The 56,691-nt window shown below is 63.2% G+C and carries 51 protein-coding genes (2 of these 51 running past the window's edge); 23 read left to right on the top strand and 28 right to left on the bottom strand.

The window, feature by feature from the left end:
• The 8 genes from ihfB to mtnA form a co-directional block, all read right to left on the bottom strand.
• Positions 1-69 carry the 5' portion of an integration host factor subunit beta gene (gene ihfB, locus JNA92_RS00785; RefSeq protein ID WP_012313292.1) on the bottom strand. It extends 228 nt beyond the left edge of the window, so 69 of the gene's 297 nt are visible here — the first part of the coding sequence; the start codon lies at positions 67-69; its stop codon lies off the left edge, out of view.
• 426 nt (positions 70-495) lie between these two features.
• Entirely contained in the window at positions 496-2,172 is a 1,677-nt protein-coding gene (gene rpsA / locus JNA92_RS00780) for a 30S ribosomal protein S1 (protein WP_012313291.1), read from the bottom strand.
• A 123-nt stretch (positions 2,173-2,295) separates the two neighbouring features.
• Positions 2,296-2,982, bottom strand: a complete 687-nt coding sequence (gene cmk, locus JNA92_RS00775; RefSeq protein ID WP_241802909.1) for a (d)CMP kinase — start codon at positions 2,980-2,982, stop codon at positions 2,296-2,298.
• Complete coding sequence (locus JNA92_RS00770; RefSeq protein WP_241802906.1) at positions 2,979-5,219, bottom strand: bifunctional prephenate dehydrogenase/3-phosphoshikimate 1-carboxyvinyltransferase; 2,241 nt, start codon at positions 5,217-5,219, stop codon at positions 2,979-2,981. The genes cmk and JNA92_RS00770 overlap by 4 nt, the downstream gene beginning before the upstream one ends.
• A gap of 253 nt (positions 5,220-5,472) precedes the next feature.
• Entirely contained in the window at positions 5,473-6,567 is a 1,095-nt protein-coding gene (pheA, locus tag JNA92_RS00765) for a prephenate dehydratase (RefSeq protein WP_012313288.1), read from the bottom strand.
• A complete protein-coding gene (gene serC / locus JNA92_RS00760; RefSeq protein ID WP_241802904.1) occupies positions 6,567-7,652 on the bottom strand; it encodes a 3-phosphoserine/phosphohydroxythreonine transaminase in 1,086 nt (361 codons plus the stop codon). Before serC ends, pheA begins: the two co-directional genes overlap by 1 nt.
• Positions 7,653-7,829: 177 nt before the next feature.
• Complete coding sequence (gene gyrA, locus JNA92_RS00755; RefSeq protein ID WP_241802903.1) at positions 7,830-10,601, bottom strand: DNA gyrase subunit A; 2,772 nt, start codon at positions 10,599-10,601, stop codon at positions 7,830-7,832.
• A 316-nt stretch (positions 10,602-10,917) separates the two neighbouring features.
• Positions 10,918-11,994 carry an S-methyl-5-thioribose-1-phosphate isomerase gene (mtnA, locus tag JNA92_RS00750; protein ID WP_241802902.1) on the bottom strand — a complete coding sequence of 359 codons (1,077 nt, stop codon included), beginning with the start codon at positions 11,992-11,994 and terminating at the stop codon, positions 10,918-10,920.
• Between the two features lie 110 nt (positions 11,995-12,104).
• On the opposite strand from mtnA, the gene ubiG reads away from it, so the two are divergent.
• The 3 genes from ubiG (at position 12,105) to JNA92_RS00735 (ending at position 14,346) form a co-directional block, all read left to right on the top strand.
• Positions 12,105-12,803 carry a bifunctional 2-polyprenyl-6-hydroxyphenol methylase/3-demethylubiquinol 3-O-methyltransferase UbiG gene (ubiG, locus tag JNA92_RS00745; protein WP_241802900.1) on the top strand — a complete coding sequence of 233 codons (699 nt, stop codon included), beginning with the start codon at positions 12,105-12,107 and terminating at the stop codon, positions 12,801-12,803.
• A 2-nt stretch (positions 12,804-12,805) separates the two neighbouring features.
• A complete protein-coding gene (gene mupP / locus JNA92_RS00740; protein WP_241802891.1) occupies positions 12,806-13,477 on the top strand; it encodes an N-acetylmuramic acid 6-phosphate phosphatase MupP in 672 nt (223 codons plus the stop codon).
• 128 nt (positions 13,478-13,605) lie between these two features.
• The gene (locus JNA92_RS00735; RefSeq protein WP_241802887.1) at positions 13,606-14,346 is read left to right on the top strand and encodes a YciK family oxidoreductase; all 741 of its coding nucleotides are present in this window, start codon (positions 13,606-13,608) and stop codon (positions 14,344-14,346) included.
• A 40-nt stretch (positions 14,347-14,386) separates the two neighbouring features.
• On the opposite strand, the gene JNA92_RS00730 is transcribed toward JNA92_RS00735, so the two are convergent.
• From JNA92_RS00730 to JNA92_RS00700, 7 genes are all read right to left on the bottom strand, one after another.
• Positions 14,387-15,172 carry a TenA family transcriptional regulator gene (locus JNA92_RS00730; protein WP_241802884.1) on the bottom strand — a complete coding sequence of 262 codons (786 nt, stop codon included), beginning with the start codon at positions 15,170-15,172 and terminating at the stop codon, positions 14,387-14,389.
• 39 nt (positions 15,173-15,211) lie between these two features.
• On the bottom strand, positions 15,212-17,668 hold the full coding sequence (locus tag JNA92_RS00725; protein ID WP_241802878.1) for an EAL domain-containing protein: 2,457 nt from the start codon (positions 17,666-17,668) through the stop codon (positions 15,212-15,214).
• Positions 17,669-17,915: 247 nt separating this feature from the next.
• Complete coding sequence (locus tag JNA92_RS00720; protein WP_241802876.1) at positions 17,916-19,748, bottom strand: ABC transporter ATP-binding protein; 1,833 nt, start codon at positions 19,746-19,748, stop codon at positions 17,916-17,918.
• Positions 19,741-20,373, bottom strand: coding sequence for a DsbA family protein (locus JNA92_RS00715; RefSeq protein ID WP_241802875.1), 633 nt, complete (start codon positions 20,371-20,373; stop codon positions 19,741-19,743). Before JNA92_RS00715 ends, JNA92_RS00720 begins: the two co-directional genes overlap by 8 nt.
• Positions 20,374-20,377: 4 nt before the next feature.
• A complete protein-coding gene (locus JNA92_RS00710; protein ID WP_241802873.1) occupies positions 20,378-21,310 on the bottom strand; it encodes a rhodanese-related sulfurtransferase in 933 nt (310 codons plus the stop codon).
• 218 nt (positions 21,311-21,528) lie between these two features.
• Complete coding sequence (locus tag JNA92_RS00705) at positions 21,529-21,828, bottom strand: BolA family protein (protein ID WP_241802871.1); 300 nt, start codon at positions 21,826-21,828, stop codon at positions 21,529-21,531.
• 10 nt (positions 21,829-21,838) lie between these two features.
• Entirely contained in the window at positions 21,839-22,363 is a 525-nt protein-coding gene (locus JNA92_RS00700) for a DUF2059 domain-containing protein (RefSeq protein ID WP_241802870.1), read from the bottom strand.
• Positions 22,364-22,518: 155 nt separating this feature from the next.
• Between JNA92_RS00700 and JNA92_RS00695 the strand changes: the two genes are divergently transcribed.
• A complete protein-coding gene (locus tag JNA92_RS00695) occupies positions 22,519-23,913 on the top strand; it encodes a class II fumarate hydratase (protein ID WP_241802869.1) in 1,395 nt (464 codons plus the stop codon).
• Between the two features lie 166 nt (positions 23,914-24,079).
• On the opposite strand, the gene JNA92_RS00690 is transcribed toward JNA92_RS00695, so the two are convergent.
• Both JNA92_RS00690 and pap read right to left on the bottom strand, forming a co-directional pair.
• Positions 24,080-25,042, bottom strand: a complete 963-nt coding sequence (locus JNA92_RS00690; RefSeq protein WP_241802868.1) for a DMT family transporter — start codon at positions 25,040-25,042, stop codon at positions 24,080-24,082.
• A gap of 119 nt (positions 25,043-25,161) precedes the next feature.
• The gene (pap, locus tag JNA92_RS00685; protein WP_241802866.1) at positions 25,162-26,655 is read right to left on the bottom strand and encodes a polyphosphate:AMP phosphotransferase; all 1,494 of its coding nucleotides are present in this window, start codon (positions 26,653-26,655) and stop codon (positions 25,162-25,164) included.
• A gap of 177 nt (positions 26,656-26,832) precedes the next feature.
• On the opposite strand from pap, the gene mnmC reads away from it, so the two are divergent.
• The 5 genes from mnmC (at position 26,833) to JNA92_RS00660 (ending at position 34,129) form a co-directional block, all read left to right on the top strand.
• The gene (mnmC, locus tag JNA92_RS00680; protein WP_241802862.1) at positions 26,833-28,806 is read left to right on the top strand and encodes a bifunctional tRNA (5-methylaminomethyl-2-thiouridine)(34)-methyltransferase MnmD/FAD-dependent 5-carboxymethylaminomethyl-2-thiouridine(34) oxidoreductase MnmC; all 1,974 of its coding nucleotides are present in this window, start codon (positions 26,833-26,835) and stop codon (positions 28,804-28,806) included.
• Between the two features lie 168 nt (positions 28,807-28,974).
• Positions 28,975-30,762, top strand: coding sequence for an N-acetylglutaminylglutamine amidotransferase (locus tag JNA92_RS00675; protein ID WP_241802860.1), 1,788 nt, complete (start codon positions 28,975-28,977; stop codon positions 30,760-30,762).
• Positions 30,763-30,765: 3 nt separating this feature from the next.
• On the top strand, positions 30,766-32,511 hold the full coding sequence (ngg, locus tag JNA92_RS00670; RefSeq protein ID WP_241802858.1) for an N-acetylglutaminylglutamine synthetase: 1,746 nt from the start codon (positions 30,766-30,768) through the stop codon (positions 32,509-32,511).
• Positions 32,512-32,655: 144 nt separating this feature from the next.
• Positions 32,656-33,840, top strand: coding sequence for an osmoprotectant NAGGN system M42 family peptidase (locus JNA92_RS00665; protein WP_241802857.1), 1,185 nt, complete (start codon positions 32,656-32,658; stop codon positions 33,838-33,840).
• A 61-nt stretch (positions 33,841-33,901) separates the two neighbouring features.
• The gene (locus tag JNA92_RS00660) at positions 33,902-34,129 is read left to right on the top strand and encodes a YheU family protein (RefSeq protein ID WP_039603187.1); all 228 of its coding nucleotides are present in this window, start codon (positions 33,902-33,904) and stop codon (positions 34,127-34,129) included.
• A 54-nt stretch (positions 34,130-34,183) separates the two neighbouring features.
• On the opposite strand, the gene csrA is transcribed toward JNA92_RS00660, so the two are convergent.
• The gene (gene csrA, locus JNA92_RS00655) at positions 34,184-34,372 is read right to left on the bottom strand and encodes a carbon storage regulator CsrA (protein ID WP_241802856.1); all 189 of its coding nucleotides are present in this window, start codon (positions 34,370-34,372) and stop codon (positions 34,184-34,186) included.
• A gap of 120 nt (positions 34,373-34,492) precedes the next feature.
• On the bottom strand, positions 34,493-35,308 hold the full coding sequence (locus JNA92_RS00650) for an SDR family oxidoreductase (protein ID WP_241802855.1): 816 nt from the start codon (positions 35,306-35,308) through the stop codon (positions 34,493-34,495).
• 205 nt (positions 35,309-35,513) lie between these two features.
• On the opposite strand from JNA92_RS00650, the gene JNA92_RS00645 reads away from it, so the two are divergent.
• Complete coding sequence (locus tag JNA92_RS00645; protein WP_003252624.1) at positions 35,514-35,666, top strand: DUF3309 family protein; 153 nt, start codon at positions 35,514-35,516, stop codon at positions 35,664-35,666.
• Positions 35,667-35,737: 71 nt separating this feature from the next.
• Here JNA92_RS00645 and JNA92_RS00640 read toward each other — a convergent pair whose 3' ends face one another.
• The 3 genes from JNA92_RS00640 to JNA92_RS00630 all read right to left on the bottom strand — a co-directional run bounded on the left by JNA92_RS00640 (position 35,738) and on the right by JNA92_RS00630 (position 38,735).
• Positions 35,738-37,402, bottom strand: coding sequence for a cation acetate symporter (locus JNA92_RS00640; protein WP_241802854.1), 1,665 nt, complete (start codon positions 37,400-37,402; stop codon positions 35,738-35,740).
• Positions 37,399-37,710: a DUF485 domain-containing protein gene (locus tag JNA92_RS00635; RefSeq protein WP_176517221.1), complete on the bottom strand. Its 312-nt coding sequence runs from the start codon at positions 37,708-37,710 to the stop codon at positions 37,399-37,401. The genes JNA92_RS00640 and JNA92_RS00635 overlap by 4 nt, the downstream gene beginning before the upstream one ends.
• A gap of 164 nt (positions 37,711-37,874) precedes the next feature.
• Positions 37,875-38,735: a glycine betaine ABC transporter substrate-binding protein gene (locus JNA92_RS00630; RefSeq protein WP_241802853.1), complete on the bottom strand. Its 861-nt coding sequence runs from the start codon at positions 38,733-38,735 to the stop codon at positions 37,875-37,877.
• A gap of 197 nt (positions 38,736-38,932) precedes the next feature.
• On the opposite strand from JNA92_RS00630, the gene JNA92_RS00625 reads away from it, so the two are divergent.
• The gene (locus tag JNA92_RS00625) at positions 38,933-40,498 is read left to right on the top strand and encodes a beta (1-6) glucans synthase (protein WP_241802851.1); all 1,566 of its coding nucleotides are present in this window, start codon (positions 38,933-38,935) and stop codon (positions 40,496-40,498) included.
• 51 nt (positions 40,499-40,549) lie between these two features.
• On the opposite strand, the gene JNA92_RS00620 is transcribed toward JNA92_RS00625, so the two are convergent.
• On the bottom strand, positions 40,550-40,918 hold the full coding sequence (locus tag JNA92_RS00620; RefSeq protein ID WP_241802849.1) for a hypothetical protein: 369 nt from the start codon (positions 40,916-40,918) through the stop codon (positions 40,550-40,552).
• Positions 40,919-41,113: 195 nt separating this feature from the next.
• On the opposite strand from JNA92_RS00620, the gene JNA92_RS00615 reads away from it, so the two are divergent.
• A complete protein-coding gene (locus JNA92_RS00615) occupies positions 41,114-42,412 on the top strand; it encodes a serine/threonine protein kinase (protein WP_241802847.1) in 1,299 nt (432 codons plus the stop codon).
• The gene (locus JNA92_RS00610) at positions 42,405-43,229 is read left to right on the top strand and encodes an MlaA family lipoprotein (protein ID WP_241802845.1); all 825 of its coding nucleotides are present in this window, start codon (positions 42,405-42,407) and stop codon (positions 43,227-43,229) included. The genes JNA92_RS00615 and JNA92_RS00610 overlap by 8 nt, the downstream gene beginning before the upstream one ends.
• 56 nt (positions 43,230-43,285) lie before the next feature.
• Here the strand turns inward: JNA92_RS00610 and JNA92_RS00605 are convergent, their stop codons facing one another.
• Both JNA92_RS00605 and JNA92_RS00600 read right to left on the bottom strand, forming a co-directional pair.
• Positions 43,286-44,434 carry a patatin-like phospholipase family protein gene (locus JNA92_RS00605; protein WP_241802843.1) on the bottom strand — a complete coding sequence of 383 codons (1,149 nt, stop codon included), beginning with the start codon at positions 44,432-44,434 and terminating at the stop codon, positions 43,286-43,288.
• A gap of 66 nt (positions 44,435-44,500) precedes the next feature.
• Complete coding sequence (locus tag JNA92_RS00600) at positions 44,501-45,436, bottom strand: lipid A biosynthesis lauroyl acyltransferase (RefSeq protein ID WP_241802836.1); 936 nt, start codon at positions 45,434-45,436, stop codon at positions 44,501-44,503.
• A 111-nt stretch (positions 45,437-45,547) separates the two neighbouring features.
• Between JNA92_RS00600 and minC the strand changes: the two genes are divergently transcribed.
• From minC to JNA92_RS00575, 5 genes are all read left to right on the top strand, one after another.
• On the top strand, positions 45,548-46,300 hold the full coding sequence (minC, locus tag JNA92_RS00595) for a septum site-determining protein MinC (protein ID WP_241802834.1): 753 nt from the start codon (positions 45,548-45,550) through the stop codon (positions 46,298-46,300).
• Positions 46,301-46,400: 100 nt separating this feature from the next.
• Positions 46,401-47,213, top strand: a complete 813-nt coding sequence (gene minD, locus JNA92_RS00590) for a septum site-determining protein MinD (protein WP_012313198.1) — start codon at positions 46,401-46,403, stop codon at positions 47,211-47,213.
• A 3-nt stretch (positions 47,214-47,216) separates the two neighbouring features.
• The gene (gene minE / locus JNA92_RS00585) at positions 47,217-47,471 is read left to right on the top strand and encodes a cell division topological specificity factor MinE (RefSeq protein ID WP_241802832.1); all 255 of its coding nucleotides are present in this window, start codon (positions 47,217-47,219) and stop codon (positions 47,469-47,471) included.
• A gap of 200 nt (positions 47,472-47,671) precedes the next feature.
• On the top strand, positions 47,672-48,307 hold the full coding sequence (locus JNA92_RS00580; protein ID WP_241802831.1) for an RluA family pseudouridine synthase: 636 nt from the start codon (positions 47,672-47,674) through the stop codon (positions 48,305-48,307).
• Between the two features lie 160 nt (positions 48,308-48,467).
• Positions 48,468-49,757 carry a M18 family aminopeptidase gene (locus JNA92_RS00575; protein WP_241802829.1) on the top strand — a complete coding sequence of 430 codons (1,290 nt, stop codon included), beginning with the start codon at positions 48,468-48,470 and terminating at the stop codon, positions 49,755-49,757.
• Here the strand turns inward: JNA92_RS00575 and JNA92_RS00570 are convergent.
• Entirely contained in the window at positions 49,733-50,539 is an 807-nt protein-coding gene (locus JNA92_RS00570) for a hypothetical protein (RefSeq protein WP_241802828.1), read from the bottom strand. The genes JNA92_RS00575 and JNA92_RS00570 overlap by 25 nt on opposite strands.
• Positions 50,540-50,591: 52 nt before the next feature.
• The gene (locus JNA92_RS00565; RefSeq protein WP_241802826.1) at positions 50,592-51,023 is read right to left on the bottom strand and encodes a hypothetical protein; all 432 of its coding nucleotides are present in this window, start codon (positions 51,021-51,023) and stop codon (positions 50,592-50,594) included.
• Positions 51,024-51,235: 212 nt separating this feature from the next.
• On the opposite strand from JNA92_RS00565, the gene JNA92_RS00560 reads away from it, so the two are divergent.
• Both JNA92_RS00560 and JNA92_RS00555 read left to right on the top strand, forming a co-directional pair.
• Positions 51,236-51,403, top strand: coding sequence for a hypothetical protein (locus tag JNA92_RS00560; protein ID WP_012313193.1), 168 nt, complete (start codon positions 51,236-51,238; stop codon positions 51,401-51,403).
• A 44-nt stretch (positions 51,404-51,447) separates the two neighbouring features.
• Positions 51,448-53,604, top strand: coding sequence for a mechanosensitive ion channel family protein (locus JNA92_RS00555; RefSeq protein ID WP_241802824.1), 2,157 nt, complete (start codon positions 51,448-51,450; stop codon positions 53,602-53,604).
• 27 nt (positions 53,605-53,631) lie between these two features.
• Here JNA92_RS00555 and JNA92_RS00550 read toward each other — a convergent pair whose 3' ends face one another.
• The gene (locus tag JNA92_RS00550; RefSeq protein ID WP_241802823.1) at positions 53,632-54,345 is read right to left on the bottom strand and encodes a UTRA domain-containing protein; all 714 of its coding nucleotides are present in this window, start codon (positions 54,343-54,345) and stop codon (positions 53,632-53,634) included.
• Positions 54,346-54,685: 340 nt separating this feature from the next.
• On the opposite strand from JNA92_RS00550, the gene JNA92_RS00545 reads away from it, so the two are divergent.
• The 3 genes from JNA92_RS00545 to JNA92_RS00535 all read left to right on the top strand — a co-directional run.
• Positions 54,686-55,750: an ABC transporter substrate-binding protein gene (locus JNA92_RS00545; RefSeq protein ID WP_241802822.1), complete on the top strand. Its 1,065-nt coding sequence runs from the start codon at positions 54,686-54,688 to the stop codon at positions 55,748-55,750.
• A gap of 109 nt (positions 55,751-55,859) precedes the next feature.
• Positions 55,860-56,666 carry an alkaline phosphatase family protein gene (locus JNA92_RS00540; protein ID WP_046787413.1) on the top strand — a complete coding sequence of 269 codons (807 nt, stop codon included), beginning with the start codon at positions 55,860-55,862 and terminating at the stop codon, positions 56,664-56,666.
• On the top strand, positions 56,663-56,691 hold the start of the coding sequence (locus JNA92_RS00535; RefSeq protein WP_241802820.1) for an ABC transporter permease. It continues 811 nt past the right edge of the window; the window shows 29 of its 840 coding nt (coding positions 1-29); it begins with the start codon at positions 56,663-56,665; its stop codon lies off the right edge, out of view. Before JNA92_RS00540 ends, JNA92_RS00535 begins: the two co-directional genes overlap by 4 nt.

The raw sequence follows: 56,691 nt of genomic DNA, 5'->3' as shown, positions 1-56,691 counted from the left end.
CTCCACATCCTTGGACGAGAGTAGCCCTTGATGGGTGACAATACGTTCGATCAGCTCCGACTTCGTCATATTTTTCCCTTCGTTATCAAGCAGCTAGATCATTGCTTAATCAGTTTGTAGCACGCTCGGAAGGATTTGAACAGGGTGGTTCTTGACTTAATAAAAAAATTCAAGATTGGAGTGTTCGGAAATAAGGCTGGGGGAGCTTTGTGGGGGAGCGTGGGCGGGCCGGGATATACAGGGGATGGCGTTAGGCTGGGGGGATTTCGGGATTGGAATGAGCGGGCTGGAGGGTACGCTTTTTACGCTGGGCATACAGAGCTTGGCTGTGCACTGGGCGATGCTTTGCGCGGTGGTGTCGACGCGGTTGGGCCTGCTTTGCAGGACATCGCCGGCAAGCTGGGTCTTACCGGGGGAGTGGCGTTGGGGTGGGGAATTTTGGGTATAAAAAAAGGTGGCCCGAAGGCCACCTTTTTTACACCGATCAAACAGAACTTAGTTCTGCTTGGCCATTGCTTCGCGCAGCAGCGCAGCCATGGTGGTATCGGCAGCCGCTTCCGGAGCGTTTTTCAGGCTCTGGATGGCTTCACGCTCTTCAGCGTCGTCTTTCGACTTGATCGACAGGCTGATGACGCGCGATTTGCGGTCAACGCTGATGATCTTGGCTTCGATCTCTTCGCCTTCCTTCAGAACGTTACGCGCGTCTTCAACGCGGTCACGGCTGATTTCGGAAGCTTTCAGAGTGGCTTCGATGTCGTCGGCCAGGGTAACGATGGCGCCTTTGGCGTCAACTTCTTTCACGATGCCCTTGACGATAGCGCCCTTGTCGTTGACAGCAACGAAGTTGGAGAACGGATCGTCTTCCAGCTGCTTGATGCCCAGGGAGATGCGCTCGCGCTCTGGGTCAACCGACAGGATGACGGTTTCCAGCTCGTCGCCCTTCTTGAAACGACGTACGGCTTCTTCGCCGGTTTCGTTCCAGGAGATGTCGGACAGGTGAACCAGGCCGTCGATGCCGCCGTCCAGGCCGATGAAGATACCGAAGTCGGTGATCGACTTGATGGTACCGGTGATCTTGTCACCCTTGTTGAACTGGCCGGAGAAGTCTTCCCATGGGTTGGACTTGCACTGCTTGATGCCCAGGGAGATACGACGACGCTCTTCGTCGATGTCCAGAACCATGACTTCCACTTCGTCGCCAACCTGAACGACTTTCGACGGGTGGATGTTCTTGTTGGTCCAGTCCATTTCGGAAACGTGTACCAGACCTTCAACGCCTTCTTCCAGCTCAGCGAAGCAGCCGTAGTCGGTCAGGTTGGTAACGCGAGCCTGTACGCGGGTACCTTCTGGGTAACGCGCAGTGATAGCAACCCACGGATCTTCGCCCATCTGCTTCAGACCCAGCGAAACGCGGTTACGCTCACGGTCGAACTTCAGAACGCGTACGTCGACTTCGTCGCCAACGTTAACGATTTCCGATGGGTGCTTGATGCGCTTCCAAGCCATGTCGGTGATGTGCAGCAGGCCGTCGATGCCGCCCAGGTCCACGAATGCGCCGTAGTCGGTGAGGTTCTTGACGATACCTTTGACTTGCTGGCCTTCCTGCAGGGTTTCCAGCAGGGCTTCGCGCTCGGCGGAGTTCTCGGCTTCCAGCACGCTGCGACGGGAAACGACAACGTTGTTGCGCTTCTGGTCCAGCTTGATGACCTTGAATTCCAGCTCTTTGCCTTCCAGGTGGGTGGTGTCGCGCACAGGGCGGACATCAACCAGGGAGCCCGGCAGGAACGCACGGATGCCGTTAACGTCGACAGTGAAGCCGCCCTTAACCTTACCGTTGATAACGCCCTTGACCACTTCTTCGGCGGCGAAAGCTGCTTCCAGAACAATCCAGCACTCGGCGCGCTTGGCTTTTTCACGGGACAGTTTGGTTTCGCCAAAGCCGTCTTCGACCGCGTCCAGCGCAACGTGAACTTCGTCACCGACCTTGATGGTCAGCTCGCCAGCTTCGTTGTAGAACTGCTCGAGCGGGATGACGCCCTCGGACTTCAGGCCAGCGTGTACGGTAACCCAGTCGCCGTCGATGTCGACAACGATACCGGAGATGATCGCACCCGGCTGAAGATTAAGGGTTTTCAGGCTTTCTTCAAAGAGTTCTGCAAAGCTTTCGCTCATTTTAATTCCTGTAGATTCGGGCGAAACAGACGCCCATCGCCACACTCCAGACAATGTGGGTTTCGTTAAGTAAAGGAAAACGGGCAGGACGTTGACTGGTGCCCCTGCCTGCTTTCCTGACGATCAGACCAAGTCGCGCTGGGCGAGCTCGCTCCTGATACGGTGCAGCACCTGCTCGATGGACAGCTCCGTGGAATCCAGCTGTATGGCATCGGCCGCCGGCTTGAGCGGGGCCACTGCGCGCTGGGTGTCGCGCTCATCGCGCGCACGAATCTCATCTAGCAGACTCGACAGACTAACATCATCGCCTTTGCCCTTCAACTGCAGGTAGCGGCGGCGGGCACGCTCCTCGGCACTGGCGGTCAAAAACACCTTCAGTGGCGCGTCGGGGAACACCACGGTACCCATGTCGCGGCCATCGGCGATCAGGCCCGGCGCTTCGCGGAAAGCGCGCTGGCGCTGCAGCAGGGCTTCACGCACTGCCGGCAGGGAGGCGACCATCGACGCCCCGGCACCCACCGTCTCGGTGCGGATGACATTGCTGACGTCCTCACCTTCGAGAATGATTTTTTGCAGCTTACCCGGCTCGGCGGCGATGAATTGCACATCCAGATGGGCGGCCAGTTTTTTGAGCAGCTCTTCGTTGGTCAGGTCGACACCGTGGTTGCTGGCGTTGAACGCCAGCAGACGGTAAAGCGCGCCGGAATCCAGCAACCGCCAACCCAGTTCGCGCGCCAACAGGCCTGCGACCGTACCCTTGCCCGAGCCGCTCGGGCCATCGATGGTGATGACCGGCGCTTGAGCATTCACGACTTGCCCTCTTCTGCCACGCGAATACCCACTTCGGCGCACAGCGCGAGGAAGTTGGGGAACGAGGTGGCGACGTTGGCGCAATCATGGATGCGGATGGGTGCGCTGGCGCGCAGCGAGGCAACGCTGAAGGCCATGGCGATGCGGTGGTCGCCGTGGCCATGCACTTCGCCACCGCCAATCTGGCCACCGTCGATGATGATGCCGTCGGGGGTCGGCTCGCACTTCACGCCCAGGGCGATCAGGCCGTCGGCCATCACCTGGATGCGGTCAGACTCCTTCACCCGCAGCTCTTCGGCGCCACGCAGCACGGTGCGCCCTTCGGCGCAGGCGGCGGCCACGAACAGCACCGGGAATTCGTCGATGGCCAGCGGCACCAGGTGCTCAGGGATATCGATACCCTTGAGCTTGGCACCGCGCACCCGCAGGTCGGCCACCGGCTCACCGCCGACTTCACGCTGGTTTTCCAGGGTGATGTCGCCGCCCATCAGGCGCAGGATGTCGATGACACCGGTGCGGGTCGGGTTGATGCCGACATGTTCGAGCACAAGCTCCGAGCCCTCGGCGATGGAGGCTGCCACCAGGAAGAACGCGGCCGACGAGATGTCTGCTGGCACTTCGATGCGGGTGGCAGTGAGTTTGCCGCCGGACTGCAGCGAAGCTACCGGGCCGTTGGACTCTACCGCATAGCCGAAGCCGCGCAGCATGCGCTCGGTGTGGTCACGGGTGGGCGCAGGCTCGGTAACGGTGGTTTTGCCCTCGGCGTACAGGCCAGCCAGCAGCAAGCAGGATTTGACCTGGGCACTGGCCATCGGCAGCGTGTAGGTCAGCGCTTTGAGGGTGTGGCCACCGCGGATGGTCAGCGGTGGGCGGCCGTCCGGGCCGGTCTCGACCACAGCACCCATTTCACGCAGCGGGTTGGCCACGCGGTTCATCGGGCGCTTGGACAGCGACGCGTCGCCGGTCATGGTCACGTCGAACGACTGGCCGGCCAGCAGGCCCGAGAGCAGGCGCATCGAGGTGCCGGAGTTGCCCACGTAGATCGGGCCGGGCGGTGGCTTGAGGCCGTGCAGGCCCACACCGTGAATGGTCACGCGGCCGTGGTTCGGGCCTTCGATGACCACCCCCATGTCACGGAAAGCCTGAAGGGTCGCCAGGGCGTCCTCACCTTCGAGGAAGCCTTCGACTTCGGTCGTGCCTTCGGCCAGGGAGCCGAGCATGATCGAACGGTGGGAAATCGACTTGTCGCCCGGTACGCGGATTCGCCCGGTCAGGCGGCCACCCGGTTGGGCCAGGAAAATCAGATCGTTGGCGTTCATAGCGTCCACATAGGCCCGGCGGGCCAAGATTTTACTGAAATGCTCGCGGGCAACCCGAGCGCGGGTGAATACACCCAGCAACTGGTGCCCGTCCCCTGCATCGACCGCGTCGCGCAAGGCGTCGAGGTCGCTGCGAAAAGTGTCCAGGGTGCGTAAGACAGCCTCGCGGTTGGCGAGGAATATGTCATGCCACATGGTCGGATCGCTGCCGGCGATTCTGGTGAAATCGCGGAAACCACCGGCAGCGTACCGGAAGATCTCAAGGTTTTCATTGCGCTTGGCCAACGAATCGACCAGGCCGAACGCCAGCAGGTGTGGCAAGTGGCTGGTGGCGGCCAGCACTTCGTCGTGGCGCTCGACCGGCATGTGCTCCACGTCGGCATCCAGCGCACGCCACAGGCGGTCGACCAGGGCCAGGGCGGCGGGGTCGGTTTCGGGCAGGGGCGTGAGGATGACCTTGTGGCGGCGGAACAGGGTGGCGTTGGAGGCCTCCACCCCGCTTTGTTCGGACCCGGCGATGGGGTGGCCGGGCACGAAGTGGCGCAGGCGCTCGCCGAACACTTCACGCGCAGCACGCACCACGTTGCCTTTGGCGCTGCCGACGTCGGTGATGACGGCGTTGCCCAGGTCCAGTTGTGCCAGGCGGGCGAGGAGCTTTTCCATGGCCAGGATCGGCACCGCCAGCTGGATGACGTCGGCGCCGACACAGGCGGCGGCGAGGTCTTCTTCGCAGCGGTCGACCACACCCAGGGCCACAGCTTGCTTGCGTGAAGGGGCGTCCAGGTCGACGCCGACCACTTCGCGGCACAGGCCGCTTTCACGCAGGCCTTTGGCGAAGGAGCCGCCGATCAGACCCAGGCCCACCACGACGAGGCGGCCGATGAGTGGTGCGGGTTTGTTGTTTGCTGCAATTACCACTGGTGCGAACCCTGTTCAGAAATCAGGACAGTCTGTGAGACCGCAGGGGGCTGCTGTGCAGCCCATCGCCGGCAAGCCGGCTCCCACAGGTACGGCGCAAGTTTTACGGTTTGGGCTGTGCCTGTGGGCTGCTTTGCTGGCCATCGATGGCAAGCTGGGCCCTACAGGTACGGCGCGAATTTTGGGCCTGCGCTGTACCGGTGGGAGCCGGCTTGCCGGCGATGGGCCGCATAGCGGCCCCGGCGAGCTTGGATCAAAGCACCGCCTTTGGATACGAACCCAACACCTTCAGCGCCACAGCCTCTTGGCTGATCTTCTCCAACACCGCCTTGATCAGCGGGTCGCGGTGGTGGCCAACGAAGTCGATGAAGAACACATAGGTCCACTTGCCACTGCGCGACGGGCGGGTCTCGATGCGGGTCAGGTCGATGCCATTGTCATGGAACGGTACCAGCAATTCGTGCAAGGCACCTGGCTTGTTGCTCATCGAAACGATGATCGACGTCTTGTCGTCGCCAGTCGGCGGCACTTCCTGGTTGCCGATCATCAAGAAGCGCGTGGAGTTGTCCGGGCGGTCTTCGATCTTCTCGGCCAGGCGGGTCAACCCGTACAGGTTGGCCGCCATATCGCCGGCGATCGCCGCCGAATTCCACTCACCCTTGACCCGCTTCGCCGCCTCGGCATTGCTCGACACCGCCACGCGCTCCACATTCGGGTAGTGCGCGTCCAGCCATTTGCGGCACTGGGCCAACGACTGGGCATGGGAGTAGATGCGGGTGATGCTGTCGGTCTTGGTGTTTTCGCCCACCAACAGGTGATGGTGGATGCGCAGCTCCACTTCGCCGCAGATCACCATGTCGTGCTCAAGGAAGCTGTCCAGGGTGTGGCTGACCGCACCCTCCGTGGAGTTTTCCACCGGCACCACGCCGAAATTGACGGCGCCGGCAGCCACTTCACGGAACACTTCGTCGATGGCAGCCATCGGCCGACTGATCACTGCGTGGCCGAAGTGCTTCATGGCCGCGGCCTGGGTGAAGGTGCCTTCAGGCCCCAGGTAGGCGATTTTCAGCGGTTCTTCCAGGGCCAGGCAGGACGACATGATCTCGCGGAACAACCGCGCCATCTCTTCGTTGCCCAGCGGCCCCTTGTTGCGTTCCATCACACGCTTGAGCACGGCAGCTTCACGCTCAGGGCGGTAGAACACCGGCTGCTCGCCCTCGGCCAGCGAGGCGGTCTTGACCTTGGCCACTTCCTGGGCGCAACGGGCGCGGTCGCTGATCAGCTCGAGGATTTTCTCGTCAAGGCTGTCGATGCGCACGCGCAGCGCCTTGAGCTCATGTTCGGACATCAGCCGTGCTCCTTCTCGAATTCGGCCATGTAGGCCACCAGCGCCTCGACAGCGTCCAGGCCCAGGGCGTTGTAGATGGAAGCGCGCATGCCGCCCACCGAGCGGTGGCCCTTGAGGTTGAGCAGGCCACGGGCATCGGCGCCGGCCAGGAAGGCCTTGTCCAGGCGCTCATCGGCCAGGCGGAACGGCACGTTCATCCACGAACGGGCGTTGTGGCTGATCGGGTTGGTGTAGAACTCGCTGGCGTCGATGAACCCGTACAGGCGGTCTTTCTTGGCGCGGTTGCGTTGTTCCATGGCGTCGACGCCACCCTGCTCCTTGAGCCACTCGAACACCAGGCCCGAGAGGTACCAGGAATAGGTGGCCGGGGTGTTGTACATCGAACCGTTGTCGGCCGAGACCTTGTAGTCGAGCATGGTCGGGCAGCTGCTGCGGGCGTGGCCCAGCAGGTCTTCACGGACGATCACCACCACCAGGCCGCTCGGGCCGATGTTCTTTTGCGCGCCGGCGTAGATCAGGCCGTACTGCGACACGTCGATCGGGCGCGAGAGGATGTCGGAGGACATGTCCACCACCAGCGGGACGTCACCGGTTTGCGGTACCCAGTCGAACTGCAGGCCGCCGATGGTCTCGTTGGATGCGTAGTGAACGTACGCTGCGTTCTTGGTCAGCTGCCACTCGTTCTGCCCAGGGATGGCCAGGTAGTCGTAAGGCTTGGCGCTGGCGGCGACGTTGACGTTGCCGAAACGGCGCGCTTCTTCGATGGCCTTTTTCGACCAGATACCGGTTTCGACGTAGTCGGCAGTCCCGTTCTCCGGCAGCAGGTTCAGCGGGATCTCGGCGAACTGCTGGCTGGCGCCGCCCTGCAGGAACAGGACCTTGTAGTTGGAGGGGACGGACAGCAGGTCACGCAGGTCCTGCTCGGCCTTTTCGGCGATGGCCACGTAATCGTCGCTGCGATGGCTCATTTCCATCACCGACAAGCCCTTGCCACCCCAGTCCAGCATTTCGGCCTGGGCGCGCTGCAGGACAGCTTCAGGAAGCGCGGCAGGGCCTGCGCAGAAGTTAAAGGCTCGTTTGCTCACATCCACTCTCGCTCTGCCAAATAGAACAAAATCGTAACTTGCAGGCCTGGCCCTGCAGGGAAGCCCGGTGGAATCGGGGCCGCTTTCGCAGCCCATCGCCGGCAAGCCGGCCCCCACCGGCCTGTAATCAGTCAAACGGGGCGACCTTGGTCGCCCCGTTCGGGTTGTTGCGCTTGCTTACTCTTGCGGTGCCTCTTCGGCGCCCGCATTGTCATCGTCCGCCGCTTCCGGCGCCTCGACTTCAACGCCCTCCTCGTCCGTCCCGAGCAGTTCGTCGAGCTCTTCCTCGGAAGGCTCCTGGATACGCTCCAGGCCTACCAGCGTTTCGTCTGCAGCCAGCTTGATCAGGGTTACGCCCTGGGTGTTCCGGCTGAGGCTGGATACCTCGCCAACCCGTGTCCGCACCAAGGTGCCCTGGTCGGAGATCAGCATGATCTCTTCACCTTCCTGCACCTGGATAGCACCGATCAGCAGGCCGTTGCGCCCCTTGGTACCCATGGCGATCACGCCCTGGCCACCACGGCCGCGGCGCGGGAACTTGGACAGCGGGGTACGCTTGCCAAAGCCACGCTCGGATGCTGTGAGGATCTGCGCGCCAGACTCCGGGATCAGCATCGAGATGATCTGCTGGCCCTTGCCCAGCTTCATGCCGCGCACACCACGGGCGGTACGGCCCATTTCGCGCACCACGCTCTCGGCGAAGCGGATCACCTTGCCGGCGTCGGAGAACATCATGACTTCCTTGGCGCCATCGGTGATGGCCGCGGCAATCAGGGTGTCACCTTCTTTGAGCTTCAAGGCGATCAGGCCATTGGAGCGCGGACGGGCGAACTGCACCAGCGGGGTTTTCTTGACGGTACCGGAAGCAGTGGCCATGAAGATGTACGCGCCGGTCGGCTCAGCCACCCACTCAGGCGTGTCGCCGTCTTCTTCGTCGACTTCTTCAACCTCGACCACTTCACCTTCGATCACGCCCTCGTCGCCGTCCTCCAGCTCTTCGTCCGGGTCGGCGCTCTGCTGCAGGGCCTCGAGGTCGATCTGCAGCATGGCGGTGATGCGCTCACCCTCCTCCAGCGGCAGCAGGTTGACCAGCGGGCGGCCACGCGCAGCGCGGGATGCCTCTGGGATCTCGTAGGTCTTCTTCCAGTACACCTTGCCCTTGCTCGAGAACAGCAGCAGGGTGGCGTGGCTGTTGGCGACCAACAGGTGTTCGATGTAGTCCTCGTCCTTCACGCCGGTCGCCGACTTGCCTTTACCGCCACGGCGCTGGGCCTGGTAAGCGGACAACGGCTGGGTCTTGGCATAGCCACCGTGGGAGATGGTCACCACGCGCTCTTCTTCCGGGATCATGTCGCCGTAGTTGAGGTCGTGGCTGGCGTTGAGGATTTCGGTGCGGCGCGCATCGCCGTATTCGGCGCGGATCGCTTCGAGTTCTTCGCGGATCACTTCCATCAGGCGCTCGGCGCTGCTGAGGATGCGGATCAGTTCGCCGATCTGCTCGAGGATTTCCTGGTACTCGGCCAGCAGCTTCTCGTGCTCCAGGCCGGTCAGGCGGTGCAGGCGCAGGTCGAGGATCGCCTGGGCCTGTTCCGGCGACAGGTAATACTTGCCTTCGCGCAGGCCGTATTGTTCCGGCAGGTCTTCCGGGCGGCAGGAATCGGCGCCGGCGCGCTCGACCATGACCTGCACGGCGCTGGATTCCCAGGCAGTGGAAATCAGTGCTTCCTTGGCCTCGGACGGCGTTGGCGATGCCTTGATCAGGGCGATGACCGGGTCGATGTTGGACAGCGCGACCGCCTGGCCTTCAAGGATGTGGCCACGTTCACGGGCCTTGCGCAGCTCGAACACGGTACGGCGCGTGACCACCTCACGGCGGTGGCGGACGAACGCTTCGAGCAGGTCCTTGAGGTTGAGCACACGTGGGCGGCCGTCGATCAGTGCCACCACGTTGATGCCGAACACGCTCTGCAGCTGGGTTTGCTGATAGAGGTTGTTGAGCACCACCTCCGGCACCTCGCCGCGGCGCAGCTCGATGACGATGCGCATACCGTCCTTGTCGGACTCGTCGCGCAGCTCGGTGATGCCTTCGATCTTCTTCTCTTTGACCAGCTCGGCGATCTTTTCGATCAGACGCGCCTTGTTCAGCTGGTACGGCAGCTCGGTGACGACGATCTGCTGGCGGCCACCGACCTTGTCGATGTCTTCGATCTCGGAGCGCGCGCGCATGTAGATGCGGCCACGGCCGGTACGGTACGCCTCGATGATGCCCTGGCGGCCGTTGATGATGCCGGCAGTCGGGAAGTCGGGGCCGGGGATGAACTGCATCAGCTCGTCGACGGTGACTTCCGGGTTGTCGATCAGCGCCAGGCAGCCGTCGATGACTTCACCGAGGTTATGCGGCGGAATGTTGGTCGCCATGCCCACGGCAATACCGCTGGAACCGTTGACCAGCAGGTTGGGGATGCGGGTAGGCATGACCGCCGGGATCTGCTCGGTGCCGTCGTAGTTGGGCACCCAGTCGACGGTTTCTTTGTGCAGGTCGGCCAGCAGCTCGTGGGCCAGCTTGGCCATGCGCACTTCGGTGTATCGCATCGCCGCGGCGTTGTCGCCGTCGACCGAACCGAAGTTGCCCTGGCCGTCGACCAGCAGGTAGCGCAGCGAGAAGGGCTGGGCCATACGCACGATGGTGTCGTAGACCGCAGTGTCGCCGTGCGGGTGGTACTTACCGATCACGTCACCGACCACGCGGGCGGATTTCTTGTACGGCTTGTTCCAGTCGTTGCCCAGTTCGCTCATCGCATAGAGAACGCGACGATGCACGGGCTTCAAGCCGTCACGTGCATCGGGCAGCGCTCGCCCGACAATCACGCTCATCGCGTAGTCGAGGTAAGACTGTCTCAGTTCGTCTTCGATATTGACCGGGAGGATTTCTTTGGCCAGTTCGCCCATGAGAAGCCTGATTCCTTTTTCTGGTGAAACTTCGCAGCTCCATCAAGGGCCGAACGAAGCTCGCCGCCGCAGCGCATTAAGGGTGCGACGACTTACGACAAATCAATGAGTTGTGCCATGGATCTGCGCAATGAAGGCCGCCGTCATGGGCGGTCTTGGAAACTGCCGGATGTTATCACAAAGGCAGTGGCGGTGGGGAGATATGGCGCAGGGGGTACAGGGGGTTTTGTGGGGGATTGTTGGCGCGATCGCCGCCGATACCGCATTGCCGGCGCCCGGCCATGCGCACCCCCTCTCCTGCCCCCACCCCAAACGCTCAATGCAGGCGCTTGCGACACATCAATTGCGCCAGTTTGGCGGTATCCGGGCGCTCGACGACGCCTTTCTCGGTCACGATCACATCGATCAGGTCAGCCGGGGTCACATCGAACACCGGATTGAACACTTCCACCTGCGGTGCTACGCGGGTACCGGCGTAATCCAGCAATTCGTCGGCATCACGCTCTTCCAGCGGAATGTCTTCACCCGTGGCCAGGTTGAGGTCGATGCTGGTGCTGGGCGCCACTACCATGAACCGTACACCATGGTGCATGGCGTTGACCGCCAGCTGGTAGGTGCCGATCTTGCTCGCCACATCACCGTTGGCGGCAATGCAGTCGGCGCCGACCACCACCCAGGTGATGCCCTTGCTCTTCATCAGGTGGGCCAGCGCCGAATCGGCGCACAGGGTCACCGGGATGCCTTCGTTGGCAAGCTCCCAGGCGGTCAGGCGCGAACCCTGCAGCCAGGGCCGGGTTTCGCCGGCATAGACGCGCTCGACCATGCCTTCGAGAAAGCCCGCGCGGATCACCCCCAACGCCGTACCGAAACCACCACTGGCCAGGGCACCGGAGTTGCCATAGGTCAGCAGGGCCTGCTCGCTGCCCTGGTGGCGGCGGATCAGCTCGATGCCCTGCTGGGCCATGGTCAGGTTGGCCTCACGGTCGCTTTCATGAATGGCCACGGCCTCGGCCTCCAGCGCGGCCAGCACATCCTCGCCCGGGCGCAGGCGCTGCAGGCGTTCACGCATGCGGTTGAGCGCCCAGAACAGGTTGGCGGCCGTAGGGCGCGCCTCGGCCAGGCTGAGGAAATCCTCTTCCAGGTCCATTTCCCAGTCGCCGCCCTCGGCCAGGCGCTCTTCCAGGGCCAGCACCAGGCCATAGGCCGCCGCAATGCCGATGGCCGCCGCACCACGCACAGCCATGTCGCGGATCGCCGCCGCCACCTGCGCGACAGTGTCGCAGGCCAGCCAGCGTTCTTGCGAAGGCAGCAGGCGCTGGTCGAGCAGGTGCAAGGCGCCGTGGTGCCACCGGATACCGGTCACCTTCTCCGCCGCCATAAGTCGCTCGCGCATCACCTCTCCCTGACTTTCGCATATCAAAAGCGGACGATTATAGCGACCAACAGCCTCGGGCGCTCGGGTATACTCCGGCGCAATTCGTAGAAGTTTCAGAGGACTGTTCAATGAGCAACGTCGACCACGCCGAAATCGCCAAGTTTGAAGCCTTGGCGCACCGTTGGTGGGACCGCGAGAGCGAGTTCAAGCCGCTGCACGACATCAATCCGCTGCGCGTCAACTGGATCGACGAGCGTGTCAGCCTGGCGGGCAAGAAGGTGCTGGACGTCGGCTGCGGCGGCGGCATCCTCAGTGAAGCCATGGCCCTGCGTGGCGCTACCGTCACCGGTATCGACATGGGCGAAGCGCCCCTGGCTGTGGCCCAGCTGCACCAGCTGGAGTCCGGCGTGCAGGTGGAGTACCGGCAGATCACCGCCGAGGCCCTGGCTGAAGAAATGCCCGAGCAGTTCGATGTGGTCACCTGCCTTGAAATGCTCGAGCACGTGCCCGACCCGTCCTCGGTCATCCGCGCCTGCTACCGCATGGTCAAGCCGGGTGGCCAGGTGTTCTTCTCGACCATCAACCGCAACCCCAAGGCCTACCTGCTGGCCATCATCGGCGCCGAGTACATCCTCAAGATGCTGCCGCGCGGTACCCACGACTTCAAGAAGTTCATCCGCCCCTCCGAGCTGGGTGCCTGGAGCCGCGTCGCGGGCCTTGAAGTCAAGGACATCATCGGCCTGACCTACAACCCGCTGACCAAGCACTACAAGCTCAGCAGCGATGTGGACGTCAACTACATGATCCAGACCCTGCGCGAGGAATGAGCATGCGTTTGCGAGCGGTACTCTTTGACATGGACGGCACCCTGCTCGACACGGCGCCGGACTTCATCGCCATTTGCCAAGCCATGCTCGCCGAGCGTGGCCTGCCGGCCATCGACGACAAGCTGATCCGTGACGTGATTTCTGGCGGTGCGCGGGCGATGGTCGCCGCGACCTTCGCCATGAGCCCGGAGGACGAGGGCTTCGAGGCCCTGCGCCTGGAGTTCCTCGAACGCTACCAGCGCGATTGCGCGGTGCACAGCAAGCTGTTCGACGGCATGGGCGAATTGCTGGCCGATATCGAGAGAGGCAACCTGCTGTGGGGGGTAGTGACCAACAAGCCGGTCCGCTTCGCCGAGCCGATCATGCAGCGCCTGGGCCTGGCCGAGCGTTCGGCACTGCTGATCTGCCCGGATCACGTGAAAAACAGCAAGCCCGACCCTGAGCCGTTGATCCTGGCCTGCAAGACCCTGAACCTGGACCCGGCCAGCGTGCTGTTCGTCGGCGACGACCTGCGCGACATCGAGTCGGGCCGCGATGCCGGCACCCGCACAGCGGCTGTGCGCTACGGCTATATTCATCCAGAAGACAACCCGAACAACTGGGGCGCCGACGTGGTGGTGGACCACCCACTGGAACTGCGCAAGGTGCTCGACGCCGCACTCTGCGGGTGCTGAAAACCAGCGGCAAGCTTCGAGCTGCAAGCTGCAAGAAAAAGCAGTCCGCGCGCTGCTCGCTTTCTCTTGCAGCTTGAAGCTTGCGGCTTGAAGCTTGCAGCTTGCCGCTTCAAACCAAGGACAAACGCATGTTCGACTACACTGCCCGCCCCGACCTGCTTCAGGGTCGCGTCATCATGGTCACCGGCGCTGGTCGCGGCATCGGTGCAGCCGCCGCCAAGGCTTATGCCGCCTTGGGCGCCACTGTACTGCTGCTGGGCAAGACCGAAGCCAACCTGAACGAGGTCTACGATGAAATCGAGGCCGCCGGCCACCCACAGCCGGTGGTGATCCCGTTCAACCTGGAAACCGCCCTGCCCCACCAGTACGACGAACTGGCGGCGATGGTCGAGGACCAGTTCGGCCGCCTGGACGGCCTGCTCAACAACGCCTCGATCATCGGCCCACGCACCCCGCTGGAACAGCTTTCCGGCGACAACTTCATGCGGGTGATGCACATCAACGTCAATGCCACGTTCATGCTCACCAGCACCCTGCTACCGCTGCTCAAGCTGTCGGAAGACGCCTCCGTGGTGTTCACCTCCAGCAGCGTCGGGCGCAAGGGCCGGGCTTACTGGGGCGCTTATGGTGTGTCCAAATTCGCGACCGAAGGCCTGATGCAGACCTTGGCGGACGAACTGGAAGGTGTGGCACCGGTGCGCTCCAACAGCATCAACCCCGGGGCTACCCGCACGGCGATGCGGGCCCAGGCCTACCCGAGCGAAAACCCGCAGAACAACCCGCTGCCTGAAGAGATCATGCCGGTGTACCTGTACCTGATGGGGCCGGACAGTACCGGGGTGAACGGGCAAGCCTTCAACGCCCAGTAAGGCTTCATGCCTAGGGGGCCGCCGTGCGGCCCCAGGCCTATCAGCCAGCTGCCAGGCTCGGGCGCATGCGCCCTTGCTGGCGGCCCTCCAGTTGCATGCACCGCTCCAGGAACAGGTACATGCAGTCATAACTTTTGCAGACCGCCTTGCGCAGCTCATTGCGCAGCCCCAAGGTCGGGTTTTCGCCAGCCAGCGTACAGATGATCTCCAGCGCCTCCCAGGGGTGGGCGTCGTCATACTGCGCATGCATCTTCAACCACTTCATGGCGCGCTTGCGCTGGTCCTCCGGGAAGCCCATGGCGTAGGTGTCTTCAGCACAGACCACTGCCGACCACTCCCCCGTCGCCCCTTCGATCGCGTAGTTGGTGGCCGCCATGGCAATGGCCAGCGACTCGGTGGTACACACACGCCAGCACCAGTCGTTCAGCCCATTGAGCTCGGCGGGCACTTCCTGCGACTGCAGCTCGTGCAGGTGAATACCGTGGGCGTGGCACCAATGCACCCAGTAATCGGCATGGTTGAGCTCCACGCGGATGTTGCGCATCAGCCAGCGCCGCGCCATGTCTTCGCCCGGGTGGCGGGCATAGCGGGTCTTGGTCAGGTTGTGGGCCATGTACAAGGAAAACTGCTCAACCACCGGCCAGCCACCGATCAGGTACTGGCGAATGGTCGCTTGCCGCAACTGGCCATCGCGCAGGCGCTGGTAGAACTCATGTTCCACTACCCGGCGCTTGCTCTCGCGGCAGTCTTCGATCAGTTGTTGGGCCCATTGGGGGTAACTGGCCGGGTCCATCAAAGGCCCGATACGGACGAATGCATCGATCACTTTTCAGCTCCTTGATCCCTGTGATTTACCAACGCTACTTCAGCGAAAGGTTCCAGGCGCCCGATGCAGCAGGGGCCGTGCAGCAATCCGTTGGCGCTGCAGACTGTCGCAAGTGAAGACCTGCGGTCGTTCGATCAGATAGCCCTGGGCGTAGTCCACGCCGATCTCCTGCAAGGCCTGCTCGATCAACGGAGTTTCGACGAACTCGGCAATGGTGCGCTTACCCATGACGTGGCCGATGTGATTGATGACTTCGACCATGGCCCGATTGACCGGATCATCCAGCATATCTTTGACAAAACTTCCGTCGATCTTCAAGAAGTCGACGGGTAAATGTTTTAAATAAGCGAAGGACGACATTCCGGCACAAAAGTCATCCAGCGAGAACTTGCAACCCAGCCCTTTCAATTCATTGATGAATCGGATGGCACTGCCAAGGTTGGCAATGGCACTGGTTTCGGTGATTTCGAAGCAGATCAGCCGTGGCGGAATCGAATATTCGACGAACAGCCGCTGCAAGTACTCCAGGAACTTGTCGTCACCGATACTCGACCCCGACAAGTTGATGGCACACATCGACAGCGGGCCCTCGCGCTCCTCGTCCAGGCAACGGCGAATGACCTGAAACACATTGCGCACCACCCAGCGGTCGATAGCGGTCATCAGGCCATAGCGCTCGGCCGCCGGGATGAAGCTGTCAGGCAGGATGGTGCGGCCGCTTTCGTCTTGCAGGCGCAACAGGATCTCGACATGCCCCGGCCCTTCGAGGGTCGTGAGCGCAGCGATTTCCTGAGCATATAAACAGAAGCGGTTCTCCTCCAGGGCAACGTGCAGGCGCTGTATCCAGGCCATTTCGCCAAACCGCATCGACAGTTCGCTGTCATCGGCATGGTAGACCTGAATGCGGTTACGGCCCTTCTCCTTGGCCATGTAGCACGCCATGTCCGCTGCCCGCAGGGAGGCTTCCAGCGTGGCCGGGGCCTGGGCCATGTGCACCAGGCCGATACTCACGGTGGTAACGAACGGCCTGCCTTTCCACACGAAGTGCAGGCTTTGCACTGCCTGGCGCAGGCTTTCGGCAATCCGCTCGGCCTGTTCGCCCGGGCAGTTTTCCAGCAGCACACCAAATTCATCGCCGCCCAGCCGCGCCAGGGTATCGCCTTCGCGCAGCACCGATTGCAGCACGGCGCAGATGTGCCGCAGCAATTCGTCACCGGCGGCATGGCCACAGGTATCGTTCACCAGCTTGAACTGGTCCAGGTCCAGGAACATCAGCGAATGCCGCCCGCCCTGGCGCACCAGGTCGTTCAGGGCCTGCTCCAGGCGGTACTCGAATTCACGGCGGTTGGCCAGGCCGGTCAGGGCGTCATGGGTAGCCTGCCAGGACAGGTTGGCGATGTACTGGCGCTCCTGGGTCATGTCATGCAGCACCAGGACAATGCCAGCCACCTGGCCATCATTGATGATGGGCGAACCTACCAGGTTGATCGAAACCGTGCTGCCGTCCAGGCGCTGGATCAACCGTGCATGTTCGGCGCCGCCCTTGAGGCTGCCGCTGAGCACCTGTTCGAACAGGGTGCTGCTGTCGCTCTGGGCCTGCTCATCCACCAGGCTGAACAGCGCTGTCAATGGCAGGCCCAGGGCCTGGCCTGCCTGCCAATGGGTCAGCTGCTCGGCAGCGGGGTTCATGTAGCCGATGCTGCCATCGACATCGGTGGTGATCACCGCATCGCCAATCGCCTGCAGGGTAATCTGCGCGCGTTCCTTTTCTTCCTGCAGGGCGCTGGCGAAGGCCTGGCGCTGGGCCAGCAGCTTGCTCGACCGGCGCCAGGCGAAGCCAATGAGAAACAGCGCGGTGAGCAGGTTGGTGACCAGCAGCACCCGCAACAGCATGCGCGACCCCTCACCCAGGGCATCGCTGAAGGCTTTGGAGGCTGGCGTCACGCCATCGTTGATAGCGACGATGCGAGCGCGCCATTGGCTGACCTGGCCCGGCCCCACCTGGCCTTTGGCAAAACCTTCACGTATCTCGTTGCCCAGCACATCCAGTTGTTTAAGGTAATCGTCACCGACATTCCAGTAGTCGATCGCCGCCTGTACGTAGCTGATCCGGCTGAAATTGCGGTAGAACCAGATGATGCGGTCGACGTCGTCGGGGTGGTTGCCGCCTTGCAGCACGGCCTGGCGCGCGACATCGAGGTCTGGGTTTGGCTGGTCGAGCACCTCGCGCATCTGCCGGTCACCGTGGGGCACAGTGATGACTTGGCGATAGCGCTGGTAATTACGCTCATCGCCAGTTTCGGCATACAGGTTCAGGTAATAGATGGCGTCTTTCTGGGCCTTGGACCACAGGCTTTCGCCGGCGACGTAGGCACGCACCGCCGACAGCGCGTAAAGGCTGAGGCTGCCCAGCAGGACCTGGAAGACTACAACGGCGATGAAGGGCCAGATGATACCCAGCAGCCTTGGCGCCTCTAGTGTGCGATGTCCCTTCATGAAGTCCCTGTCACAGAGCAGATAAGGCTCGAACCAACCTAGACAAGCTCAGAGTAGGCCATCTGCCATCTATTTGGAGGGAAATTTGAGCTGCAAGCTGTAAGCTGCAAGCTGTAAGAAAAAGCAGATCCGCGCACGGACCGCTTGTAGCTGCAAGCTGCAAGCTGCAAGCCGCAAGAAAAAGCAGGGCCGCACACGGTCCGCTTGCAGCTTATAGCTTGCAGCTTGCAGCTTGCAGCTTGCTTGCTCAGGTCTGCTGGAGGTGGCCGTACAGTTTGGCGTACAGGCCGCCTTCGGCGATCAACTGCTGGTGGCCGCCATCCTCGGCTACATGGCCGCCATCGAACACCAGCACACGGTCGGCCTGCTTCACCGCGGAAAGGCGGTGGGCGATGATCAGGGTGGTGCGGCCACTCAGGAAACGCGCCAGCGCCTGGTGCAGGTTGTACTCAGTGGCGGCGTCCAGGGCCGAAGTGGCCTCGTCGAGGATCACCACCTTCGGCTCCGCCAGGACCATACGGGCAATCGCCAGGCGCTGACGCTGGCCGCCAGACAGGCGCACACCAGAGCGGCCGACCACGCTGTCCAGCCCTTGCGGCAAGGCAGCGATGGTGGCGTCCAGCTGGGCGATGCGCAGCGCCTGCCAACAGGCCTCGTCCGTGCAGTCACGGCCCATGGTCAGGTTGGCGCGCACCGTGTCGTTGAACAGTGACGGGTGCTGCAGCACCACCGCCACATTTTCACGCAAGGTCTCCAGGCCGATTTCCTGCAGGCTGGCACCCCCAAAACGGATGGTCCCGGCCTGGGCGCTGTAAAGGCCCAGCAGCAATTGCACCAGGGTACTCTTGCCGCCGCCACTGGCACCGACAATGGCGACCTTTTCGCCCGCGGCGATGGTCAGGTCCAGGTGCTCCAGCACCGGCTCGTCGGCATAGGCGAAACGCAGGTCGCGCACCTCGATGCCAACCGTTTCACGGCCGGCGAACGGGTCGCGGGCAGCCGGGTATTGAGGCTCGTCATCCCGCGCCAGCAATTCGTTGAGCCGGCTCAGGGCACCGCCGGCGGCGTAGTAGGCATATTGCAGGTTCAGCAACTGCTCGACCGGGCCGATCATGAACCACAGGTAGCTGAACACGGCCAGCATCTGCCCGATCGACAGGTCGGAGAACAGCACCGTGAGCATGGCCGCCGCACGGAAAATATCGATACCGAACTGGAACAGCAGGCCACTGGCACGGCCACTGGCGTCGCTTTTCCATTGCGAATCCACGGCGTAATCGCGCACTTCACGGGCGCGCAGGCCCAGGCGCCCGAGGAAGTAGCCCTGGCGGTTGCTGGCGCGGATTTCCTGGATGGCGTCCAGGGTTTCGGCCAGCGCCTGGGTGAACCGCGAGGTGCTGTCGTTTTCGAGCTTTTTGAGGTGTTTGACGCGCTTGCCCAACTGCACGGTGAAGTAGATCACCAGCGGGTTGAACAACAAGATCAGCAAGGCCAGCTGCCAGTGCATCCAGATCAGGATCGCCGCTGTGCCGGTCAGAGTCAGCATCGCCACCAGGAAACGGCTCAGGGTTTCGCCGACGAACTTGTCGAGGGTCTCCAGGTCGGTGACCAGGTGTGTGGTCACGGTGCCGCTACCCAGGCTTTCGTATTCCTTGAGCGAAATACGCTTGAGCCGATCGATCAGGCGGATGCGCAGGCGATAGACGATGTCTTTGGCAAGGCCGGCGAACAGCTTGGCCTGCACCACGTTGAACCCCAGGGCGGCCACCCGCAGGCACAGGGTGGCGACCAGCATCAGGCCGATATACCCGGCCGCCACCTGCCAACCGCTGGGCAGCAGGTGGTTCATGAACTTCAGCGCGCCATCGCCGTGGCCCAGCAGCACCTCGTCCACCAGCAAGGGCAGCAGCAATGGGATCGGCACGCTGCAGCAGGCCGCCAGCACGGCGACCAGGTTGGCGGCCCAGAGGTGTTTTTTGTGGTGCAGCGCCAAACGGCGGATTTGCGCCCAGCTCAGCCGGTCAGGCACAGGGGCGGGCTTCCCGGGCACCGGGTCGGGCGAGCCGGGCAGGTCAAGCACAGGCGGCCTGCTGTAGCCAGCGGGCAAGCAAGGGCTGCAGGCTTTGCAGCGGCTGGTAGCCATTGGTCAACAGGGCGAGCTGGCCGTTGCGCTCAGCCAGCAGCGTCGGAAAACCAGCAATCCCCAGGTCCTGCACCCAGCTGAAATCGGCTGCGGTGGCCGCGCGCACGTCCGCACCCTGCAGGGCGTCGGCGAAGGTTGTGCGATCGAAGCCGGCCTGTTCGGCCAGCTCGACCAGCTGCGGCGCCCTGGTGACATCCAGGCCCTGCTGGTAGAACCCCCGCTGGATCAGCGCCAGCAGCGGCCAGACTCGCTCGGCATCCAGTTCGCGGGCAGCCACCAGGGCACGGCAGGCCGGTTCGGTGTCGTAGACGAAACCGTCGGGCATGGCATTGTCGAACGCGAACGGCTGCCCGGTAGCTTCGGCCACCGCCTGCCAATGCTCGAGGATGTACTTGCGGGTGGAGGCGTCCAGCGCGCTGGCACCGCGGCGCAACCCGCCCGGCACCACTCGGGTGGCCACGCCCGCCTCACGCGCCTGGGCGATCAGGGCCTGGGCCACCGGTGCAAAACCCCAGCACCAGGAGCACATCGGGTCCATCACATAGAGCAGGCGGGCAGTCATGCAATCAGGCCTCGGCTTTGTAGTTGTAACCGATCGGGTGCGGCAGGTTGCGGGCCTTGGCCAGCTCGATCTGCTTTTGCCGGTCGATGGCGCTGCGCCGGGTCTTTTCGCTCAGGCTGTCCCAGCAGTGCGGGCAGCTCACGCCTGGCGAATAGTGCTCGGACGCGCGGTCCTGGGCGTCGACCGGGTGGCGGCAGGCATGGCACTGGTCGTACTCGCCCTCGCTCAGGTCATGGCGCACCGTGACGCGGTTGTCGAAGACAAAGCAGTCACCGTCCCACAGGCTTTCTTCCTGGGGTACTTCCTCGAAGTATTTCAGGATGCCGCCCTTAAGATGATAGACCGCCTCGAAGCCTTCACCGAGCATGTAGCTGGAGGCTTTTTCACAACGGATGCCGCCGGTGCAGAACATGGCGACCTTCTTGTGCTTGCTGGGGTCGAAGTTGGCCTTGATGTACTCGGGGAACTCGCGGAAGGTCTCGGTCTTGGGGTCGATTGCGCCCTTGAAGGTGCCGATGGCCACTTCGTAATCGTTGCGGGTGTCGATCAGCAGTACTTCCGGGTCGCTGATCAGGGCGTTCCAGTCTTTGGGCTCGACATAGGTGCCAACGGCGTTGTTCGGGTCCACGCCGGGCACGCCGAGGGTGACGATCTCTTTCTTGAGCTTGACCTTGGTGCGGTAGAACGGCTGCTCGTCGCAGTAGGATTCCTTGTGGTCGATATCGACCAGGCGCGGGTCGCTGCGCAGCCAGGCGAGCAGCCCATCGATGCCTTCGCGGGTGGCCGAAACGGTGCCGTTGATGCCCTCGTTGGCCAGCAGCAGGGTGCCTTTGACGCCGTTGTCGAGCATGGCCTTTAGCAGGGGCTCGCGCAGTTCTACGTAGTCTTCAAGGGTGACGAACTTGTACAGCGCCGCCACAACGATCGGGTGGGTCATTGCGTTGAATCTCCAGGTGGTTGCCCTCGTAAGGGGCGGACCGGGTTTGGCAAAAAGCTGGGGGCTGCCCTGCAGCCCATCGCCGGCAAGCCGACTCCCACAGGGCCGGCGCAATGCTCAAGGGCTGCGCTGTACCAGTGAGAGCCGGCTTGCCGGCGATGGGCCGCCAAGCGGCCCCCTAGGAATGGTGCGGAGTGTACCAGAACGACAGAAAGGATTCAGTGCTTGCCGCCACCTGCACACACCGGCGACGCAGGCGCGACGCCCACCTTCGCCCACTCCTCGTCGGTGTAGGTGTGGATGGCCAGGGCATGGATCTGGCCCATCAGCTCACCCATGGTGGCGTACACCTTCTGGTGGCGCTTGACGCTGTTGAGCCCGGCAAACTGCTCGCTGACGATCACCGCCTTGTAGTGGGTTTCCTGGCCACGGCTGTGCATGTGGCTTTCGTTGAGCACTTCAAGGTGCTGCGGCGCCAGGGCGGCAAGCTGCTGCTCAATGCGTTGCTGCATGGTCATCGCGCGTCACTCACTTCTTGGCCGGGGCGGCAGCCTTGCCGGCATTGGGGTCAAGCTCTTTGGTCATGTCTTCGAGCAGCTTGTTCACCACCGGCACTGCCGGCTCCAGGCTCTGCTGGGTCAGCTGGGCCGACTGCTGAGTGACCTTGGGCATCTGGGTAAGGACTTTCTTGCCCAGTGGCGACTGGTAGAACTTGACCAGGTCCTTGAGCTCTTGCTCGGTGAAGGTCTGGGTGTACAGGTCGACCATCTTCGGCTTGAGCTTGTTCCAGCCGATGGCGCTGTCCAGCGCGGCGTTGGCCTTGGCCTGGTAGCTCTCCAGCACCGACTGCTTGCTGGCCGGGGCCTTGGTCTGGGCGAAGCGCTGGGCGAACATCTGCTGGACTTGCATGTAAACCGGGGTGCCCAGCTTGTCAGCGTTGGCCAGGGTCAGGAATTTCTCGGCGGCAGCGTTGTGGCTGGCAGTGGCAGCGAGCACCTGGCCGCTGGCACAGGCCAGGGCGACGGCAGCACAGAGGGCACGGAGACGGGTCATTGCATATCCTTCAAGGAGGGGGAGGCGTTACCTCAGAGATGAGCATTCTGCTCCCGCCAGGGGGCAGCGCTCAAGTGGCACGAAGTGCGATTGAACCGCACGATCGCATGGGGGCCTAAACTGCTGATTCTGACTGACAGGGGAGTGAACGCAGCATGAGCCGTATCGAAACAGACAGCCTGGGCCCAGTCGAAGTTCCGGAGCACGCCTACTGGGGCGCACAGACCCAACGCTCGCTGATCAACTTTGCCATTGGCAAGGAACGCATGCCGCTACCGGTGCTGCACGCCCTGGCGCTGATCAAGAAGGCCGCGGCAAGGGTCAACGACCGCAATGGCGCCCTGCCAGCGGACATCGCCCGGCTGATCGAGCAGGCGGCCGACGAAGTGTTGGGCGGCGAGCACGACGACCAGTTCCCGCTGGTGGTGTGGCAGACCGGCAGCGGTACCCAGAGCAACATGAACGTCAACGAAGTGATCGCCGGGAGGGCCAACGAGCTTGCCGGCAAAGGCCGCGGCGGCAAGGCGCCGGTGCACCCTAACGATCACGTCAACCGTTCGCAGAGTTCCAACGACTGCTTCCCCACCGCCATGCACATCGCCGCAGCACAGGCGGTGCACGAGCAACTGCTACCGGCGATCGCCGAGCTGTCTTCGGGGCTGGCGGAGCTGGCGGCGCGCCACCACAAACTGGTCAAGACTGGCCGCACGCACATGATGGACGCCACGCCCATCACCTTCGGCCAGGAGGTGTCGGCCTTCGTTGCCCAGCTGGACTACGCCCAGCGCGCCATCCGCGCCACCTTGCCGGCGGTGTGCGAGCTGGCCCAGGGCGGTACTGCCGTGGGTACCGGGCTCAATGCCCCGCAGGGGTTCGCCGAAGCCATCGCTGCTGAACTGGCCGCCCTCTCCGGCCTGCCGTTCGTCACCGCGCCGAACAAGTTCGCCGCCTTGGCCGGCCACGAGCCGCTGACCAGCCTGGCCGGGGCACTGAAGACCTTGGCGGTCGCCTTGATGAAAATCGCCAACGACCTGCGTTTGCTCGGTTCCGGCCCCCGCGCCGGCTTGGCCGAGGTGCGCCTGCCGGCCAACGAGCCGGGCAGCTCGATCATGCCGGGCAAGGTCAACCCGACCCAGTGCGAGGCGCTGTCGATGCTGGCCTGCCAGGTGCTGGGCAATGACGCGGCCATCGGTTTCGCCGCCAGCCAGGGGCACCTGCAGTTGAATGTGTTCAAGCCGGTGATCATCCATAACCTGCTGCAGTCGATCGAACTGCTGGCCGATGGCTGCCGCAACTTCCAGCAGCACTGCGTGGCGGGGATCGAGCCGGATGCCGAGCAGATGGCGGCGCACCTGGAGCGTGGGCTGATGCTGGTGACCGCACTCAACCCGCATATTGGCTATGACAAAGCGGCGGAAATTGCCAAGAAGGCCTACAGCGAAGGCAAGACCCTGCGCGAGGCGGCGCTGGAGTTGCAATACCTGACCAACCAGCAGTTCGATGAGTGGGTAAGGCCGGAGAACATGCTGGCGCCGGGTGGCAAGGGCTGATTGATTGGCGGGTACTTAGGGCCCTATCGCCGGCAAGCCGGCTCCCACCGGTACCCCACAGTCTCCAGGCTTGGTGGGGGCCTGCGGGGCAACGGTCTTGCTCAACTTCTGAAAGCTGGCGCGGTCCGTGTGGCCGGCTTGCCGGCGATAGGGCCGGAACAGGCTCTCAACCAACCTGAGCCAAACGCGCCCTTCTCGCCCGCCACCCAGCCACCAGCGATGGCCCCAGGGCCACCAGCGTCGACCCCAGCACCACGGTCACCGCGCCAACATAGCCCAAGGCATTGATGTCCTCGGCCTGCACATAGTCCGGCCACAGCCAGGCCGCAATCGCCACCGCCACAAAGGTCACCAGTGGCGTCAGCGCCAGTGTGGCGCTGACCCGCGACGCCTCCCAGTGCGCCAGGGCCTCGGCAAAAGCCCCATACGCCACCAGCGTGTTCAGGCAGCACGCCAGCAGCAACCAGCCTTGCAGGGGGGTCAGCTGCAGCGCCTCCAGCGGGTGCACCCAAGGTGTCAGCAGCGCGGCGCAGCTCAGGTAGATCACCATCATCACCTGCTGCGAATGCCACACCGTCAGCAGCTGTTTCTGGCTCAGGGCATAGAACACCCAGATGCTGGTGGCCAGCAGGATGGTCAGCACGCCCGTGGTGTACGCGCCCAGCGAGGTCAGCAGCTCTTCCAGGCGCTGGTTGAAGAACAGGCCAAAGCCGGCCAGCAGCACCACCAGCCCCAGGCCTTGGCCCAGGCTGAAGCGTTCCTTGAACACGAACACACTGGCCACCAGCAGCAGCACCGGGCCAATCTGCACCACCAATTGCGCCGTGCCGGGGCTCAGCAGATTGAGGCCGATCAGGTACAGCACGTAGTTGCCCATCAGCCCGCATACGGCCACCACCACCAAGCCTTTGCCCTTGGCGCCGAGCCTGGCGAAAGAAGGCAAGCGGCGCTTGGCCGCCAGCCAGGCGCACAGCAGGCCGCCGGACACCAGCAGGCGGAACCAGGTGACGGTAATGGGGTCGACCACCTGCAACACCTGCTTGAGTTTGATCGGCAGGATGCCCCAGAGCAGCGCAGTCAGAAGCGCCAGAGCCAGTCCATAGCTCCGGCGCCCGGATGTGATGTGCATAAAGTCCTCGGTCGAGCCCGTTGTGGGGTGTCTCGATTCTAAAGGCTTGCCGCCTGCCAACGGGGAAAAAAGGCGGGAAAAGAATTCATCAGGTCATTCCCCCGTGGCATGCCGGCGGGCTATTTCTTGTGTTTGGCAAACGCCGCTTCCAGGGCTTCATTGAGGGTGCGCAGCACCTTCACCCGCGCCCAGCGCTTGTCATTGGCCTCGACCAGGGTCCATGGCGCGATCTCGGTGCTGGTGCGGTCGACCATGTCGCCCACGGCATCCACGTACAGGTCCCACTTCTCGCGGTTGCGCCAATCGTCCTCGGTGATCTTGTAGCGCTTGAACGGGATCTGCTCGCGCTCTTCAAAACGCTCCAGCTGGGTTTGCTGGTCGATCGCCAGCCAGAACTTGACGACCACCACGCCGGCGTTTGCCAGCTGCTCCTCGAAATCATTGATCTCGCCATACGCGCGCATCCAGTCGGCCGGGGTGCAAAAACCCTCGATACGCTCGACCAGCACCCGGCCATACCAGGACCGGTCGAAGATGGTGAACTTGCCGCGCGCCGGGATATGCCGCCAGAACCGCCACAGGTACGGCTGAGCACGCTCATCTTCGGTGGGGGCGGCGATTGGCACGATACGGTACTGGCGCGGGTCCAGCGCAGCGGCCACGCGGCGGATCGCGCCCCCTTTGCCCGCCGCATCATTACCCTCGAAGACTGCCACCAGGGCATGCCGACGCATGTGTTTGTGGCGCAGCAGGCCGGCCAGGCGTGCCTGCTCGGTCACCAGTTGCTCCTGGTAATCCTGCTTGTCCAGGCGCAGGGTCATGTCCAGCGCGCCCAGCAGGCTGCGCTGGTCGATGCTGCGGCCCAGCGGTGCAATGTTGCCCTGGTGCTTGCCTTTGGGGTTGACGGCCAGTGCGGCCTGCAGGCTTTCCAGCAGGATGCGCCCGACGGCCAGGCTGCGGTAGTTGGGGTCGACGCCTTCGACTACGTGCCAGGGTGCATAGTCACGGCTGGTACGGCGCAATACCCGCTCGCCAAAACGCACGAAACGGTCGTAGGTGCGGGACTGTTGCCAGTCCAGCGGGCTGATGCGCCAGCTGTGCAAGGGGTCGTCCTTGAGCGACTTGAGCCGCGCTTTCATCTGTTTCTTGGACAGGTGGAACCAGAACTTGATGATCAGCGCACCTTCGTCGCAAAGCATCTGCTCCAACCGCTCGGCGCCGGTGATGGCCTGGTCGAGCACGGCATCCTTGAACTGCCCGTGCACCCTGCCCTGCAGCATCTGGCTGTACCAATTGCCGAAAAACACGCCCATGCGCCCCTTCGGCGGCAGCGCCCGCCAGTAGCGCCAGGCGGGCGGGCGGGCCAGCTCTTCGTCGGTTTGCTGGTCGAAGGTGAGCACGTCGATCATGCGCGGGTCCATCCACTCGTTGAGCAGTTTGACCGTCTCGCCCTTGCCAGCGCCTTCGATGCCATTGATCAGCACGATCACCGGGAAGCGTGCCTGCTGTTTGAGTTCGTACTGGGCTTCGAGCAAAGCCTCGCGCAGCGCGGGCACTTCTGCCTCGAAGGTATCGTCGTCGATGCTGTGACCAATTTCCGCGGATTCAAACATGCACTCGCTCCTTCAATGGATAAGCAAGACTAGCGGAATCCTGGGGGGGAGCTGCAAGCTGCAAGCCGCAAGCTTCAAGCTTCAAGCTGCAAGAAAAGCCAGGGCGTGCCACCATCTGCTTTTTCTTGCAGCTTGTAGCTTGAAGCTTGCAGCTACCCACTTCCAGCGAAACCAGCCATGCCCGCACCCACCCTCCTTCAGCATGCCCAGATCGACTGGGACGACCAGGGCCGCCCACATTCGCGGCAATACGGCGATGTCTACTTCGCCATCAACGAGGGCATTGCCGAAACCCAGCATGTTTTCCTCGAACAAACCCGCCTGCGCCAGCGCTTCGCCGACCTGGCGCCCCACGGCTGCCTGGTGATCGGCGAAACCGGCTTTGGCACCGGCATGAATTTTTTTTGTGCCTGGCAGCTGTTCGCCGAAACAGCCCACGCAGATGCCCGCTTGCACTTCATCAGCGTCGAGAAGTATCCCCTGGGCCATGCCGACATGGCCCGTGCGATGCGCCTGTGGCCGGAGCTGGCCGGGTTCACCGAACCCTTTTTGCAGCAGTACGTCGCGGTGCATCAAGGCTTCCAGCAGTTCACCTTCGACCAGGGCCGAATCACCCTCACCCTGCTGATCGGCGATGTGCTGGAGCAGCTGCCGCAGCTGGACGCGCGTATCGACGTGTGGTTTCTCGACGGCTTCGCCCCGGCGAAAAACCCCGACATGTGGACACCCGAGCTGTTCAGGCAACTGGCCAGGTTGTCCCATGCCGGCACCGCGCTGGGCACCTTCACCACTACCGGCTGGGTGCGTCGCAGCCTGATCGAAGCCGGCTTCACCATGAAAAAGGTGCCTGGCATCGGCAAGAAGTGGGAGGTGATGAGCGGTGAGTACACCGGCCCGCCCAACACCCCCCTGTCGGCGCCCTGGTACGCGCGGCCACGTACGCCCGAAGGCCCGCGCGAGGTCCTGGTGATCGGCGCAGGGCTCGCCGGCACTGCCAGCGCTGCCAGCCTGGCCGCACGGGGCTGGCAGGTAACGGTACTGGAGCGTCACGACGCCGCCGCCCGCGAAGCCTCCGGCAACCCCCAGGGCGTGCTGTACCTCAAGCTGTCCGCGCACGGCACGGCTTTGTCGCAGATGATCCTGTCCGGGTTCGGCTACACCCGGCGCCAGCTTCAACGCCTGCAGCGCGGCCAGGACTGGGATGCGTGCGGGGTTTTGCAACTGGCATTCGACCACAAGGAAGCCGAACGCCAGGGCAAGCTCGCCGACGCCTTCGAGGGCAGCTTGCTGCGAGCAGTGCAGCGCAGTGAAGCCGAAACGATCGCCGGGGTCGCGCTGCCTGCCGGCGGGTTGTACTACCCCGAAGGCGGCTGGGTGCATCCACCGGCACTGTGCCAGGCACAACTGCAGCACCCCAACATTCGCCTGCTGGCCCATCACGATGTACTCGCACTGCGCAAGGCCGATGGCCTTTGGCAAGCCTGGGCCGGCGACCGGTTACTGGCCAGCGCCCCTGTGGTGGTGCTGGCCGGGGCGGCTGATGTGAAGCGTTTCGAGCCTTGTGCCCAGCTACCGCTCAAGCGCATCCGCGGGCAGGTCACCCGCCTGCCGGCGACCGACGCCAGCCGGGCGCTGGCTACCGTGGTCTGCGCCGAGGGCTATGTCGCACCGCCCAGGGGGGAGGAGCACACGCTGGGGGCCAGCTTTGACTTCCACAGTGATGACCTGACGCCGACCGTGGCCGAACACCAGGGCAACCTGGCCATGCTCGATGAAATCTCTACCGACCTGGCCCGGCGGCTGGGTGCTGCGGCGCTTGACCCTGAGCAGTTGCAGGGGCGCGCGGCATTTCGATGCACCAGCCCGGATTACTTGCCGATCGTGGGGCCGGTTGCCGACCCTGCAGCCTTTGCCGAGGCCTACGCCGTACTGGCCAAGGATGCGCGGCAGGTGCCCGAAGTGCCCTGCCCTTGGCTGGAGGGGCTGTATGTGAATAGTGGGCATGGGTCACGGGGGCTGATCACGGCACCGCTGTCGGGCGAGCTGATTGCGGCGTGGGTCAGTGGCGAGCCGTTGCCGCTGCCACGGGCGGTGGCAGAGGCGTGCCACCCGAACCGGTTTGGCTTGCGGAGGTTGATTCGGGGGAAGTGAATGGGGCTGCTGTGCAGCCCAATCGCCGGCTTGCTGGCGATTGGCCGTAACACAGGGCACTACTTATAACAGATCGATCTAAAACTCTCACAAATCCCCCAGGTCAGTTCCTTACAGGTGCCCTAAACTGGGGCGCTGATTCCCCAACGGAAAAACCGGTAAGGACCTATGTGCGGATTAGCAGGAGAGTTGCGTTTCACCCCCATCGACCAAGCCCCTCGCCCGGCGGACCTCGCCGCGGTAGAGCGCATGACCCATCACCTGGCGCCCCGTGGCCCCGACGCCTGGGGCTTCCATAGCCTGGGCCCGATCGCCCTTGGCCATCGCCGGCTGAAAATCATGGACCTGTCCGACGGCTCGGCTCAGCCCATGGTTGACAACACCCTGGGCCTGTCTCTGGCCTTCAACGGGGCCATCTACAACTTCCCCGAACTACGCCAAGAGCTACAGGACCTGGGCTACACCTTCTGGTCCGACGGCGATACCGAGGTGCTGCTCAAGGGCTACCACGCCTGGGGCGCGGCCCTGTTGCCCAAGCTCAACGGCATGTTCGCCCTGGCCATCTGGGAGCGCGACAACCAGCGCCTGTTCCTGGCCCGTGACCGCCTGGGCGTCAAGCCTTTGTACCTGTCGCGCAACGGCGAACGCCTGCGCTTTGCCTCGACCCTGCCAGCGCTGCTCAAAGGTGGCGACATCGATCCGATGATCGACCCGGTAGCGCTCAACCACTACCTCAACTTCCACGCGGTGGTGCCGGCGCCACGCACCTTGCTGGCCAATGTGCAAAAGCTCGAACCCGGCACCTGGATGCGCATCGACCGCCACGGTGAAGTCGAGCGCCAGACCTGGTGGCAGCTGCACTACGGCCCCAACCCGGACGAGCGCGACCTGGACCTGGAAGGCTGGACCACCCGTGTGCTCGATGCCACCCGTGATGCCGTCGGCATCCGCCAGCGCGCCGCGGTAGACGTGGGTGTACTGCTGTCCGGCGGCGTCGACTCCAGCCTGTTGGTCGGCTTGCTGCGGGAAGTGGGCGTAGATGACCTGTCGACCTTCTCCATCGGCTTCGAAGATGCCGGCGGCGAGCGCGGTGACGAGTTCCAGTACTCCGACCTGATCGCCAAGCACTACGGCACCCGCCACCACAAGCTGCGCATCGCCGAAAGCGAAATCATCGAGCAATTGCCGGCCGCGTTCCGCGCCATGAGCGAGCCGATGGTCAGCCACGACTGCATCGCCTTCTACCTGCTGTCACGCGAGGTGGCCAAGCATTGCAAGGGCGTGCAGAGCGGCCAGGGTGCCGACGAGCTGTTCGCCGGCTACCATTGGTACCCGCAGGTGGACGGCGCCGATGACGCCTTTGGCGCCTACCGCGATGCGTTCTTCGACCGCAGCCATGCCGAGTACCGCGACACCGTGCAAGCCCCTTGGCTGCTGGAGACCGATGTTGCCGGCGACTTCGTGCGTGAACACTTCGCCCGCCCGGGCGCGCCCGACGCGGTGGACAAGGCGCTGCGCCTGGACAGCACGGTGATGCTGGTCGACGACCCGGTCAAGCGGGTCGACAACATGACCATGGCCTGGGGCCTGGAAGCCCGTACACCGTTCCTGGATTACCGCCTGGTCGAGTTGTCGGCACGTATCCCGGCGCGCTTCAAACTGCCCGATGGCGGCAAGCATGTGCTCAAGCAAGCCGCACGCCGGGTGATCCCCCATGAGGTGATCGACCGCAAGAAAGGCTACTTCCCGGTACCCGGCCTCAAGCACCTGCAAGGCGCCACCCTGGACTGGGTACGCGAGCTGCTCACCGACCCCAGCCAGGACCGCGGGCTGTTCAACCCGACCATGATCGACCGCCTGCTAAGCAACCCGCATGGCCAACTTACCCCGCTGCGCGGCTCCAAGCTGTGGCAGCTGGCGGCGCTGAACCTGTGGCTCAGCGAACAAGGAATCTGACCGATGAAAGCCCATGAAACTGCCTACGGTCAGCGCCTGTTGCGTGGCCAGACGCCGTCTTACGAGCGCCTGCAGGCGCGCCTGGCCGGCGATGGCAGCGAACCCCACGACCAGCCGCGTGCGCTGCATTGCGGCTGGGGCCGGCTGCTGATAGGTCACACCTACCCCGACCCGGCCAGCCTGGCCGAGGCACTGCAGCAGGAACGCCCCGGCGAACGTGACATCGCGCTGTATGTGGCGGCCCCTCAACAGCTGCTGGCGCAGGCACCGCAGCAGCTGTTTCTGGACCCGTCCGACACGCTGCGGCTGTGGTTCACCGACTACCGCCAGGCGCAACGCGTGTTTCGCGGTTTCCGTATCCGCCGCGCACAAAGCAGCAGTGACTGGCAGGCGATCAACACCCTGTACCAGGCTCGCGGCATGCTGCCGGTGCAGCCGGAACTGCTGACGCCGCGCCACCAGGGCGGGCCGGTGTACTGGCTGGCCGAGGATGAAGACAGCGGCGCGGTGATCGGCAGCGTCATGGGCCTGAACCACAGCAAGGCGTTCGATGACCCCGAGCACGGCAGCAGCCTGTGGTGCCTGGCCGTGGACCCGCATTGCACCCGCCCTGGCGTGGGTGAGGTGCTGGTGCGCCACCTGGTCGAGCACTTCATGAGCCGCGGCCTGGCCTACCTGGACTTGTCGGTGCTGCACGACAACCGTCAGGCCAAGCGGCTGTATGAGAAGCTCGGTTTCCGCAACCTGCCGACCTTCGCCGTCAAGCGCAAGAACGGCATCAACCAGCAATTGTTTCTTGGCCCCGGCCCTGAGGCGGGGTTGAACCCGTATGCACGGATCATCGTCGATGAGGCCTACCGCCGTGGCATCGAGGTGCAGGTGGACGACGCCGCAGGCGGGCTGTTCACCCTTAGCCTCGGCGGGCGCCGCGTGCGTTGCCGCGAGTCGCTCAGCGACCTGACCAGTGCGGTCAGCATGACCCTCTGCCAGGACAAGCGCTTGACCCAGCAAGCCTTGCACAACGCAGGCCTGCTGGTGCCGGTGCAGCAACTGGCCGGTAACGCCGACGAAAACCTGGCATTTCTCGAAGAGCACGGCGCGGTGGTGGTCAAACCGGTCGATGGTGAGCAGGGCCAAGGGGTGGCGGTGAACCTGACGACCTACGAGGAAGTCAGCCAGGCCATCGAACACGCTCGCCGCTTCGACAGCCGCGTGCTGCTGGAGAGCTTCCATCCGGGGCATGACCTGCGCATCGTGGTGATCGGTTTCGAAGTGGTTGCAGCGGCAGTTCGGCATCCGGCCCAGGTGGTCGGTGACGGCAAGCACAGCATCCATCAGTTGATCGAAGCCCAAAGCCGCCGCCGTCAGGCCGCTACCGGTGGTGAAAGCCGCATTCCGCTGGACGACGAGACTGAGCGCACCTTGCGTGACGCCGGTTTCGACTACACCAGCGTACTGCCCGCAGGCCAGCGCCTGGCTGTGCGCCGCACCGCCAACCTGCACACCGGCGGCACCCTGGAGGACGTTACCGAGCGCCTGCACCCGGTGCTGGCCGATGCCGCCGTGCGCGCTGCGCGGGCGCTGGAGATTCCAGTGGTGGGCCTGGACCTGATGGTGCGTGATGCCGAACAGCCGGACTACGTGATCATCGAGGCCAACGAGCGCGCCGGCTTGGCCAACCATGAGCCGCAGCCAACTGCAGAGCGCTTTGTCGACCTGCTGTTCCCGCACAGCCGGGCGTTGGCGTGAATCAATGACGGCCCTTTCGCCGGCAAGCCGGCTCCCACTGGTCTCTCGCGCAGCTTCCTGAACCTGTGCATTACCCCCTACCTGTGGGCGCCGGCTTGCCGGCGAGAGGGCCTGCAAGAGCAAAGCAATACCTGAGGAGTACCCATGTCTGAACGATACCCCGAGCCGGACCTTGACTACCTCAAGCGCGTCTTGCTGGAGATGCTCGCCATCCCCAGCCCGACCGGCTTCACCGACACCATCGTGCGCTATGTCGCCGAACGCCTGGACGAACTGGGCATTCCCTTCGAACTGACTCGCCGCGGCACCATCCGCGCCACCCTCAAAGGCCGGCAAAGCTCCCCGGACCGCGCCGTCTCGGCCCACCTCGACACCATCGGCGCCAGCGTGCGCCAGCTGCAGGACAACGGCCGCCTGGCCCTGGCCCCGGTGGGGTGCTGGTCGAGCCGCTTCGCCGAGGGCAGCCGGGTCAGCGTCTTCACCGACACCGGCGTGTTCCGCGGCAGCGTATTGCCGCTGATGGCCAGCGGGCACGCCTTCAATACCGCCATCGACCAGATGCCCGTCAGCTGGGAACATGTCGAAGTGCGCCTGGACGCCTACTGCGCCACCCGCGCCGACTGCGAGTCCTTGGGGATTGCCATCGGCGACTTCGTGGCATTCGACCCGCTGCCGGAGTTCACCGAGAGCGGCCATATCAGTGCCCGCCATCTGGACGACAAAGCCGGCGTGGCAGCGCTGCTGGCTGCCCTCAAGGCAGTGGTGGAAAGTGGCCGTCAGCCGATGATCGACTGTCACCCGCTGTTCACCATCACCGAAGAAACCGGCTCAGGCTCTGCCGCTGCCCTGCCCTGGGACGTCAGCGAGTTCGTTGGCATCGACATCGCCCCGGTAGCACCCGGCCAGGCATCGAGCGAGCACGCGGTCAGTGTGGCCATGCAAGACTCGTCGGGGCCCTACGATTACCACCTGTCACGCCACCTGCTGAAACTGGCCGGCGACCAGGATGTGCCGGTGCGCCGTGACGTGTTCCGCTATTACTTCAGCGATGCCCATTCGGCGGTCACCGCCGGGCACGATATCCGCACCGCGCTGGTGGCGTTCGGTTGCGATGCCACCCACGGTTACGAGCGCACCCATATCGACAGCCTGGCCGCGCTCAGCCGCCTGTTGTCGGGCTACCTGCTCAGCCCACCGGTGTTCGCAAGCGATTCCAACCCGACCAATGCGTCCCTGGAGCGCTTCAGCCACCAGCTGGAGCACGATGCGCAGATGGAGAGCGACACGCGGGTGCCTGCAGTCGACAGCCTGGTGGGGAACAAGGAGTGAGCCGCAGCGGCCCGGTTTGGCGTAGCATGGGCGCATTCCGTTACCAAGCTGATTGCCGCCCATGCTGATCCCCTACGAACACCTGCAAGCCGAAACCCTGACGCGCCTGATCGAGGACTTCGTCACCCGCGACGGTACCGACAATGGCGACGACACGCCACTGGAAACCCGTGTGCTGCGGGTGCGCCAGGCGCTGGCCAAGGGCCAGGCGTTCATCCTGTTCGACCCGGAAAGCCAGCAGTGCCAACTGCTGGCCAAGCACGATGTGCCGCGCGAACTGCTCGACTGATCGATACCCACCGCTTCGCGGCACTCGCCCGCGAAGCGGTGGGTAACGTCGACATCAAGCCGATTTGCCCTTGCGCTTCTCCCCCGCCTTTATCCGCTTGTACACCTCTGCCCGGTGCACAGACACTTCACGCGGCGCGCTCACGCCAAAACGCACCATGCCATTGCGTGTTTCCACCACCTTGATCTGAATGTCGTCACCAATGTTGATGACTTCGCCGACTTCACGTCCAATGACCAACATGTTCCGGCCCTCCGGCAACAGGAAAAACCGGAGATTGCATGGGGAAATCCGCTGACTCAACGCCCCGGGAGCAATTCAGAGCAAGCCTACACTGGCTGGTAATTCGCCCTACAGACGGTACTACAATCCGCGCGCCTGGGCTTTGCTACGCATCTTCACCGCCATCTCTGCCATCTCGTCATACAGCCGCTGCGGCGCCTGCTGCTTGAGCTGCCAGGCCTGGCGCCCGGCCTCGTGGGGCAGGATCAGGAATTCACCGGCCTCGACCTGCTGGTGGATGTAGTCGGCAATGTCCGCTGCACTGATCGGCGAGCCCTCCAGCAGTTTGCCCACCTGGGCCTTCATGGCCGGGTTCGGGCCACGGAAGGAGTCCAGCAGGTTGGTCTGGAAGAACGACGGGCACACCACGTGCACCGCCACTTCCAGCTGGCGCAGCTCTACCAGCAGGCTCTCCGACAGCGCCAGCACACCGGCCTTGGCAACGTTGTAGTTGCTCATGCCCGGCCCCTGCATCAGGGCCGCCATCGACGCCACATTGATGATGCGCCCCTTGCTGCGCTCGAGCAGCGGCAGGAAGGCCTTGCAGCCCTTGACCACGCCCATCAGGTTGACCGCGATCTGCCAGTCCCAATCCTCCAACGACAGCTCGGCGAAGAACCCGCCCGAGGCTACACCGGCGTTGTTGACGATCACGTCGATACCGTCGAACTTCTCTTCGCAGGCCTGGGCCAGGGCGGTCAGCTGGCTGTAGTCGCGTACGTCGCAGCGCTGGATGAAACCCTCGCCACCGGCACTCCGCACCTGCTCAAGGGTGTCGCGCAGCCCTGGCTCGTTGACATCGGCCAGCGCCAGGCGCCAACCCTCGCGCGCCCAGCGCAGGGCAATTTCGCGGCCGAGGCCGGAACCGGCGCCAGTGATCATGATGCGTTTGTGCATGGTGGCAGGCCTTGTACTGATGGGTGATGAGCCCAGTCTAATCAAGGCGTTGCCGTCAGGGAGGGTCCATCAGGGTAGTGAATGGGTGGGCATGCCCCTACGGTCGTGCCAAGCAAATGGAATCTTTGCCAAGCGGCGCCGGTCCGAATTAACAAGAGGCCAGCTACTCGAGGCCCTTGACCCCTAACCACGCAAGGACTCCGTCATGACCACGATCCTCATCATCATCCTCATCCTGCTGTTGATTGGTGGCTTACCGGTCTTCCCGCACTCGCGCAGCTGGGGCTATGGCCCGTCCGGCATCATTGGCGTGGTGCTGGTGATACTGCTGGTGTTGTTGTTGCTTGGGATGATCTAGCGCTGTCAGGCGCTGCAAAAAAAAACCGCGCTACGGCATCAGCCGCAGCGCGGTTTTTCATTGCGCGTCAATCAGTGCGACACGGCGCCCGAAGCCCCCAGGCCAGTCTGCGAGCGGACGAACTGCGGGAAGAACAGTGCACGTTCGCTTTCAGCTGCCTTGGACTTGTCGGTGACCGAGAAGAACCAGATACCGACGAAGGCAATCAGCATCGAGAACAGCGCCGGGTACTCATACGGGTAGATAGGCTTCTCGTGGCCGAGGATCTGCACCCAGATGGTCGGGCCAAGGATCATCAGCGTCACTGCACTCACCAGGCCCAGCCAGCCGCCGATCATGGCGCCGCGGGTGGTCAGCTTTTTCCAGTACATCGAAAGCAGCAGGACTGGGAAGTTGCAGCTGGCGGCAATGGAGAACGCCAGGCCGACCATGAAGGCGATGTTCTGCTTCTCGAACAGAATGCCCAGGCCGATCGCCAGCACGCCAAGGGCGATGGTGGTGATCTTCGACACACGGATCTCGTCCTTGTCGTTGGCCTTGCCCTTGCGCCATACGCTGGCGTACAGGTCATGGGACACCGCCGAGGCACCGGCCAGGGTCAAGCCGGCAACCACCGCCAGGATGGTGGCGAACGCTACCGCCGAGATGAAGCCCAGGAAGATACTGCCACCCACGGCATCGGCCAGGTGCACCGCCGCCATGTTGTTGCCGCCCAGCAGGGCGCCGGCGGCGTCCTTGAAGTCCGGGTTGGTGCTGACCAGCAGGATCGCGCCAAAGCCGATGATGAAGGTCAGGATGTAGAAGTAGCCGATGAAGCCGGTGGCGTAGAGCACGCTCTTGCGGGCTTCCTTGGCGTCACTGACGGTGAAGAAGCGCATCAGGATATGCGGCAGGCCGGCAGTACCGAACATCAGCGCCAGGCCCAGCGAGAACGCCGAGATCGGGTCCTTGACCAGGCCGCCCGGGCTCATGATCGCCTCGCCCTTGCTGTGCACCTTGATCGCTTCGGAGAACAGGGTGTTGAAGTCGAAGCCCACGTGCTTCATCACCATCAGTGCCATGAAGCTGGCACCGGACAGCAGCAGTACGGCCTTGATGATCTGTACCCAGGTGGTGGCCAGCATGCCGCCGAACAGTACGTACAGGCACATCAGGATACCCACCAGGATCACCGCGACATGGTAGTCCAGGCCGAACAGCAGCTCGATGAGCTTGCCGGCGCCGACCATCTGCGCGATCAGGTAGAAGGCCACCACCACCAGTGAACCGGAGGCCGACAGGGTACGGATTTCCTTTTGCCCCAGGCGGTAGGACGCTACGTCGGCAAAGGTGTATTTGCCCAGGTTGCGCAGGCGCTCGGCGATCAGGAACAGAATGATCGGCCAGCCGACCAGGAAGCCGATCGAGTAGATCAGGCCGTCGTAGCCGGAGGTGAACACCAGCGCGGAAATACCCAGGAACGACGCTGCCGACATGTAGTCGCCGGCAATCGCCAGACCGTTCTGAAAGCCGGTGATCTTGCCGCCGGCAGCGTAGTAGTCGGCTGCCGACTTGTTACGCTTGGAGGCCCAGTAGGTGATGCCCAAGGTAAAGGCGACGAAGGCCACGAACATGGCGATCGCTGCGACGTTCAGCGGCTGTTTCTGCACCTCGCCGGTCAGGGCATCGGCTGCCCACACGGCGGGTGCGAAAACGCCGCAGGCCAGTACGGCCAAGGCTTTGGTGTGGCGAATCATTGTTGCGCCTCCTTGAGGATGGCCTTGTTCAGCTCATCGAATTCGCCGTTGGCGCGGCGCACGTAGATGGCGGTCAGGACGAATGCCGAAACGATCAGGCCGACGCCCAGGGGGATGCCCCAGGTAATCGACGACTCAGGGCTGAGCTTGGCGCCCAGCAGATGAGGACCGTAGGCGATCAGGAGGATGAAGGCGCAGTACAGGCCGAGCATGATCGCCGAGAGAACCCAGGCGAACCGTTCGCGCTTGCTGACCAGCTCCTTGAAACGGGGGCTGTTTTGTATCGAGAGGTAAATGCTGTCGTTCATTGTTTTTGTCCTAGCAGCACAGATAGGGGATGGAACCCACACCGTCACTTTATGCTGCCTTTGAACGCCAACCAGACGACCTTAGTCTTAGATGCAATGCTGTTTTGCAGAATCAGTAACAAAGCGGGGCCACTGTGTGGCCCCGTTCTGGACAATCTGATCGGTTATTTGCCCGTCCACTCCTGGACACGATCCGGGTGCTTGGCTACCCAATCTTTCGCCGCAGCTTCAGGCCTGGCACCTTCCTGAATCGCCAGCATCACCTCGCCAATCTCATCCTTGGAATTCCAGCTGAACTTCTTCAGGAACTCGGCCACTTCTGGCGCTTTGGTCGCCAACTCTTTGCTGCCGATGCTGTTGACCGTCTCGGCCGCGCCATAGACGCCTTTGGGGTCTTCAAGGAACTTCAGCTTCCATTTGGCGAACATCCAGTGCGGCACCCAGCCGGTCACGGCGATGGACTGCTGCTTGGCGTAGGCACGGCCCAGTTCTGCGGTCATCGCCGCGCCGGAGCTTGCCTGCAGCTTGTAGCCGGTAAGGTCGTAGTCCTTGATGGCCTGGTCGGTCTTGAGCATGACCCCGGAGCCTGCGTCGATGCCGACGATCTTCTGCTTGAAGCTTTCATCGGTCTTGAGGTCGGTGATGCTGTTGGCCTTGACGTACTCCGGCACGATCAGGCCGATCTTGGCATCCTTGAAGTTGGCGCCGTAATCGACCACGTTGTCCTTGTTCTTGGTCCAGTACTCACCATGGGTTACCGGCAGCCAGGCCGAGAGCATGGCGTCGAGTTTGCCGGTGGCCACACCCTGCCACATGATGCCGGTGGCCACGGCCTGCAGCTTCACGTCGTAGCCGAGCTTCTGCTTGATCACTTCGGCGGCCACGTTGGTGGTCGCCACGCTGTCGGCCCAGCCATCCACGTAACCGATGCTCACTTCTTTGGCCATGGCCTGTGCACCGCTCATGGCCAATACCAGGGCGGTGCCCGCCCCCAGGAGTCGTCGCATTTTTTTCAAAGTTGCCATCAAAGCATCCCCTCGTCAGGTCTCGGAGATTGCATCATGGTCCTGCTAGGGCGCCCAACCTGCTCCAGCTGCGACCTGCAACCGAACCCTTTGCGACAGCACTGTGCCATTAGCGGCATCTGCCTGCGCCATTCTGCGCGATCCTTGCATGCCAAAGGTTTGGCGCCGGGCTACTATCTAACGCTTTGCGCCTGACGATGGACCGCCTGATGCCCAGCCCTGCCCGCCTGCTGCTCCCGCTGTACCTGCTCGCCTGCCTGCTTGCCCTTTCAGGGCTTGGGGCGCTCTGGTACACGCTCGGCAAGCCGATCCTGCTACCGGACGCGGCCAGCCCCACGCACAAATTGCAGTGCGCCTCCTACACCCCGTTCGACAAGGACCAGTCGCCATTCGACCAGCCTTTTCGCTTGCGCCCGGCGCGCATGGACGCTGACCTGGCGCTGTTGGCTGAACGATTTCAGTGCATCCGCACCTATTCCATGACCGGACTGGAAGCGATCCCGGCACTGGCGCGCAAGCATGGCCTGAAGGTGATGCTCGGGGCCTGGGTCAATGGCAACCCGGTGGATACCGACAAGGAAGTGGATCTGCTGATTGCCGCCGCCAACGCCAACCCGGATGTGGTCAGTGCGGTGATCGTGGGCAACGAGGCGTTGCTGCGCAAGGAAGTGACCGGCGAGCGCCTGGCCGCGCTGATCGGCAACGTGAAGCGCCAGGTCAAGGTACCGGTGACCTATGCCGATGTCTGGGAGTTCTGGCTGCAGCACCCGCAGGTGGCGCCAGCGGTGGACTTTTTGACGATTCACCTGTTGCCCTACTGGGAGGACGACCCGCGTGGTATCGAAGATGCCTTGGCGCATGTCGCCGATGTGCGTCGGGTGTTCGGTACGCGCTTTGCGCCCAAGGATATCTTCATCGGCGAAACCGGCTGGCCCAGCGAAGGCCGCCAGCGCGAGACGGCTGTGCCCAGCCGGGCCAACGAGGCACGCTTCATCCGCGGTTTCGTCGCCATGGCCGAGGCCAATGGCTGGCACTACAACCTGATCGAAGCCTTCGACCAGCCGTGGAAGCGCGCCAGTGAAGGCGCGGTGGGCGGCTACTGGGGGCTGTACGATGCCGACCGGCAGGACAAAGGGGTACTCGAGGGCCCGGTGAGCAACCTGCACCACTGGCCGCAATGGTTGCTGGCAAGCGTGGTGTTGATGGCAACGATGCTGCTGTTCGCCGGGCGCCCTGGCACCGCGGCTGGGGCTTTGCTGTTGCCCTTGCTGGCGGCGTTTGGCGCTGGCTGCCTGGGGCTGTGGGGCGAGTTGATGCGCACCCACGCACGGTTTGCCGGGGAATGGCTGTGGGCGGCGTTGCTGGCGGGGCTGAACCTGCTGGTGCTGGCCCATGCGGTGCTGGCGCTGGCGCGCCGGGCTGGCTGGCGGGAACGTTGGTTCGCCTGGTTCGAGGCGCGCGCAGGGTGGCTATTGCTGGCGGCGGGCTTTGCGGCGGCAGTGAGCATGCTGGCGATGGTGTTCGACCCGCGTTATCGCAGTTTCCCCACGGCGACGCTGGCGTTGCCGGCTGTGGTTTACCTGTTGCGCCCGGTGGTGGCGGCACGGGCAGAGGTGGCGCTGCTGGCATTCATCGTCGGGGCCGGGGTGATGCCTCAGCTGTACCGGGAAGGGCTGGAGAATCAGCAGGCCTGGGGTTGGGCGGTGGTCAGTGTGCTGATGACTGCGGCGTTGTGGCGGAGTTTGCGCGTGCGCAAGGCGTGATCCTCCATCGCCGACAAGCCGGTAAGACAGTTGCCAACACAGCAATTGCAGTCAGCCGCGCCGCGCTTGCCGGACCAGCCGTAACCCCGCCAGCACCACAGCAAACACCGCAATGCTGGCGGTATACAGCACCAGCGCCGGGATGCCGAACACCAGCGCCAATACCGCCAGCCACCAACCGTTGCGCCCGCCAACCACCTGCGCCAGCAACGCCAGCCCAAGCCCGGCCCAGGCCATCACCTGAAAGTGAATCCCCAACCCCAGCACCGAGCGCACCTGGCACTGCCAGTGCTCACCGGGTACGGCGCAAAGGCCGACCCACTGCGCATCCTCCATCAACCCGTAACGCACGCCGTAACTGGCAGCCAGCCACAAGGCGAGAAACAGCAACAGCAGCGCAGCCGGCAAGGTACGAGACATCCTGTTCTCCAATAGCAGTAATCGAAACGGTGCATGATCGCCCAACGCCCGTTGTAAGGCAAAATCACACTCCTGCAGCTATGTTGCAGATAACAAGCACACCAAAGGCCACCGCACTTGGCAACTTTGCCAAGGCACTTGTGGTCCTAGCCTGCGTAGCGCAGTACCTTGCTCGCGTTCTTTCTGGGGGATTACATGCTTCGATATTGGCGCCTAGCCGCCCTTCTTGGCGGCCTGCTCATGGCTGTGGCCGCTTCTGCGCGCGACATCGACGCCGCGACCTACGGCTTCCCCTTGACCAACCCGTTCGAGGCGACGATCGCCACGACGCCGCCCGATCAGCGACCAACGCTGCCCAGCGACGACGAGATCGACCAGAGCGACTACAGCCTGAATTTGCGCCCGGAGCGTGAGTTCACCCTGCCCGACAACTTCTGGGCAGTGAAAAAGCTCAAGTACCGACTGGCTCGCCAGGACCATGAAGCGCCGCTGATCTTCATCATCGCCGGCACCGGCGCGCCGTATTCGAGCACCATCAACGAATACCTGAAAAAACTGTTCTACCAGGCCGGTTACCACGTGGTTCAGCTGTCGTCGCCGACCAGCTACGACTTCATGAGCGCCGCCTCGCGCTTCGCCACCCCGGGCATCAGCCGGGAAGACGCCGAAGACATGTACCGGGTGATGCAAGCCGTACGTGCCCAGCACCCGCGCCTGCCGATCAGCGAGTACTACCTCACAGGTTACAGCCTGGGCGCGCTGGACGCAGCGTTCGTCAGCCACCTGGATGAAACCCGTCGCAGCTTCAACTTCAAGCGTGTGCTGCTGCTCAACCCGCCGGTCAACCTGTACACCTCGATCAACAACCTCGACAAACTGGTGCAGACCCAGGTCAAAGGCATCGACCGCAGCACCACGTTCTATGAGCTGATGCTGGAAAAGCTCACCCGCTATTTCCAGGACAAGGGCTACATCGACCTCAACGAAGCCCTGTTGTATGACTTCCAGCAGTCGCGTCAGCACCTGTCCAACGAACAGATGGCGATGCTGATCGGCACCTCATTCCGCTTCTCGGCGGCCGATATCGCCTTCACTTCGGACCTGATCAACCGGCGCGGCCTGATCATCCCGCCGAAGTACCCGATCACCGAAGGCAGCAGCCTTACGCCGTTCTTCAAGCGTGCCCTGCAATGCGACTTCGACTGCTACATGACTGAGCAGGTGATCCCGATGTGGCGCGCCCGCACCGACGGCAACAGCATCCTGCAACTGGTCAACCAGGTGAGCCTGTACGCGCTGGAGGACTACCTGCGCAACAGCCCGAAAATCGCCGTGATGCACAATGCCGACGATGTCATCCTCGGCCCGGGCGATATCGGTTTCCTGCGCAAGGTGTTCGGTGATCGCCTGACCCTTTACCCCCATGGCGGCCATTGCGGCAACCTCAACTACCGCGTCAACAGCGACGCCATGCTGGAGTTCTTCCGTGGTTAACAAATTCCTCTTCGCCACCGCCCTGCTGTTTGCCGGCAATGCCCTGGCCGCGGAAACCGCGCCGCGCACCAGCGTGATCGAGTCCGACCCTCAGGTAACCGCCCAACCTTTGGCCCCCGAAGCGGACGGGTTCATCGACCCGCTGCGCGAACTGAAATTCAACCCCGGCCTGGACCAGCGCGAGTTCGAACGCTCCACCTTGGCGGCGCTCAACGTATACGACCCGCTGGAGTCGCTGAACCGGCGCATCTACCACTTCAACTACCGCCTGGACCAGTGGGTGCTGCTGCCGCTGGTGGACGGCTACCAGTACGTCACGCCCCGGTTCTTGCGCACCGGGGTGAGCAATTTCTTCAATAACCTGGGCGATGTGCCGAACCTGTTCAACAGCGTGCTGCAGCTCAAGGCCAAGCGTTCGGCAGAGATCACCGCACGGCTGATGTTCAATACCATCATCGGTGTGGGTGGCCTCTGGGACCCGGCGACCAAGATGGGCCTGCCGCGCCAGAGCGAGGATTTTGGCCAGACGCTGGGCTTCTATGGCGTGCCTGATGGCCCTTACATCATGCTGCCGGTACTGGGGCCGTCAAACCTGCGCGATACCACCGGGGTAGTGGTGGATTACGCCGGCGAACAGGCGATCAATTACCTGAACATGGCCGAGGTGAGCACCGATCATCCGGAAATCTTCCTGCTGCGCGCGGTGGACAAACGCTACACCACCAAATTCCGCTATGGCCAGCTCAACTCGCCCTTCGAGTATGAGAAGGTCCGGTATGTGTATACCCAGTCGCGCAAGCTGCAGATTGCCGAGTAACGCGCTGCCGTAAAGGCGGCTTGGTGTCGCGATGGGCCGCACGACGGCCCCATCGATTACAGCCCCAGAAACTGCTCCAGCTCCCGCCGCTTGGTCAGCGCATCCCGCCGCCCCAGCTCGATCAGCTCGCTGCAATAGCTGGCCTCGAACAGCAGGTAGCTCAACACCCCTGCCCCGCTGGTCCGCGTCGCCCCCGGGCCGCGCAGGAACACCCGTAGCGCCGCCGGCAGCTCACGCCGATGCCGCGCGGCGATTTCGTCCAGCGGCTGGCTGGGCGCCACCACCAGCACCTCGATCGGCGCCAGCCCCAGGCGTCGCGCATCCAGGTGGGCCGGCAGCAGGCGGCTCAGGTGGTTCAAGCGCTGCAACAGCTCGATATCGCCTTCCAGGCTGTCGATGAACGTGCTGTTGAGCATATGCCCTGCGATCTGCGCCAGGCTTGGCTGGTGCCCACTGAACACGCGCTGGGGCGGCAACGGCGGTGCTGGCCGTTGCGGGTTGCCGCTGACGCCGACCACCAGCACGCGGCTGGCCCCCAGGTGCAGCGCCGGGCTGATCGGCGCCGACTGGCGTACCGCGCCGTCGCCGTAGTACTCGTCACCGAGCCGGACCGGGGCGAACAGCAGCGGGATAGCCGCGCTGGCCAGCAAGTGGTCAACGGTCAACGGCGTGGGCACGCCGAGGCGGCGGTGGCGTAGCCAGGCGTCGATGGTGCCGCGGCCTTGGTAGAAGGTCACCGCCTGGCCAGACTCGTAGCCGAATGCGGTGACCGCAATCGCGCGCAGCTGCTCGCTGGCCAGGGCATGGGTGATGCCATCCAGGTCGATGTGCGCCTGCAACAGGCCGCGCAGCGGGCTGCTGTCGAGCAGCGCAACCGGTGCCTGGCCGCCCAGCCCCAGCAGGCTGTGGCCGACAAAGCGACTGGCCTGGCGGATCACACCCGGCCAGTCGCTGCGCACCACCAGGTGGCTGCCCAGGTTCTGCCAGAAGGCGGTGAGCCTGTGTACCGCCTCGTTGAAGCGCATGGCGCCACTGACCAGGGTCACGGCATTGATGGCGCCAGCCGAGGTGCCGACGATCACCGGGAAGGGGTTGGCTGCGCCGGCAGGCAGCAGCTCGGCGATGCCGGCCAGAACGCCGACCTGGTAGGCGGCGCGGGCGCCGCCGCCAGAGAGGATCAGGCCGGTGGTGGGGGGTGGGGCCATGTCTTGCTCCCAGGATCTTTGACTGCCAGCGCTGGCCTCATCGCCGGCAAGCCGGCTGCCACATGGTCAGCGCTTTTTCTTGTCATACAGCCGCGGCGCACCTTCAGGCCGCGACTTGAAGCGCCGGTGCGCCCACAGGTATTGCTCGGGGCACTCGCGCAACACGCCTTCGATCCACTGGTTGATGCGCAGGCAATCGGCCTCTTCGCTTTCACCGGGGAAGCCTTCCAGCGGCGGGTGGATCACCAGGCGATAGCCACTGCCATCCTCCAGGCGCTTCTGGGTGAAGGGAATGACCTGCGCCTTGCCCAGGCGGGCAAACTTGGTGGTGGCGGTGACCGTTGCCGCCTGGATGCCGAACAACGGCACGAACAGGCTCTGCTTGGCGCCGTAGTCCTGGTCGGGCGCATACCAGATGGCGCGCCCGGCACGCAGCAGTTTGAGCATGCCGCGCACGTCTTCACGCTCCACGGCCAGCGAATCGAGGTTGTGGCGCTCACGGCCGCTGCGCTGGATGAAGTCGAACAGCGCATTGCCATGCTCGCGGTACATGCCGTCGATGGTGTGCACCTGGCCGAGCAAGGCGGCGCCTATCTCCAGGGTGGTGAAGTGCACGGCCATGAGGATCGCGCCCTGCCCGGCCTGTTGCGCGGCTTGCAGGTGCTCGAGGCCCTCGATGTGCGCCAGGCGCGCCAGCCTGGCCTTGGGCCACCACCAGCTCATGGCCATTTCGAAGAAGGCGATGCCGGTGGAAGCGAAATTCGCCTTCAACAAACGGCGCCGTTCGTCGACGGACATCTCGGGGAAACACAGTTCCAGGTTGCGTGCAGCGATGCGTCGGCGCTCACCGGCCACCCGGTACATCAGCGCGCCCAGGGCAGCACCGAGCCACAGCAGGGCGCGGTAGGGCAACTGCACCACCAGCCACAGCAGGCCCAGGCCCAGCCACAGGCCCCAGAACCTGGGGTGAAGGAAATAGGGACGAAAACGCGGGCGTTCCATTGAAGCTTCCGGTAAGTCAAAGGCCGAGCATTCTACATCGGATCGGCGCTGGTTGCGGCCAACCGGTCTTATCGTTATAAGTCAGGGCACTTTTTCCGCAACAAGCCGTCTATGCAGACCATGAGCCCAAACCACACACCCGACACCGCCTCCGTGTTCCAGCTCAAGGGCAGCATGCTCGCCATCACTGTGCTGGAGCTGGGGCGCAACGACCTTGAAGCCCTCGACCGCCAGTTGGCGGCGAAAGTGGCCCAGGCCCCCAATTTCTTCAGCAACACGCCGTTGGTGCTGGCCCTGGACAAGCTGCCAGCCGACGAAGGGGCGATCGACCTGCCCGGGCTGATGCGCATCTGCCGTCACCACGGTCTGCGGACCTTGGCGATCCGTGCCAGCCGCATCGAGGACATCGCTGCGGCGATCGCCATCGACCTGCCGGTACTGCCGCCCTCCGGCGCCCGTGAGCGTCCGCTGGAGCCAGAGCCGGAAGTGAAAAAGCCCGAGCCGGCACCGGCGCCCGCTGCAGAGCCGGAAACCCGCCCGACGCGGATCATCACTTCGCCTGTACGTGGCGGCCAGCAGATCTATGCTCAGGGTGGCGACCTGGTGGTCACAGGGTCGGTAAGCCCGGGTGCGGAACTTCTCGCCGATGGCAACATCCATGTGTACGGCGCCATGCGCGGCCGTGCCCTGGCCGGCATCAAAGGTAACACCAAGGCCCGTATCTTCTGCCAGCAGATGACCGCCGAAATGGTCTCCATCGCTGGCCAGTACAAGGTCTGCGAGGACCTGCGCCGCGACCCGCTGTGGGGCGGCGGCGTGCAAGTCAGCCTGTCTGGTGACGTGTTGAACATCACCCGTCTTTAACGGATACTTGCCGTCATTTTTAGAGCAACTTTTTTACCTGTTGCCGTTTTTTTGCATTTTGCTGGGACGCCTGTCCCGACTTATTTAGGGGTGAAACACCTTGGCCAAGATTCTCGTCGTTACTTCCGGCAAGGGGGGTGTGGGCAAGACCACCACCAGCGCCGCCATCGGCACCGGCCTCGCACTGCGCGGCCACAAGACGGTCATCGTCGACTTCGACGTGGGCCTGCGTAACCTCGACCTGATCATGGGCTGCGAGCGCCGCGTGGTTTACGACTTCGTCAACGTGGTCAACGGCGAAGCCAACCTGCAGCAGGCCCTGATCAAGGACAAGCGCCTGGAGAACCTGTACGTACTGGCCGCCAGCCAGACTCGCGACAAGGACGCGCTGACCCAGGAAGGCGTTGAAAAGGTTCTGATGGACCTCAAAGAACAGTTCGAGTACGTGATCTGCGACTCGCCGGCGGGTATCGAGAAAGGCGCGCACCTGGCCATGTACTTCGCCGACGAAGCCATCGTCGTGACCAACCCTGAAGTGTCTTCGGTACGTGACTCCGACCGTATGCTGGGCATTCTGTCGAGCAAGTCGCGCCGCTCCGAAAACGGGGAAGAGCCGATCAAGGAACACCTGCTGATCACGCGTTACCACCCGGAGCGTGTGGTCAAGGGCGAAATGCTGAGCGTGGCCGACGTGGAAGAGATTCTGTCGATCAAGCTCAAGGGCGTGATCCCCGAGTCGCAGGCGGTACTCAAGGCGTCCAACCAAGGTATCCCGGTCATTCTCGATGATCAGAGCGATGCCGGCCAGGCCTACAGCGATGCGGTCGACCGCCTGCTGGGCAAAGAGAAGCCGATGCGCTTCATCGATGTACAGAAGAAGGGATTCTTCGAGCGCATTTTCGGGAGCAAATAAACCATGAACCTTTTTGACTTCTTTCGTGGCAGACAGAAACAGACCAGTGCGTCGGTGGCGAAAGAGCGTCTACAGATCATCGTGGCGCATGAGCGCGGCCAGCGCAGCGAACCGGACTACTTGCCGGCGCTGCAAAAAGAGCTGCTCGAGGTGATCCGCAAGTATGTGAACATCGGCAGCGATGATGTGCACATCGAACTGGAAAACCAGGGCAGTTGCTCGATTCTGGAGCTGAACATCACGTTGCCTGAGCGCTGATACAGCGAACTGGCTCGATCATTGGGGCTGCGTTGCAGCCCATCGCCGGCAAGCCGGCTCCCACAGGGTCTGCGTTGTGCCTCTGGAACCCGGTTTGCCGGCGTCTACGGGGCCTGCGCGGTACGTGTGGGAGCCGGCTTGCCGGCGATGGGCCGCAACGCGGCCCCAATGGTTTTCCCCGATTTGACCGAGAACCCGCAATGCCGCTGTCGAACGTCCAGATCCTTCATGAAGACGCCGCCATCCTGGTGGTCAACAAGCCGACCCTGCTGCTGTCGGTGCCAGGCCGCGCCGATGACAACAAGGATTGCCTGATCACTCGCCTGCAGGAAAACGGCTACCCGGATGCGCTGATCGTCCACCGCCTGGACTGGGAAACCTCCGGCATCATTCTGCTGGCCCGCGATGCCGACAGCCACCGCGAGCTGTCGCGCCAGTTCCACGACCGCGAGACGGAGAAGGCCTACACCGCGCTGTGCTGGGGCCAGCCGGTGCTGGACAGCGGCAGCATCGACCTGCCCCTGCGCTATGACCCGCCCACCAAGCCACGCCATGTGGTGGACCATGAGCAAGGCAAACACGCCCTGACCTTCTGGCGCATCCTTGAGCGTTGCGGCGACCACTGCCGGGTGGAGTTGACGCCAATCACCGGCCGTTCGCACCAGTTGAGGGTGCACATGCTGTCGATCGGGCACCCGCTGCTCGGTGACCGTTTGTATGCCAACCCCGAAGCCTTGGCGGCGCATGATCGCTTGTGCCTGCATGCAGCAATGCTGAGCTTCACCCACCCCGTTTCCGGCGAACGACTGACGTTCGAATGTCCTGCGCCGTTTTAAGCGGCAAGCTGCAAGCTGCAAGCTTCAAGCTTCAAGCTTCAAGCTTCAAGCGAAAGCAGATCGCGTTGGAGCTTACACCGCGGTCTGCTCTTGCTTGCGGCTTGCGGCTTGCAGCTTGAAGCTTGAGGCTTCAAGCTTGCAGCTCGAATTGGAGTGAGTTATGCGTGAAGCACTGAACACCGGTCTGATTGATTTTCTCAAGGCCTCCCCTACGCCCTTTCACGCCACCGCCAGCCTGGCCCTGCGCCTGGAAGCGGCCGGCTACCAGCGCCTGGACGAGCGTGACAGTTGGGCCACGGTGCCTGGCGGCCGCTATTACGTCACCCGTAACGATTCTTCGATAATCGCCATCAACCTGGGCAAACAAGCACCGCTGCTCGGGGGCATTCGCATGGTCGGTGCGCACACCGACAGCCCGTGCCTGCGGGTCAAGCCGCAGCCAGAGCTGCAGCGCCAAGGTTTTCTGCAACTGGGTGTGGAAGTGTACGGCGGCGCCCTGCTGGCGCCGTGGTTCGACCGTGACCTGTCGCTGGCCGGGCGCGTGACCTTCCGGCGTGATGGCAAGGTCGAAAGCCAGCTGATCGACTTCAAGCTGCCGATCGCCATCATTCCCAACCTGGCAATCCACCTCAACCGCACGGCCAACGAAGGCTGGCAGATCAACCCACAGAACGAACTGCCGCCGATCCTGGCCCAGGTGGCCGGCGACGAGCGCATCGACTTCCGCGCCCTGCTCACCGAGCAGTTGGCCCGTGAGCACCAGCTCAATGCCGATGTGGTACTGGACTACGAGCTGAGCTTCTACGACACCCAGGACGCCGCATTGATCGGCCTGAACGGTGACTTCATCGCCGGGGCACGCCTGGACAACCTGCTGTCGTGCTACGCCGGCCTGCAGGCGCTGCTGGCCGCTGACAGTGACGAAACCTGCGTGCTGGTGTGCAACGACCACGAAGAAGTCGGCAGTTGTTCGGCCTGCGGCGCCGACGGCCCGATGCTCGAGCAAACCCTGCAGCGCCTGCTGCCGGACGGCGACACCTACGTGCGCACCATCCAGCGCTCGCTCATGGTCTCGGCCGACAATGCCCACGGGGTGCACCCCAACTACGCCGACAAGCATGACGGCAACCACGGGCCCAAGCTCAACGCAGGGCCGGTGATCAAGGTCAACAACAACCAGCGCTACGCCACCAACAGCGAAACCGCCGGGTTCTTCCGCCACCTGTGCATGGCCGAAGAAGTACCGGTGCAAAGCTTCGTGGTGCGCAGCGACATGGGTTGCGGCTCGACCATCGGCCCGATCACCGCCAGCCACCTTGGCGTGCGCACGGTCGACATCGGCCTGCCGACCTTTGCCATGCACTCGATCCGTGAACTGTGCGGTAGCCATGACCTCGCGCACCTGGTGAAGGTGTTGACCGCGTTCTACCGCAGCCGCGAACTGCCCTGACCTACTGCATCGCCCGCCCCTTCAGTGGCGGCGGGCGGTGCCGACGAAGGCGCGGGGTTCAGCAGCGCGTCGAGGTCGAGGCGGCCTTCAGGGGCCCAGTTCATGTATTGCCAGAGGGAGAAGCCTTCGGGGAGGCTGCCAGATTCGCTTTGCGCACGAGCCAAACGGCCGGCTACCCGTTCACGTTCATCGGCTGGAAAATTAAGGCGTTCGACGTCGGTCAAGTTATCCAGATACTCAAGATACCCCTTGAACACGGGTCGTAGGTCGCCTGTGTTACAGGCATGGTCGCTGAGACGTGTGAAGAAAATATTGTCCAATGTTGTTTTTGCTCTGGCTGCCGCATAACGTTCCACTTCGGTATAACTGTTTTCATCCTGCTCGATAGCCACTAGATGAGCGCGGTCCAACCCCCAAAACGGGTTTTCCTCAAACTGAGTCTCTACCCCTGAGCGCTTTTCGATACCTACCAGATAATCCAGGGCTTGCCGATGGCGGTCAGCCTGTTCAGGCGTGTAATTTTCTGGAGGCGGCTCATTCATGAATTTTTCTTCTCCCCGTGTTCGATAGCTATAACTGATTCGATCCCCGAGCGACGGTGTTCCATAGATCCGTGCATGAAGTGCTCGAACCTCGTCCTTGTTTCTGGCGTCATTAAGGGCCTCATCGGACAAACTCACCTTGCACGCTGGTTGTGCAGTACCTTGCGCCGACTTTGTGGGCGGTGGCTGAACGTTTTCCTGACGCACGACAGGTGTGGCATTAACGCTGAAAATTTTCATGGGCGTTCCTCGGTGCTCATTAAGGGGCACCTTCACTGGCGCCCCGCGAGGTTCATTGAATAGTGAACCTCACCGTGTAGTGATAAGGCATTTGCGTTCCTATCTTTTCCATCTTCACCGTACACGTTGCGCGCGAGGGCCCGATCGAAACAGCATCCTTTTTCCAGGTGGGTATATAGCTGGGTGGAGGCGCAGTATGCGATACGGAGAAACGACACTTTTTACTGCCGGACGCGTACACAAAGCGCATGCCCGATATTGAATCAGCAAAGCTTGTCACTAAAAACACTCTATTCTGGCGGGCATTCACTTCACCCATCACCGGCTGTGACGTACCTGACATGTGCTCATAAGTGTAACTGGCTGGGGCACTTGTTTTATTATCGACAATCACCGTTGCCAAGTTATTCTCGGCATGGGCGGTAACGCTCAGCCCTGCCATCGCCAGCACCGATAAACTGTTGCGTACTGATAGTGCACTCATCGTAGAACCTTCTAAAAATCCCCACACGCCGTGGTGAATCCTATATCGGCCAATGGATGCGTTCCTGTGTAGGAAACTGGTCTGATAGATGCGTAGGAAATATGAACTTTCAACCCCACCGATTAAACATTATGTGATACATGTCATTCCGCTTCGCCAGCTAGCCACTATGCTTAAAGCATCCCCTCACACGTGCAGAAGGATCGCCCGTCATGTCCCCTTTCCTGTCCCTGTTCGTCCCCGTGTTCGGTTTCCTGATGCTGCTGACCATCGGCTTCAGCCTGCGCGAGCGCGACGTCGGTGTGCTGATGATGTGGATCGGCACCTTGGGCATCTTCGGCCTCACCTGCTGGAAGATCCTGGAGAAACTCCCCACATAAACCTCTACACTCGGCCAATCGTTTGACCTGAGGTAGATTTCCCGGTGCCAGCCCTTCTGCGTTGCCTTGCCCTGCTGCTGTTTCTGTTCATCTCCCCGGTACAGGCTGCCGGCCTGCCCGGCCTGCTTGGTTCCAGTGCGCCGGCCCAGCCGGAAGCCACCGAGCCGTTGGGCAAATCGCTGGACGAGGTGATCAAGAACCTGGAGAACGACCAGCAACGCGCCAAGCTGCTGGCCGACCTGAAAAAGCTGCGTGATGCCACCAAGCAGTCGCAACCCACCGTCGAACAGGGCGTGCTGGGGCTGATAGGCGGTGCGCTGCATGATTTCGAAAAGCAGTTCAGCGGCGACGCCAGCCCGTTCCACCGCTGGACGCTGGAAATCGACCAGGCCCAGGCGGAGCTGGCGGCACTGGTGGTGCCCGTGCACCAATGGCCGGCGATCCTGTTCGGCTTTGCCGCGATCATCGCCGTGTGGAGCCTGCTGGCCTATGCGTTCAACTGGATCAGCCACCGTGTGCGCGTGCGCTTCGGGCTGACCGAGGAGTTGCCACAGCACCCGCGCCCCTGGGACCTGGTGCGCTTCGCCCTGCGCAAGCTCGGGCCTTGGCTGGTGGCGCTGGTGTTCACGGTGTACCTGAGCTTTGCCCTGCCCTCCTCGCTCGGCAAGTCCATGGCCATGGTGCTGGCCTATGCGCTGGTGGTGGGCACCTGCTTCTCGGCCATCTGCGTGATCGCCTTCTCGTTGCTCGACGGCCCGCACCGCCACCGCGCGTTGCACATCCTGCGCCACCAGGCCTTCAGGCCGCTGTGGCTGATCGGCAGCTTCGCCGCCTTTGGCGAAGCGATGAGCGACCCACGCCTGACCGTCGCCCTTGGCACGCACCTGGCGCACACCCTGGCCACCCTGGCCAATGTGATTGCCGCGCTGTGCACCGGGCTGTTCATCCTGCGCTTCCGCCGCCCGATCGCCCACCTGATCCGTAACCAGCCACTGTCGCGGCGCCTGACCCGGCGCACCCTGAGCGACACCATCGAAATCCTCGGCAGCTTCTGGTACATACCGGCGATGATCCTGGTGGCGATCTCGCTGTTCGCCACCTTCGTGTCGGCCGGCGACACCAGCACTGCGCTGCGCCAGTCACTGATGTGCACGGTACTGGTGGTGCTGTGCATGGTGCTCAACGGCCTGGTACGCCGCCACGCGGCCAACCCCAAGCGCGCCAGCAAGCGTCAGGCGGTGTACACCGAGCGCCTGCGCAACTTCGCGTATGTGCTGGTGCACCTGTTCATCTGGCTGGTGTTCATCGAGCTGGGGCTGCGCGTGTGGGGCCAGTCGATGATCAGCTTTGCCGAAGGTGAGGGGCATGAAGTCAGCCTGCGCCTGCTTGGCCTGGCCGGCACGCTGATTGTCGCCTGGCTGGTGTGGATCCTGGCCGACACGGCCGTGCACCACGCGCTGGTGGGTTCGCGTCGTGGCCTGGCCAATGCCCGCGCGCAAACCATGATGCCGCTGATCCGCAACGTGATGTTCGTGGTGATCTTCATCATTGCGCTGATCGTCGCCCTGGCCAACATGGGCATGAACGTCACGCCGCTGCTGGCCGGTGCCGGTGTGATCGGCCTGGCGATCGGTTTCGGCGCGCAGTCGCTGGTGGCCGACCTGATCACCGGGCTGTTCATCATCATCGAAGACTCCCTGGCCATCGACGACTATGTCGATGTGGGCGGCCACCTGGGCACCGTCGAAGGCCTGACCATCCGCACCGTGCGCCTGCGTGACATCGATGGCATCGTGCACACCATCCCGTTCAGCGAGATCAAGAGCATCAAGAACTACTCGCGCGAGTTCGGTTACGCGATCTTCCGGGTGGCCATCCCGCACAACATGAACATCGACCAGGCCATCACGCTGATCCGCGAAGTGGGGCAGAAACTGCGCAACGATCCACTGATGCGCCGCAATATCTGGTCACCCCTGGAGCTGCAAGGGGTGGAAAGTTTCGAGTCGGGGTCGGCGATTCTGCGGGCGCGCTTCAAGACCGCGCCCATCAAGCAATGGGAAGTGTCGCGGGCGTTCAACCTGGCCTTGAAGCGCCAGCTGGATGCCGCAGGGCTGGACCTGGCGACGCCACGCTTGTCGGTGCAGGTAGTGACGGCGGGCGGCGGCGCGATGGCAGAGGCCGGCGGCGCTGCCAGTTAGCCCCTGCGCGGGCCTGCTGAGCAGCCGCTAGCCCGCCTGGGCGCGGATGCAGATCGCATCATGCCGCCAGTACTCCAGGTCACAGTCGATCAGGTGCCCATGCTGGTCACTGTTGACCCGGGTGATATGCAGCCCTGGGCTGCCGGTGGACACCTTCAAGGCCGCCGCCGCCGCCACGGGTAATGCCGTGGGCAGGATTTCAAAGCACACCTGCCCATAGCGGATGCCATAGACCCGCCCATAGATCTCGGTCAGCGACTGCGCCAGGTCATGTTCGAGGATTTCGGGAAAGTAGCGCGGGTTGAGGTAATGCTCGGCATACAGCACCGCCCGCCCATCGATACGCCGCAAGCGGCAGATGCGGATCACGCTGGACAGCGCCGGCAGGTGCAGCCGCGCGCAAATGGCCGCCGATGCCGGTTGCAACCGGGCCGAAAGCAGTTCGGTACTGGCCACCCGCCCCTGGCTGCGCACCATCGCATGAAAATGGCTACGCTCGATCAGGTCGTAGGTCAGCCGCTCGGGGGCGACGAACCAGCCGCGCCGCTCTTCGCGGTAGATCAGCCCTTGGGCTTCCAGTTGCACCAGGGCCTCGCGCAGGGTGATACGGGTGGTATCGAACACCTCGCTGAGCTTGCGCTCGGACGGCAGCTTGCCGCCCGGCGCCAGCAGGCCGTGCTCGATCTGCTCCTGCAAGGCATGGCAGATGGCTGTTACCGCACGCGGTGGCGTCGACTGCATCGAGGGTTACCTATCTGGACTAGTCCAGCCCCAGAACAGGGCACTTGGAGAATAGTGCAAGCCTAGGCAGGGCTGATGAACATGCTGTGACAAAGCGCCGTTGCACGCTTGATCAGGGCACTGCCAGATTCGGGCCAAGCCTTGTGAATCGGGGCTTGCGATCTGGTCTACGCTGTATTCGCAGGAAGCGGCAGCACCGGGTCCACCCCTTCCCTTACATCAAATTGTCACGCAAACGGCCTACCTTGGCGCAAGGTTTGCTGACCTAGACCAAAGGTTTGCCAAGCAAGGCTTCACTCATAACAACGATCGCGCAAGGCACCCACCAAAGGAGCTTCGGATGAAAAAGTTGTTCATGGCGTCACTGCTGGGCTCGGCCATGGCCCTGTGTACCTCGGCCATGGCCGCCGGCACCGACCTCAAGGCCCTGGAAGACGCCGCCCGAAAGGAAGGCACGATCAATAGCGTGGGCATGCCCGATGCCTGGGCCAACTGGAAAGGCACCTGGGAAGACCTGGCCAGCAAGTACGGCCTCAAGCACACCGACACCGACATGAGCTCGGCCCAGGAAATCGCCAAGTTCGATGCCGAGAAGGACAACGCCAGCGCCGACATCGGTGACGTCGGGGCCGCCTTCGGCCCGATTGCGGTGGCCAAGGGTGTGAGCCAGCCGTACAAACCAAGCACCTGGGACCAGGTGCCGGCGTGGGCCAAGGACAAGGATGGGCACTGGGCGCTGGCTTATACCGGCACCATCGCCTTCATCATCAACAAGGACCTGGTGAAGGAAGAAGAACGCCCTACAACCTGGCACGACCTGGAAAAAGGCAAGTACAAGGTCGCCATCGGTGATGTCAGCACTGCCGCCCAGGCCGCCAATGGTGTGCTGGCCGCAGCCATCGCCTACCAGGGCGATGAGGGCAACGTCACCCCGGGCCTTCAGCTGTTCACCAAGCTGGCCCAGCAGAAGCGACTGTCGCTGGCCAACCCAACCATCCAGACCCTGGAGAAAGGCGAGGTCGAGGTGGGCGTGGTATGGGACTTCAACGGCCTGAGCTACCGCGACCAGATCGACCCGAAACGCTTCGAAGTGCTGATCCCGTCGGACGGCTCGGTCATTTCCGGCTACACCACCATCATCAACAAGTACGCCAAGAACCCCAATGCGGCCAAGCTTGCGCGTGAGTACATCTTCAGTGATGCCGGGCAGATCAACCTGGCCAATGGGCATGCCCGGCCGATCCGCGCCGAGCACCTGAAACTGCCGGCGGACGTGCAGGCCAAGCTGTTGCCTAACGAGCAGTACGGCACTGCGAAGCCAATCAAGAACCCCGAGGTATGGGAAACGACCTCGAAACAGCTGCCGCAGATGTGGCAGGAGCAAGTCATCATCGAGATGGAATGAAGAAGCTTCAGGCTTCAAGCTGCGAGCTGCAAGTACAAGCCGGTGTGCGACATGCCGGCGTGTGCTTGCAGCTTGTAGCTTGAAGCTTGCAGCTCCACTGGGAGCCACCATGCAACACAACGTCATCCTGGTCTTGCTCGACGGCCTCAACCACCAGGTCGCGCACCACGCCATGGGCCACCTGCACGCTTACGTCGAAGCCGACCGTGCCGCGCTGTACCGGGTGGAATGCGAGCTGCCCTCGCTGTCCCGGCCACTGTACGAGTGCATCCTCACCGGCGTGGCGCCGATCGACAGCGGCATCGTGCACAACAACGTCAACCGCCTGTCCAACCAGCGCAGCGTGTTCCACTACGCCCGCGAGGCCAACCTGGGCACCGCGGCGGCGGCCTATCACTGGATGAGCGAACTGTACAACCGCTCGCCTTTCGACCCGCAGCGCGACCGCCATACCCACGCGCCAAAGCTGCCGATCCAGCATGGCCTGTTCTATTGGGACGACCGTTACCCCGACTCGCACCTGCTGGCCGACGCCGAGTACCTGCGCCGCCGGCATGCGCCGAATTTTTTGCTGGTGCACCCGATGAGCATCGACGACACCGGCCACCGCCACGGCCTGGACAGCAGCCAGTACCGCAACGCTGCGCGCAGCGCCGACATCCTGCTGGCCGACTACCTGCCGCACTGGCTCGAAGAGGGTTACCAGGTATTGGTCACCGCCGACCACGGCATGAACAACGACCGTTCGCACAACGGCCTGCTGGCCGAGGAGCGTGAAGTACCGCTGTTCGTGTTTGGCGACGCCTTCAGCCTCGACCCGGCCGCCAAGCCGCTGCAGACCGAGCTATGCGGCACCATCTGCGAGTTGCTTGGCGTTGCCCACGACAAGACGGTCTGCCGGGAGCTGCTCAAGTGAGTGCCGGCGCCCGCGGGCGCTACCT

Origin of the sequence: Pseudomonas putida (assembly GCF_022627325.1) — a bacterium.
Classification (GTDB): Bacteria; Pseudomonadota; Gammaproteobacteria; order Pseudomonadales; family Pseudomonadaceae; genus Aquipseudomonas; species Aquipseudomonas putida_X.
The sequence above is the reverse complement of the archived record's forward strand: the minus strand, read 5'-3'. Positions and strand labels throughout refer to the sequence as shown.

Excerpts from the sequence above, each read along its gene's own strand:
- JNA92_RS00665 (WP_241802857.1), top strand. The coding sequence starts at position 32,656 with ATGTCTGAACGATACCCCGAGCCGGACCTTGACTACCTCAAGCGCGTC.
- gyrA (WP_241802903.1), bottom strand. The coding sequence starts at position 10,601 with ATGGGCGAACTGGCCAAAGAAATCCTCCCGGTCAATATCGAAGACGAA.
- minC (WP_241802834.1), top strand. The coding sequence starts at position 45,548 with ATGCAGACCATGAGCCCAAACCACACACCCGACACCGCCTCCGTGTTC.
- rpsA (WP_012313291.1), bottom strand. The coding sequence starts at position 2,172 with ATGAGCGAAAGCTTTGCAGAACTCTTTGAAGAAAGCCTGAAAACCCTT.
- minE (WP_241802832.1), top strand. The coding sequence starts at position 47,217 with ATGAACCTTTTTGACTTCTTTCGTGGCAGACAGAAACAGACCAGTGCG.
- JNA92_RS00715 (WP_241802875.1), bottom strand. The coding sequence starts at position 20,373 with ATGACTGCCCGCCTGCTCTATGTGATGGACCCGATGTGCTCCTGGTGC.
- JNA92_RS00690 (WP_241802868.1), bottom strand. The coding sequence starts at position 25,042 with ATGCACATCACATCCGGGCGCCGGAGCTATGGACTGGCTCTGGCGCTT.
- mnmC (WP_241802862.1), top strand. The coding sequence starts at position 26,833 with ATGCCCGCACCCACCCTCCTTCAGCATGCCCAGATCGACTGGGACGAC.
- JNA92_RS00540 (WP_046787413.1), top strand. The coding sequence starts at position 55,860 with ATGCAACACAACGTCATCCTGGTCTTGCTCGACGGCCTCAACCACCAG.
- JNA92_RS00710 (WP_241802873.1), bottom strand. The coding sequence starts at position 21,310 with ATGACCCACCCGATCGTTGTGGCGGCGCTGTACAAGTTCGTCACCCTT.
- JNA92_RS00575 (WP_241802829.1), top strand. The coding sequence starts at position 48,468 with ATGCGTGAAGCACTGAACACCGGTCTGATTGATTTTCTCAAGGCCTCC.
- JNA92_RS00560 (WP_012313193.1), top strand. The coding sequence starts at position 51,236 with ATGTCCCCTTTCCTGTCCCTGTTCGTCCCCGTGTTCGGTTTCCTGATG.
- JNA92_RS00565 (WP_241802826.1), bottom strand. The coding sequence starts at position 51,023 with ATGAGTGCACTATCAGTACGCAACAGTTTATCGGTGCTGGCGATGGCA.
- JNA92_RS00545 (WP_241802822.1), top strand. The coding sequence starts at position 54,686 with ATGAAAAAGTTGTTCATGGCGTCACTGCTGGGCTCGGCCATGGCCCTG.
- JNA92_RS00550 (WP_241802823.1), bottom strand. The coding sequence starts at position 54,345 with ATGCAGTCGACGCCACCGCGTGCGGTAACAGCCATCTGCCATGCCTTG.
- JNA92_RS00620 (WP_241802849.1), bottom strand. The coding sequence starts at position 40,918 with ATGTCTCGTACCTTGCCGGCTGCGCTGCTGTTGCTGTTTCTCGCCTTG.
- JNA92_RS00640 (WP_241802854.1), bottom strand. The coding sequence starts at position 37,402 with ATGATTCGCCACACCAAAGCCTTGGCCGTACTGGCCTGCGGCGTTTTC.
- JNA92_RS00615 (WP_241802847.1), top strand. The coding sequence starts at position 41,114 with ATGCTTCGATATTGGCGCCTAGCCGCCCTTCTTGGCGGCCTGCTCATG.
- JNA92_RS00570 (WP_241802828.1), bottom strand. The coding sequence starts at position 50,539 with ATGAAAATTTTCAGCGTTAATGCCACACCTGTCGTGCGTCAGGAAAAC.
- mtnA (WP_241802902.1), bottom strand. The coding sequence starts at position 11,994 with ATGCGCGAGCGACTTATGGCGGCGGAGAAGGTGACCGGTATCCGGTGG.
- JNA92_RS00650 (WP_241802855.1), bottom strand. The coding sequence starts at position 35,308 with ATGCACAAACGCATCATGATCACTGGCGCCGGTTCCGGCCTCGGCCGC.
- pheA (WP_012313288.1), bottom strand. The coding sequence starts at position 6,567 with ATGTCCGAACATGAGCTCAAGGCGCTGCGCGTGCGCATCGACAGCCTT.
- JNA92_RS00705 (WP_241802871.1), bottom strand. The coding sequence starts at position 21,828 with ATGACCATGCAGCAACGCATTGAGCAGCAGCTTGCCGCCCTGGCGCCG.
- JNA92_RS00625 (WP_241802851.1), top strand. The coding sequence starts at position 38,933 with ATGGACCGCCTGATGCCCAGCCCTGCCCGCCTGCTGCTCCCGCTGTAC.
- JNA92_RS00645 (WP_003252624.1), top strand. The coding sequence starts at position 35,514 with ATGACCACGATCCTCATCATCATCCTCATCCTGCTGTTGATTGGTGGC.
- JNA92_RS00600 (WP_241802836.1), bottom strand. The coding sequence starts at position 45,436 with ATGGAACGCCCGCGTTTTCGTCCCTATTTCCTTCACCCCAGGTTCTGG.
- ubiG (WP_241802900.1), top strand. The coding sequence starts at position 12,105 with ATGAGCAACGTCGACCACGCCGAAATCGCCAAGTTTGAAGCCTTGGCG.
- JNA92_RS00675 (WP_241802860.1), top strand. The coding sequence starts at position 28,975 with ATGTGCGGATTAGCAGGAGAGTTGCGTTTCACCCCCATCGACCAAGCC.
- pap (WP_241802866.1), bottom strand. The coding sequence starts at position 26,655 with ATGTTTGAATCCGCGGAAATTGGTCACAGCATCGACGACGATACCTTC.
- JNA92_RS00695 (WP_241802869.1), top strand. The coding sequence starts at position 22,519 with ATGAGCCGTATCGAAACAGACAGCCTGGGCCCAGTCGAAGTTCCGGAG.
- JNA92_RS00660 (WP_039603187.1), top strand. The coding sequence starts at position 33,902 with ATGCTGATCCCCTACGAACACCTGCAAGCCGAAACCCTGACGCGCCTG.
- JNA92_RS00700 (WP_241802870.1), bottom strand. The coding sequence starts at position 22,363 with ATGACCCGTCTCCGTGCCCTCTGTGCTGCCGTCGCCCTGGCCTGTGCC.
- JNA92_RS00580 (WP_241802831.1), top strand. The coding sequence starts at position 47,672 with ATGCCGCTGTCGAACGTCCAGATCCTTCATGAAGACGCCGCCATCCTG.
- JNA92_RS00635 (WP_176517221.1), bottom strand. The coding sequence starts at position 37,710 with ATGAACGACAGCATTTACCTCTCGATACAAAACAGCCCCCGTTTCAAG.
- mupP (WP_241802891.1), top strand. The coding sequence starts at position 12,806 with ATGCGTTTGCGAGCGGTACTCTTTGACATGGACGGCACCCTGCTCGAC.
- ngg (WP_241802858.1), top strand. The coding sequence starts at position 30,766 with ATGAAAGCCCATGAAACTGCCTACGGTCAGCGCCTGTTGCGTGGCCAG.
- JNA92_RS00725 (WP_241802878.1), bottom strand. The coding sequence starts at position 17,668 with ATGAAGGGACATCGCACACTAGAGGCGCCAAGGCTGCTGGGTATCATC.
- JNA92_RS00735 (WP_241802887.1), top strand. The coding sequence starts at position 13,606 with ATGTTCGACTACACTGCCCGCCCCGACCTGCTTCAGGGTCGCGTCATC.
- JNA92_RS00630 (WP_241802853.1), bottom strand. The coding sequence starts at position 38,735 with ATGGCAACTTTGAAAAAAATGCGACGACTCCTGGGGGCGGGCACCGCC.
- csrA (WP_241802856.1), bottom strand. The coding sequence starts at position 34,372 with ATGTTGGTCATTGGACGTGAAGTCGGCGAAGTCATCAACATTGGTGAC.
- JNA92_RS00605 (WP_241802843.1), bottom strand. The coding sequence starts at position 44,434 with ATGGCCCCACCCCCCACCACCGGCCTGATCCTCTCTGGCGGCGGCGCC.